Genomic DNA, 56,311 nt, shown 5'->3' with positions numbered 1-56,311 from the left:
CCTGTGCCGGTGCGGCTGGTGTGCTGCTGTCCACCTTCTTCCCGATCTTCCCCGACGTGGGCGCCAATTTCATCCTGCTGGCCTTTGTGGTCGTCAACCTGGGTGGTTTTGGCAGTGTGACCGGTGCCTTCTGGGCCGGCATTTTGGTCGGTGTGATCGAGGTCATGGGTGGCCTGCTGTTAGGGCCCCAGTACAAGACTGCCATCGTGCTGGTCGTGTTCCTGGGTGTGCTGATGTTCCGCCCCCAAGGCCTGATGGGCAAAGCGTGAATACCATGAAAAATACTTTTCTCACAATTGCCGCCATCGTGCTGGCCCTGGCACTGCCGATGGTGGTGGATTCGTCCCACCTCAACATGGTCATCCTGGTGTTGATGGCGGCCCAACTGGGCGTGGCCTGGAACATGGTGGGTGGTTATGCCGGCCAAGTATCGCTGGGGCACGCCGCGTTTGTTGGCCTGGGTGCCTACACCTCCACGCTGCTGCTGATCAAGTTCGGCATCAACCCCTGGATCGGCGTGCTGGCCGGTGGCTGCGTGGCTGCGCTGCTGAGCCTGGCGTTTGGCTGGTCGTGCTTTAGGCTCAAGGGTCACTACTTCGCGATGGCTACCATTGCCGTGGCCGAGCTGGTGCAAATCTTCTTTACCGAATGGGAATACGGTGGCACGGCCGTGGGCCTGTATGTGCCCATGGACCACCAAGGCTGGCTGTGGATGAACTTTGCCACCAAGCTGCCCTACTACTGGCTGGCGCTGGGCCTGCTGCTGGTCACGCTGGCGGCCAACCTGTGGATCGAGCGCAGCTACCTGGGCTACTACTTCCGCGCCATCAAGGACGAACCCGATGCCGCCCGCAGCGTGGGCGTCAATATCGCCCGATACAAACAAATCGCCTTGTCGTTGAGCGCCTTTTTCTCCGCCCTCGGTGGCAGCTTGTATGCGCAGAAAGAGCTGTACATAGACCCCAACTCGGTGCTGTCTACCGCGCTATCCATCAAGATGGCCCTGGTCGCCATTCTGGGCGGTGTAGGCACCTTGTTCGGCCCCGTTTTGGGCTCCGTGGTGCTGACCAGCATCGAGGAGTTCACCCGCATCCTGTTTGGCGGTACCGGCCGCGGCACCGACGTCATCATCTACGCCAGCCTCATCATCGTGATCGCCGTCTTCTACCCGACGGGCCTTCTGGGATGGGTTCGCAGTTTCAAGGAACGGGGCCAGGCACGTGCCGATGCATCGCGGCAGCTGGCTGCACATGCGGCGACACAGCAGCCCAAGCAGGGAGAAGCAGCATGAGCTTGCTAACAGTCAATAGCGTCAGCAAACAGTTTGGCGGGCTGACCGCCAACCAGGATGTGTCGTTTACCGTGGATAAGGCCCAGGTGGTGGGTCTGATCGGCCCCAACGGCGCCGGCAAGACGACGATGTTCAACTGCGTGGCCGGCTTCTTTGCGCCGACTGCCGGCAGCATTGTGCTCAACGGTCGCAACATCGCCGGTCTGCCGCCCGAGGCCTGTGCCCGTGCCGGTGTGGCCCGCACCTTCCAGGTGGCACGCACCTTCACCAGCATGACGGCTTGTGAGAACGTCATGACGGCCGCACTGCTGCTGCAGCACAACGTGGCCAAGGCACGCGCAGCCGCCATGGAGTGGCTGGCCTTTGTCAACCTGCAACAGTTTGCCGACAAGCCCGCTGGCAGCATGACCATCAGTGAGCAGCGGCGGCTGGCCGTGGCCCGGGCCATGGCCATTGAGCCCAGCATTTTGTTGATGGACGAGGTCATGGCGGGCCTGAATCCGTCCGAAGTGCGCGAAGCGGTAGACGTGGTGCTGAAGATACGCGCCCGCGGCACCGCCTGCCTGATCGTGGAACACGTACTGGAGGGCATCATGCCCATCGCTGACAAGATTGTGGTGTTGGACCGCGGCGTCAAGATCGCCGAGGGCACACCGCAGCAGGTGTCGAATGACCCCAAGGTCATCACCGCCTACCTGGGAGATTGAAGCATGTTGGAAATCAAAAATCTCAAGGTCTGCTACGACGACGTGCTGGCCATCTCCGATGTCACATTGAAAGTGGAGACCGGTAAGATTGTGGCCCTGGTGGGTGGCAACGGAAACGGCAAATCGACCACGCTGCGTGCAGTCGCTGGGCTCAACCGTGCGGCGGCCGGCAGCATCCATTTCAACGGTGCACCCATCCATGGTATTGCGGCCGACAAGCGTGTGCCGCTGGGCTTGTCGCTGGTGCCCGAAGGCCGTCGTCTGTTCCCGCGCCTGACGGTATTGCGCAACCTGGAGCTGGGCGCCTTCACGCGCCGGGACAAACACGAAGTGGCCAGCAGCATTGACGAGATGCTGGGGCTGTTCCCGATTTTGAAAGAGCGCGCCACGCAGCTGGCCGGCACCATGAGCGGTGGCGAGCAGCAGATGCTGGCCATTGCCCGCGGCCTGATGGCACGGCCCAAGCTCCTGATGCTGGACGAGCCCTCGTGGGGGATTGCGCCCAAGTTTGTCACCAAGGTGCTGGATGTGATCCAGCAAGTCAACGCCACCGGCGTTTCTATTCTGCTGGTGGAACAAAACCTGCAGAAGGCGCTCAACATCGCCCACTATGGCTACGTCATCCAGACGGGCCGCATTGTCATGGAAGGCGCGGGTCAGACCCTGCTGCATGACGAGCACATCAAGAAGGCGTATCTGGGCCTCTAGGCCCGGCCACTGCAGGAGCACCCCATGAAAACGATCTGGATCGCTGCGCTGTGCGCGGCCGGGCTGAGCTACGTCTCAACATTGCATGCTGAGGCCATTACCCCGGCGACCTGGAAGATTGCGACCGGCTACCGCGCCGAGTCCTTCCACACTGAGAATCTTGTGCAGTTCGGGCAGGCGGTGGAGGCGGCCACGAAAAACCAGCTCAAGATCGAGGTGGCACCCAATGGCAGCCTGTTCAAGCTCACCGACATCCGCCAGGCCGTGCAAGATGGCAAGGTGGAGGCGGGCGAGACCATCATGACCAGCATGGTGAAGGACATACCCGTTGCCGGAGCCGATTCCATCCCCTTTGTGGTGGGTTCCTACAAGCGGGCGCAGCGCCTGTGGCAGTTGCAGCGCCCCGGCATGGAGCGGGAATTTGCACAGCGCGGCCTGAAGATTTTGTACGCCGTACCGTGGCCACCCCAGGGGCTCTACACCACGCGCCCGGTTACCAACGCCAACGACTTCAAAAACATGAAGATGCGAACCTACAACCAGACCACCGTGCGCATTGCAGAGATGCTGGGCGCCACACCGGTGGACGTGGCCATGGTGGATGTGGACAAGGCTGTCAGAAGCGGACGTCTCGACGCGATGATCACGTCCGCCGTGACCGGTGTCGAGAACAAGGTCTGGGGCCCCATCAAGTACTACTACGAGATCAGCGCCTGGTACCCCAAGAACATTGTGTTTGTCAGTGCCAAGAGCTTTGATGCCCTGGCACCCGACACACAGGCTGCCGTGGTCAAGGCGGCCAGCGATGCTGAGAGCCGTGGCTGGGTCGCCAGCGAAGCGCTGGCGTACACATCGACCAAGGAATTGCAGGCTAACGGCATCAAGGTAGAGCGCATCTCTACCGACCTGGAAGCCGATTTCAAACGCCTGGGCGAACGCTTCTCACGTGAATGGGTGCGCACGGTGGGCCACCAGGCCAGCGACATCTTTGTTCCCTTTTATTTCAACTAGACCTGCGCGTCACTCTCCATCAAAAGGTTCAACACCATGCAAAACGGCAGCACCCCGTCGGACTCCAAACTGTGGCAATTCTGGATTGACCGTGGCGGCACCTTTACCGACGTCGTGGGCAAGCGCCCAGACGGCACGCTGGTCACCCACAAGCTGCTGAGCGAGAACCCCGAGCAGTATAAGGATGCGGCCGTGGCAGGCATCCGCCATCTGCTGGGGCTCAAAAAAGGTGAGCCCGTCACGCCGGACCGCGTGGGCTGCGTGAAGATGGGCACTACAGTGGCCACCAATGCCTTGCTGGAGCGCAAGGGCGAGCCCACACTGTTGGTCACCACCCGCGGATTCCGCGATGCGCTGCGCATTGCCTACCAGAATCGCCCCCGCATTTTTGACCGCAACATCCAGTTGCCCGAGCTGTTATACAGCGCCGTCGTGGAGGCACACGAACGCGTAGGCGCACACGGCGATGTGATCGAGACCCTGGACGAGGCGCTATTAAAAGCAGAGCTGCTAGGCCAATACGGACGAGGGCTGCGCAGCGTTGCGATCATCTTCATGCACGGCTACCGCTACACGGCGCACGAGCTGGCAGCCAAGCGCCTGGCGCAGGAGATCGGCTTTACGCAGATCAGCACCTCGCACGAGACCAGCCCGATGATGAAGTTCGTCAGCCGGGGCGACACCACGGTGGTGGATGCCTACCTGTCGCCCATCCTGCGCCGCTATGTGGAGCAGGTGGCGGGTGAGATGCCGGGCGTCAAGCTGTTCTTCATGCAGTCCTCCGGCGGGCTGACCGACGCGCACAGCTTCCAGGGCAAGGACGCGATTTTGAGTGGCCCGGCCGGCGGTATTGTGGGCATGGCCCGCACGGCAGCCATCGCAGGTATCCAGAAGACGATTGGTTTTGACATGGGTGGCACGTCCACCGACGTGAGCCACTATGCGGGTGAATTCGAGCGCGAGTTTGAGACGCAGGTGGCGGGGGTGCGCATGCGTGCTCCGATGATGAGCATCCATACCGTGGCGGCGGGTGGGGGATCGCTGTTGGCTTTTGATGGCTCGCGCTTTCGCGTAGGGCCGCAGAGCGCGGGTGCCAACCCGGGGCCGGCCAGCTACCGCCGTGGCGGCACGCTAGCCGTGACGGACGCGAACGTGATGCTGGGCAAGATACAGCCCCGCTACTTCCCCAAGGTGTTTGGACCCCAAGCCAATGAACCGCTGAGCCTGGACGCGGTGCAGACCCAGTTTGCAGACCTGGCAACGCGCACCGGCCTGCCGGCTGAAGAGGTAGCCGAAGGCTTTATCAACATCGCCGTGCAGCAGATGGCCAATGCCATCAAGAAGATATCGGTCGCACGGGGCTATGACGTCACCGCCTACACGCTGCAGTGCTTCGGCGGCGCTGGTGGCCAGCATGCCTGTCTGGTGGCAGATGCGCTGGGTATGACGCGCGTGTTTGTCCATCCGCTGGCGGGCGTGCTCAGTGCCTACGGTATGGGTTTGGCGGACCAGTCGGTGATACGTGAGCGGGCGGTGGAGGTCAAGCTCGCGCCCGAGGCACTGGACGCCATTGGGGTGAAGCTGGATGAACTGGCTGCGCAGGCCGAAGGCGAACTGACGCGCCAGCAGGTCAACCACGGCACTGTCACCACCCACCGCCGTGTGCATGTGCGCTATGAGGGCAGCGATGCGGCGCTGGTCGTGCCCTACCCAACGGTGGGTACCGATGCGAAGGCTGCAACGGCGTTGATCGTGTCCGGCTTCGAAGCCGCCTACCGCCAGCGCTTTGCCTTTCTAATGGACGGCAAGGGCCTGATAGTGGAAGCCGTGTCGGTGGAAGCGGTGATTGCCGGTGACGCACCCCAGGAGCCGCGCCACGCCGTACACCCGCCGCGCGACCTGCAGGCCAGTGGTGCCGTGCGCGAGCGCGTGCGCATGTACTCGGGTGGCCAGTGGGTGGAGGCATCGCTGGTGGTGCGTGAAGACCTGCGCCCGGGCGACGTGATTCCAGGTCCGGCCATCATCGCCGAGAAGAACGCCACCACCGTCGTGGAGCCTGGCTGGCAGGCAACGCTTACGGAGTTTGACCACCTAGCCCTCGTCCGTATTGAGATTCGTGCTATCAAATTTGCAGTAGGAACGACGGTGGACCCGGTGCTGCTGGAGGTCTTCAACAACCTGTTCATGAACATCGCCGAGCAGATGGGCCTACAACTGCAGAACACTGCCTACTCGGTCAACATCAAGGAGCGGCTGGACTTCAGTTGCGCGCTGTTTGATGCCCAGGGCAACCTGATAGCGAATGCGCCCCACATGCCGGTGCATTTGGGTTCGATGGGCGAGAGCATCAAGACCGTGGTGCGCGAGAACGCCGCAACGATGCAGCCGGGCGATGTGTATGTGCTCAATGACCCCTACCATGGCGGTACACACTTGCCGGACATCACCGTCATCACGCCGGTTTACCTGGATGGAAAACCCACGTTCTATGTGGGCAGCCGTGGCCACCATGCGGACGTGGGCGGCACAACGCCCGGCTCCATGCCCCCGTTTTCCACCCGCATTGAAGAAGAGGGCGTGCAGATCACCAACTTCAAACTGGTGGACCGCGGCGTGCTGCGCGAGGCCGAGATGGTGGCATTGCTCAGCAGTGGTGAGTACCCGTCGCGCAACACGCAGCAGAACATGGCCGACCTGAATGCCCAGATAGCAGCCAATGAAAAGGGCGTGCAGGAACTGCGCAAGATGGTGGACCACTTCGGCCTGGACGTCGTGCAGGCCTACATGCGTCACGTGCAGGACAACGCCGAAGAGTCCGTGCGCCGCGTCATCACCCGGCTCAAGGACGGTGCCTTCACGCTGCCGCTGGACAATGGCGCGCAGATCCAGGTGGCGATACGCGTCAACGCCAAGGCGCGCAGTGCGGTTATCGACTTCACCGGTACCTCGCCCCAGCAGATCAACAACTTCAATGCGCCGACCGCGGTCTGCATGGCAGCGGTGCTGTATGTGTTCCGCACGCTGGTGGATGACGATATTCCGCTGAATGCCGGTTGCCTCAAGCCCTTGCAGGTCATCATCCCCGCGGGCTCCATGCTGAACCCCAATCCGCCGGCCTCGGTGGTGGCGGGCAATGTGGAGACATCCAGCTGCATCACCAATGCGCTGTACGGTGCGCTGGGTGTCATGGCAGGCAGCCAGTGCACGATGAACAACTTCACGTTTGGCAATGCGCGCTACCAGTACTACGAGACCATCTCGGGTGGCTCGGGTGCCGGTGCGCTGGTCAATGCTGCGGGTGAGGCCGTCGGCGGCTTCAACGGCACCAGCGTCGTACAAACCCACATGACCAATTCGCGGCTGACCGACCCCGAGATCTTTGAGTTCCGCTTCCCGGTGCGACTGGACAGTTATGCCATCCGCGAAGGCTCGGGCGGAGCCGGCCAGTGGCAGGGCGGCAACGGCGGTGTGCGCCGAGTGCGCTTCCTGGAGGCGATGACGGCCAGCATTTTGTCCAACGGCCGCAGCCACGGCGCGTTTGGCATGGCGGGCGGAGAGGCCGGCGGAGTCGGCACCAACCGTGTGCTGCGCGCGGACGGCAGTGTTGAAGAGATTGGCCATATCGGTCAGGCCGAAATGCAGGCCGGGGATGTGTTTGAAATCGCAACGCCCGGTGGCGGAGGCTACGGAAACCCTGCCCAGCCCTTTTACAAACCAGGTAGTACCCTGAAGGGTTAACGGTGTCTTGGAGGATGCTATATTTATGATAGCCGGTTACGCTTGCTGCATGAGGCCTAGAGGTGGATTTCCTACTTCATTTGACCACCGCAATGGGGCTGGTTTTCCACTGGGAGAAGCTTTGGCGTATCAGCTCATCCAGTGCGCCGGTTCTCTTCAGTACGGCCAGCCGGGCGTTGATGGCTTCGAGCTGGTCGCCGCATTTACCTTTGCGCGTCAGGGCAAGGTAATTTGAGGTTTCGACCAGAAAGGGTGACCTGGCGACAAAGCGGTCTTCGTCACCGCGCTTGAGAAGATGCGCCATACCCGTATAGAAGCCGGTAATGAAATAGTCCAGCCGACCCGCCCCCAGTTTGCTGAAATTGTTTCCGGGACTGTTGGCTTCCTCGATGTTCAGGTGTTGTTTCATGTACTCGTCAAAGCCGTCACCAAATACGTTGCTGCGCGTAATGCCGCCTCGCAGGCCAACCAAATCAGAACGGCTATTGAACGTGATGGGACGCTCCCGTGCAGTGAAGACTGCAATTGGGTTGATGAAAGCGGCCGTCTTTGGAAACAGTAAGAACGCTTCGCGCTCGGGTGTCTTTTTCAGCGTGGCGACCATGTCGATGTCACCGCGCTCGGCTGCCGCGATGACTCGGGGGAAGGGTCCCAAGTAACGTACTTCGTACGGAATTTTTAGATCTTCCAGCACGCGTTTGGCAATGGCGATGGACGCACCCTGCATGTTGGTGCCGTCATACCAATGCAGTGGCGGGTAATCGGGGTCTGCGGCAAAGACCAGTCGATCGCACTCGGCATGCGCACAGCAAAACGCGCCCGCTATGTAGAACGAGAAACCAAGCTTCACCAGTTGCATCGGGATCATGTTTCCGCCTTCGTTGACAGTTCTGGTAGGTGCGTTAGACGCGAGCATACGATGGTGTCATGTTTGCCGCAATGGTGGTTGCAGAAGTAAAAAAACCCGCCGAAGCGGGTTTGTGGGTAGTAGGGTAGTAGGGCCTATTTCTTGGCAGAGCTTGCCGCAGCCTTGGCTGCACTGGCTGCAGGGGTAGAGGGAGCTGCAGGGGTAACCGGTGCTGCTGGGGCCGCCGCGTCAGCCTTGGCCTTCTTGGCGTCTTCCTTGGCTTGCTTTGCAGCGTCTTTCTTGGCCTTGGCTTCTTCAACCTTCTTGGCCTTTTCCTCTGTCTTGGCTTTCTTGGCTTCGTCGGCCTTCATCTTGGCTTCGGCCTTGGGGTCTTTCTTTTCTTCCTTGGCAGCGGGGGCGGCTGCAGGTGCTGGTGTCGCAGCGGCTGGGGCTGCTGCGGCAGGTTTGGCATCGGCCTTGGCGGCTGGGGCGGCAGGTGTTGAAGGTGCTGCAGCTGCGCCCTTGAAGCCTGCGCCGTTCACGGTCAGGCCTTCAGCGGAGAACTTGGCGGCATTGCCGTCGCCCACGCCTTTGACGCGGTCAATGAAATCGTTCCAGTCCTTGAAGTTACCTTTCTTGCGCTCGTCGAGAATCTTGGTGGAGATGCCAGGGCCAATGCCCTTGATGCCATCGAGTTCAGCGGCGGTAGCCTTGTTGACGTCTACCGCGGCAAAGGACAGGCTCGCAAACAGCATGGCCGCAATGGCCAGAAGATTTTTCAACATGTGCTTTCCTTCAGAAGTGGAGGGGGTGAACCGTAAGGTTGGCACCAGAGGCTGGTGTCTCCTGCACAACGCGCTGTGCGCTGCGCTGGTTGACCAGTACCTTATAGGCCAGCGGTCAGAGCCTGCACGTAGGATCGCACGCCGCTTTGCACGTTGGCAAATACGTGCTGGCACCCGGTACTGCGCAGGGCGCTGAGGTCGGCCTGCGTGTAGCTCTGGTACTTGCCGCGCAGCGCATCGGGGAAGGCGATGTACTCGATGAGGCCATCGGTGGCAGCCTGTTGCAGCGACAACGCCGCCTCGCCCCGCTGTTCGCGCAAGGTGTTGACCACGGTAATGGCCACGTCGTTGAACGGTTGGGCATTGCCCGTGCCCAGATTGAAGATGCCGGATTCACCGGGGTGGTCGAAGAACCACAGGTTCACAGCCACCACGTCATCGATGTAGACAAAGTCGCGCATCTGGCCGCCGGCTGCGTAGCCCCCGTAATCGCCAAACAGCTTGACCTTGCCCTCGGCATGGAACTGGTGGAACTGGTGGTAGGCCACGCTGGCCATGCGGCCCTTGTGCTGCTCGTGCGGGCCATAGACATTGAAATAACGAAAACCAACGACCTGGTTGGTCTTGCCCGCCTTGGTGCGCTGAAAATCGTTGCCGCATTCGCGACGCATGCGCTGGTCGAACAGCAGTTTGGAGTAGCCATAGACGTTCAGCGGGTGCTCGAAGGCGGGCTCTTCTCGGAAGGTGTCCGATCCGCCATAGGTGGCAGCCGACGATGCGTATAGCAGGCGTGCGCCGCGTTTTTGGCAGGCGTGGAACAACTGGCACGACAGCGTGTAGTTATTGGCCATCATGTATTTGCCATCCAGCTCCATCGTGTCGCTGCAAGCACCTTCGTGGAACACGGCTTCGACCTGGCCGTAGGCCCCGTTGGCGAAGGCGTCGTAGAAGGTGTCAGCGTCCACGTAGTCGGAGATGCGCAGGCCCGCCAGGTTGCGGAATTTGTCGCCTTGCTTCAGGTCATCCACGGCGATGATGTCGTCCACGCCGCGCGCGTTCAGACCTTTGATGATGTTGCTGCCAATGAAGCCAGCGGCGCCCGTTACAACGATGCGTGTCATGGTGTTTCCCTCTGTCTCTGCGTTCTTCAGCCGGCCGCAAACAATTCGTCGTAGCTGACGGTGGCCGTGCCGAACTTGCCGACTACGACGCCGCCCGCCCGGTTGGCAATGGGCACGGCCTCGCGCAGACCCATGCCTGCGGCCACCAGGGCTGCCATCGTGGCGATCACGGTATCGCCAGCGCCGGTCACGTCGAACACTTCGCGCGCGACGGCGCTGACATGCAGTTCGCCCTGGTCATCGAACAGCGTCATGCCCTCTTCGCTGCGGGTCAGCAGAATGGCGTCGAGCTTGAACTCCTTACGCAATGCGTGCACCTTGCTGCGCAGCGCGTCTTCGTCAGCCCAGGCGCCTATGACCTGTTGCAGCTCGGCACGGTTGGGTGTGATGACTGTCGCGCCGGTGTAGCGCGCAAAGTCGCTGCCCTTGGGGTCAACCAGAATCGGTTTGCCGGCAGCCCGCGCGCGCGCAATCATGTCGGTGATATGGCCCAGGCCGCCCTTGCCGTAGTCGGAAAACAGCACGGCGCCGTGCACGGGCAGCAGGTTCTCAAACGCCGCGGTTTGCGATGCCAGCAACTCGTTCTTGGGCGTGTTCTCAAAGTCCAGGCGCAGCAGTTGTTGCTGGCGCCCGATGACCCGCAGCTTGACCGTGGTCTTGAGTTCGGCATCGCGCCCAAAATGGGGCTGGATGCCAGTTTGCGCGACCAGGGCTTCGAGCTTGTGGCTGGCCTCGTCATCACCCACCACGGTCAGCAGCGATGCTTGAGCGCCCAGTGTGACGACGTTGTAGGCCACGTTGGCTGCGCCGCCATTGCGTTCTTCTTCACGCGTAATGCGCACCACAGGCACCGGCGCCTCGGGCGAGATGCGGTCCACCGCGCCGTACCAGTAGCGGTCCAACATCACGTCGCCAACCACCAGCACCTGGGCGGTGGCCATTTTTTCTTTGGAAATTATCTTCATCTCTTTTTACTTCAATCGCATGGCAAGAAGGGAAGTCTTCCAGAAATGCCGTGGAACCGGCTTTGCCGGGCCGCAGGCGTTGCCCCCTGCAAGGGGGAAAGCGCAGCGACACGCAGTGCGCGGAGCCGGGGGGTGGGTGTCATCCTATAGTTCTTCTACACGACGGGCAGGGTAGCTGTCCCAGGCCTGGCAGCCGGGGCATTGCCAAAAATGTTGCTTGGCTTCGAAGCCGCAGGCCGCGCAGCGGTAGCGGGTCAACGGCTTGACGGCATGGTCCAGTGCGCGCTGCACCTGGGGGTGGAATTGTTCATGCTCCAGCTTTTCGCCGGCAATCCATTTGGCAGCGGCCACCAGGGACGGCTCATTCTCCAGGTGGCGGGCGTACCACTCGCGCGCGGTTGCCGTAGGGGACCCGCTGTCGGCTTCGAGCGCGACGATGGCATCCAGCACGTCCAGTGACGGGGTGTGCGTGTAGACCGTCTTGAGGCGCGCCAGAATACGGCTAGCCTGGCCAGCCGCTGCGGCGTACTGGGCCAGCAGGGGAGCGATCAGCGCGATAGCGTTGGGTGCGGTACTCAAGGCCTGTGTCAGCGTCTCGCACGCCAGCGCGGGTTTATCTTCCAAGAATTGCAGGCGGGCCAGGTCCATACGGGGGCGCGGCGCATCGGGCGCAATATGCATGGCCTGCGTCAGGTATTCCAGGGCCTGGGCCAGATCGTTGGCGGCAACGCAGGCGGATGCCTGCTCGCAAAGGTAGTGCGACAAGCGGCCCTTGAAACTGCCCTGGCCGGTGGATTCCAGCTTGTGCGCAATCTGTGCGGCGTGCTCCCAGTCACGTGAGCGTTCGTAGTTGGCCAGCAGTGCCAGGTGCGCCTGGGCTTCGAAGCGCGTGCCGTCGAGCTTGAGGAGGGCTACTTCTGCACGGTCCAGCAGACCGGCTTTCAGGTAATCCAGCGCCAGCGCGTGCTGGGCGCGGTGCCTGTCATCCTGCGCCAGATCACCGCGCGACAGCAGATGCTGGTGCACACGTACGGCCCGCTCGTATTCGCCGCGGCGGCGGAACAGGTTGCCCAGTGCAAAGTGCAGTTCTGACGTGTCTGGGTCGTTCTGAACGGCTTCGATGAAGGCGTCGATCGCTTGGTCTTGCTGTTCGTTCAGCAAAAAGTTCAGGCCCTTGAAGTACGCCTTGGGCGCCTGGCGGTTTTCCATGCGCAGCTGGCGCATATCGAAACGGGACGCCATCCAGCCCAGTACGAAGACTATGGGCAGCGCCAACAGAATCAGGCTCAGGTCAAATTCCATAGGGTGGCTGCTGCGGCACAGCGGGCTTCTCGGGTGTGGCTGCGGGGGATGCGGGAGTGGCGCGGCGTGCCGCAGCAGCTGCCCGACGGTGCTGCCACCAGCGCGGCACCATGCCCAGTACGCCAATGACCAGACCGATGGCAAATGCGATCAGCACAACCAGCACCAGCGGCGCTGTCCATTGCTGGCCGAAGAAAAACCGTACGGTGGCATCGTGCTGGTTGTTCAGCGCGAATGCGAATAGGGTAAAAAAAATGGCCGCTTTCAGCGCCCACTTCAATAACCATGCAACTTGTTTCATCGATCTCCCCGGTGGCAAGGGATTCTAAACGCCACTCGCGTCGCGGTCCGGCAGATCAGGGGTTGACCTTGGCTTCGATCTCGGCCGTGCGCTGGTCTACGGATTCACGCAGGGCTTTGCCTGGTTTGAAATGGGGTACGCGCTTCTCGGGGATGGCGACACTTTCGCCGCTGCGTGGGTTACGGCCCATGCGGGGAGGGCGGTGGTTGATCGAGAAACTGCCAAAGCCACGGATCTCAATACGGTGCCCGGCGACCAAGGCGTCGTTCATGGCGTCCAGAATGGCCTTGACGGCAAATTCGGCATCGCGATGGGTGAGCTGGCCAAAACGGTTGGCGAGTTCTTCAACAAGGTCGGAGCGTGTCATGGGCGAAAGGGTATTTTTAGTCCAAGAAAAAACGGCCGGTACCCAAACATTTGCTTGGGGCGCCGGCCGTTTATTCAGTTCAACAGCATGTCAACAATTCGTGCGGGACAGATCAGTGTGTGGCCGGTCCCCAAGCGAATTAATTGTTGTTGTCGAGCTTGGCACGCAACAGAGCGCCCAGGCTGGTCGTGCCAGCGTTTTCGCGGGCAGAAGACTGGCTCAGGGCAGCCATGGCTTCGCCTTGGTCAGCCATGTCCTTGGCCTTGATGGACAACTGGATGTTGCGGGTCTTACGATCCACGTTCACAACCACAGCGGTCACTTCGTCGCCTTCCTTCAGCACGTTACGGGCATCTTCCACGCGGTCGCGGGAGATTTCGGAAGCGCGCAGGTAGCCGATGATGTCGTCGCCCAAATCGATCTCAGCGCCCTTGGGGTCAACAGTCTTGACCTTACCGGTCACAACCTGGCCCTTGTCGTTGATCGACACGAAGGTGGTGAATGGATCGGAATCCAACTGCTTGATACCCAGGGAGATACGCTCGCGGTCCACGTCCACAGCCAAGACCAAAGCCTCGACTTCTTGACCCTTCTTGAATTCGCGCACAGCGGCTTCGCCGGTTTCGTTCCAGGACAGATCGGACAAATGCACCAGACCGTCGATACCAGCAGCCAGACCGACGAACACGCCGAAGTCGGTGATGGATTTGATCGGGCCCTTGACGCGGTCGCCGCGCTTGGTGTTTTGAGCGAACTCTTGCCATGGGTTGGCCTTGCACTGCTTCATGCCCAGGGAGATGCGACGCTTGTCTTCGTCGATTTCCAGAACCATGACTTCGACTTCGTCACCCAGGGCAACGATCTTGGAAGGTGCAACGTTCTTGTTGGTCCAGTCCATTTCGGACACGTGGACCAGGCCTTCGATTCCGGGTTCGAGTTCCACAAACGCGCCGTAGTCGGCGATGTTGGTGATCTTGCCGAACATGCGGGTCGACTGGGGGTAACGGCGGTTCACGCCCATCCATGGGTCATCACCCATTTGCTTCAGACCCAGCGAGACACGGTTCTTTTCGGTGTCGAACTTCAGGATCTTGGCAGTGATTTCTTGACCAGCTGTCACCACTTCGGATGGGTGACGGACGCGGCGCCATGCCATGTCGGTGATGTGCAACAGGCCGTCGATACCGCCCAGGTCCACGAACGCACCGTATTCGGTGATGTTCTTGACCACGCCCTGAACCACAGAACCTTCTTTGAGGGTCTGCATCAGCTTGGCGCGCTCTTCGCCCATCGAGGCTTCGACCACGGCACGGCGGGACAACACGACGTTGTTGCGCTTGCGGTCCAGCTTGATGACCTTGAATTCCATGGTCTTGTTTTCGTACGGAGACAGATCCTTGGTAGGACGTGTGTCAACCAACGAACCGGGCAGGAAGGCACGGATGCCATTGACCAGAACGGTCAGGCCGCCCTTGACCTTGCCAGAAGTGGTACCGGTGACGAATTCGCCGGATTCCAGAGATTTTTCCAGAGACATCCACGAAGCGAGACGCTTGGCGGTGTCGCGGCTGACGATGGTGTCGCCGTAGCCGTTTTCCATGGCCACGATGGCGACGGACACAAACTCACCTACTTGAACTTCGAGTTCACCCTTGTCGCTCTTGAATTCGGACAATGGAACATACGCTTCGGACTTCAGGCCGGCGTTGACCACGACGAAGTTGTGTTCGATGCGAACGACTTCAGCGGTAACGACTTCACCGATACGGGTTTCCGAGCGTTTTTGTGACTCTTCAAATAGGTCTGCGAAAGATTCTGACATTTGCTTTGCGGCCAAAAGACCGCGGGGTTAAGTTGTTGAACCACACCACCAGTGCGCTGCTGCGCGAGAGGGGCGGTGAGGACCGACCAGTCTTGTTGAACGGTTCAAAAAGGCTGTTTGCCCTGCCACCAATCCAACACCAGATCCACCGATTCTTCAACCGTCAAATCCGAGTTGTCGAGCAACTGGGCGTCTTCTGCGGGCTTAAGTGGTGCAACGGCTCGGGATGAGTCCCGGGCGTCACGTGCCTCCAGGTCCGCGCGAAGAGATGGGAGTGTAGTTGAAATCCCCTTAGAAATCAACTGCTTATAGCGCCGCTCGGCCCTGCGCCCGGCGCTGGCGGTCAGAAATACCTTGAGCGGGGCGTCTGGAAAGATCACCGTGCCCATGTCGCGTCCGTCGGCCACCAAGCCCGGCAATTGCCGAAAACTGTGCTGCAAGGCGATCAGGGCATCGCGCACGCGGGGCAGGGCGGACACTTTGGAGGCGGCCATACCGGCTTCCTCGGTACGGATCGTGTCGCTGACGTCGTCGCTGTCCAGCAGCACGCGGCCGTTGGAGAAGTGGATGTGCAGGCCCTTGACCAGCTCGGCAATCGCCGCTTCATGGGCCAAATCCAGCCCCAGACCGGCGCGCTGGGCCGCCAGCGCGGTGATGCGGTACAGCGAGCCAGAATCCAGAAAGTGGTAGCCCAGCCTTTGCGCCAGCACCACGGCCAGCGTGCCCTTGCCGGACGCGGTGGGGCCGTCCACGCAGACGACAGGGACCGTTTGCTGCGGTGCGTGCGCGACCGAGAACAGGGCCTCAAAATAGTCCGGGAAAGTCTTGGCTACGCATTTCGGGTCTTCAATGCGCACCGGAATGCCAGCCGGGTTGAACGCCGCCAGTGAGAAACACATGGCGACGCGGTGGTCGTCATAGGTGTGGATGCTGGCGGCTTTCCAATCGGCAAGGGCTGCCGGCGGCGTCACCTGGATGAAGTCCGCGCCTTCGACCACTGTCGCACCCAGCTTTCGCAGCTCGTTGGCCATGGCGGCAATACGGTCGGTCTCTTTGACCCGCCAGCTTGCGATATTACGCAGTGTGGTTGTGCCGTCGGCGTAGAGTGCCATCACGGCCAGCGTCATCGCCGCGTCGGGAATGTGGTTGCAGTCCAGGTCTATGGCCTTCAGCGGCCAAGTGCCACGGGACACTTCCAGCCAGTTCGGGCCGCTGACGATGTGCGCGCCCATTTGCTGTGCGGCGTCCACGAAGCGGATATCGCCCTGGATGGAAGCGGCCCCCACGCCAAGGACCCTTATGGAGTTCTGGCCACTAGCCCTCGTCGCTATTGCACCTAGCGCTATAAAATAGCTAGCAGAGGAAGCGTCGGCTTCGACGTGGATGTCGCCTGGCGATTGCAGCTGGCAACCGGCGGTAATGGTGAAACGCTGCCAGCCGTCGCGCCGCACCTGCACGCCAAAACGGGCCAGCAGATTCAGCGTGATCTCAATGTAGGGGCGCGAAATCAGTTCTCCGACCACCTCAATGACGATGTTTTGCTGCGCAACCAAAGGCAGTGCCATCAAGAGCGCCGTCAGGAATTGGCTGGACACGTCACCCCGCACCTGGATGGGCGCATCCAGAACCAACGCTGGCGTGCCAATGCGCAGCGGAGGGAAGCCATCATTGCCCAGGTAGTCGATGCTGCAACCCAGTTGGCGCAAGGCGTCCACCAGATCGCCAATGGGGCGCTCGTGCATGCGCGCGATGCCGCCCACTTCAAAATCGCCGCCCAACACCGCCAGCGCCGCGGTCAAAGGGCGCATGGCCGTGCCGGCATTACCTAGAAACAGCTTGGCCTGCGTGTTACCCAATTGACCTGCTAGTCCGTCGATCTGGACGGTGTTGGCGCTGTGGCGGATGCCGCAGCCCAGTACGCGCAAGGCGTCGAGCATGACGCGGGTGTCGTCCGAGTCCAGCAGGTCATGCACCGTTGTGGTGCCTGCGCTAAGTGCGGCGAGCAGCAGAACACGGTTGGAGATGCTTTTGGAACCTGGCAGTGTTACCGTTCCCGATGCACCGGCCAGTGGGGGGAGGTCTAGGAATGCGGTGGAATACATCAATCAGGGGTTGTGTCGGGAGGTCATGCTCCAGGTGCCGCGGGTGTTGCTGGCTTGCTCGATCAGGCCCTCCAGCGCTTCGGTATTGCCGCTGGAAATCATCAATTCCAGCGCATGCAGGTTGCGCTGGAAGATTTTCGACTGGGCCAGCAGCTCTTCACGGTTGGAGACCAGGATGTCGCGCCAGACTTTGGGGTCGCTTGCGGCAATACGGGTAAAGTCCCGAAAGCCCGGGCCTGCCAGTGACAGGTAATCCTTGCCTTGCGGTTGGCCGGAGATCGCGTTCATCAACGCAAATGCGATCAGGTGCGGCAAATGGCTGACAGCGGCAAACGCAGCGTCGTGCTGTTCGGGCGACATTTTCAGCACCTTGCAGCCCAGCGCAGTCCAAACGTCGACGGCCTTTTGCAACTGCACGGTCAGGGTGCGCTCTATAGGCGTCAGGATGACCTGGCGGCCGGAGTACAGGTCGGGGTCGGCATTGTCCACGCCCGAAACTTCCTTGCCGGTAATCGGATGTGCGGGCACGAACGAGCCCACGTGTTCGCGCAGCGCACGGCGGCCGGCGTCGATGACGTCGCGTTTGGTGGAGCCCACATCCATGACCAGCATACTGGAGGTGACCAGATGCTTGATGGCCTTGAAGGTAGCCTCGGTGGCAGCCACAGGTACCGCGATCAGCACGATGTCGGCGCCCGAAACGGCCAACAGCGCAGAGGGCGCTTCCACGTCGATGACACCCATCAGGCGCGCACGCTCTGTGGTGCTGGGCGATTTGCTGTAGCCGACCACACGCTTGACCAAACCCGCGCGTTTGAGAGCGAGTGCAAATGACCCACCCATCAAACCGCATCCAATCAAGCCAAGCTGTTCAAACATAAGGGTTCCTGAAGATTGGCATCAATCGGCAACCGGGTAGGTACCCAGCACTTTGTAAAAGGCACTGAGGCGTTGGAGCTCCTGGAGCGCCAGCGCCACATGGGGCTGCGAGGGGTGGCCCTGCAGGTCGATGTAGAAATAATATTCCCACTGGCCGGTTCGCGCTGGGCGAGATTCAAAACGGGTCATGGATACGCCATGCGTCTTCAGCGGCACCAAGAGGTCGTGCACCGCGCCAGGCTTATTGGGCACCGACACAATCAGGCTGGTGCAATCCTTGCCCGACGGGGGCGGTGTGCCCAGGGTTTGCGGCAGGCAAATGATGGCGAAGCGCGTACGGTTGTAGGCCTCGTCCTGGATGGCATGGGCGGCGATGTGCAGGCCAAACTGCGTCGCCGCACGCTCACTGGCCAGTCCGGCCCACTTGGGATTGGTCGTTGCCAGCCGGGCGCCCTCGGCATTGCTGGATACGGGCCGGCGTTCGGCATGTGGCAGATGCTTGGTCAGCCAGGCTTGGCATTGCGCCAGCGCCAAGGGGTGAGCGAGAACAACCTCAATGTTGTCGAGGGAGTTGTCCAGGCGCAGCAGGTTGTGGCGCACCAGAAGCGTGACTTCGCCAATGACGTGGGTCGGGGAATGCAGGAACAGATCCAGCGACCGCGTCACCATGCCTTCAGTCGAGTTTTCGACGCCGACTACGCCATACTGGGCGCTACCGGCTGCCGTGGCGTGGAAGACTTCGTCGAAATTGGCGCAGTAGATCAGGTCGGCCGCACCACCGAAGAATTCGATCGCAGCCTGCTCACAAAAGGTTCCCGCCGGGCCGAGTACGGCCACCCGTTGCGGGGCCTCCAACGCGAGGCAGGCCGACATGATCTCGCGCCAGATGTCGGCGACGTGAGCACCTTTTAGCGGGCCGGGGTTGGCGAGCTGGATCTTGTCAATAACCTGCGCCACGCGGTCCGGTCGGAAAAAGGCGGTACCGTCGCGCTTTTTGACCTCGCCCACCTTCTCGGCCACCAGCGCTCGGTCATTGAGCAAGCGCAGCAATTGCTGGTCGATGGCGTCAATCTGGACGCGTAGTTCCGACAGGCTTGCTAAAGGCGCGCTGGGTTCGCTCATGGTTCTTGGGTGTCGCTGATCCCGGTGCCGTCCGTTGTGCCAGACGCGTCGTCTTCGCCAGCTGCGTTGGCATCGTTCTCCACAATACGCTGGAGGCCGCTGAGTTTTGAGCCCTCATCCAACCCGATCAAGGTCACACCTTGGGTGGCGCGGCCGAGTTCGCGGATCTCGCTGACGCGGGTGCGCACCAGCACGCCCTTGTCGGTGATCAGCATGATCTCGTCGTCCACATGGACCAGAGTGGCCGCAACGACCTTGCCATTGCGTTCACTCTGCTGGATGGCGATCATGCCCTTGGTGCCGCGGCCGTGGCGCGTGTATTCGGTGATGCTGGTGCGCTTGCCATAGCCGTTTTGGGTAGCGGTCAATACGCTTTGCTGTTCGTCTTCGGCGACCAGCATGGCGATCACGCTTTGCGTCTCGTCCAGCATCATGCCGCGCACACCGCGCGCATTGCGGCCCATGGGGCGCACATCATTTTCGTCAAAGCGTACGGCCTTGCCGCCGTCGCTGAACAGCATCACATCATGCTTGCCATCGGTCAGCGCGGCGCCGATCAGGAAGTCACCATCGTCCAGGTCCACGGCAATAATGCCGGCTTTGCGTGGGTTGCTGAATTCGTCCAGCGCTGTCTTCTTGACGGTACCCATACTCGTGGCCATGAACACGTAGTGGTCGGCCGGGAAGGTGCGTTTTTCACCGGTCAGCGGCAGCACAACGGTAATTTTTTCGCCCTCTTGCAACGGGAACATGTTGACGATGGGGCGGCCGCGGGAACCGCGTGAGCCCTGGGGCACTTCCCAAACCTTGAGCCAATACAAGCGGCCGCGGTTGGAGAAACACAGGATGTAGTCGTGCGTATTGGCAACAAACAACTGGTCGACCCAATCGTCTTCCTTGGTAGCTGTGGCCTGCTTACCGCGTCCGCCGCGTTTTTGCGCCCGGTATTCGTTCAGCGGCTGGCTCTTGATGTAACCGCTGTGGCTCATCGTCACCACCATGTCGGTTGGGGTGATCAGGTCTTCTGTAGACAGGTCGTAGGAGCTGTGTTCGACCAAGCTGCGGCGTGCACCCAGTTTGGTCTGGCCAAACTCGGCCTTTACATGTGCCAACTCTTCGCCAATGATGATGGAAACGCGTTCGGGCTTGGCCAGAATGTCGAGCAGATCTTCGATTTCTGCCATGACGTCCTTGTACTCAGCAATGACCTTGTCCTGCTCCAGGCCGGTCAGGCGCTGTAGGCGCATTTGCAGAATTTCCTGGGCCTGTGTTTCGGACAAGCGGTACAGGCCGTCTGATCCCATGCCAAACTCTTTTTCCAGCCCGTCAGGGCGGTAGTCATCGGCATTGATGGTGCCGCCATCAGCCCGCGTGCGGGTCAGCATTTCGCGCACCAGTTTGCTGTCCCAAGGTCGGTTCATCAACTCCGTCTTGGCCACAGGCGGTGTCGGAGATTCGCGGATGATGCGGATGAATTCATCGATGTTGGCCATTGCGACGGCCAGACCTTCCAGCACGTGGCCACGCTCGCGCGCCTTGCGCAGGTTGAACACGGTGCGGCGTGTAACGACTTCGCGGCGGTGGTCCAAAAAGACCTCGACCAGATCTTTCAGGTTGCACAACTTGGGTTGGCCATTGATCAGCGCCACCATGTTCATGCCAAACGTGTCCTGCAACTGTGTTTGCTTGTACAGGTTGTTCAGCACCACCTCTGGCACGGCGCCGCGTTTGAGCTCGATGACCAGGCGCATGCCGGATTTATCCGACTCGTCCTGGATGTGGCTGATGTCTTCGATTTTCTTCTCGTGCACCAACTCGGCCATGCGCTCTTGCAGCGTCTTCTTGTTGACCTGGTAGGGCAGCTCGTCGACGATGATGGCCTGGCGTTGGCCTTTGTCGATGTCTTCAAAGTGGCAGCGCGCGCGCATGACGACCTTGCCACGGCCGGTGCGGTAACCGTCTTTGACGCCGTTGATGCCGTAGATGATGCCGGCGGTCGGGAAATCGGGCGCAGGCACAATCTCCATCAACTCGTCGATCGTTGCCTCCGGATTTTTCAGCAGGTGCAGGCAGGCGTCTACGACTTCGTTCAGGTTATGGGGTGGAATATTCGTGGCCATACCCACCGCAATACCCCCAGAGCCGTTGACCAGCAGATTGGGCAGACGGGTGGGCAACACCAGCGGTTCTTTTTCAGAGCCATCGTAATTAGGGCCGAAATCAACCGTCTCCTTGTCCAGGTCGGCTAAAAGCTCATGCGCGATCTTGGACAGGCGGATTTCGGTGTACCGCATGGCCGCGGCGTTGTCCCCGTCGACCGAACCGAAGTTGCCCTGGCCATCCACTAGCATGTGACGCATGGAGAAATCCTGCGCCATGCGGACGATGGTATCGTAAACCGACTGGTCACCGTGGGGGTGGTACTTACCTATCACGTCGCCGACGATACGGGCAGACTTTTTGTAAGCGCGGTTCCAGTCGTTGTTGAGTTCGTGCATCGCGAACAGCACGCGGCGGTGAACGGGCTTGAGCCCGTCGCGCGCATCCGGCAGGGCGCGTCCCACGATCACACTCATTGCGTAATCGAGGTAGCTGCGCCGCATTTCCTCTTCAAGGCTGATGGGCAGGGTTTCTTTGGCGAACTGGGTCATGGATGGCTTAAAGCTATGTCGGAGACAACCTAGGATTCTACGGCCCGGCAGATGTCGTTAGATGGCAACATTCGAGCCAATTGTGCGCAGTACATTGCAATGGCCGTCAAAAGTTGTCGTTCTGGTATGGCACAATGGCCTGAACGTCCCTATTTGGGGCGTCCCAAAAATTATTCGCAGCGATGCTGCAGTTTGTTACGCAAAAGGAACGCCATGAAACAATTGAATCGAGTAGCAATCGCCCTCGCTGCTGCAGTACTCGCTACTGCGGCTGGTGCGCAAGAGATCCACAACTGGAGAAACAACTCCGGCGAGGTGTGGAAAAATAATTTCGGCGAATGCTGGCGTGACATCAGCTGGACCCCAGCTACTGCTGCTCCTGGTTGCGACGGTTACATCGTTCCCGCACCCCCCCCAGCACCCGCTCCTGCTCCAGTCGCTACACCTGCACCGGCTCCCGCGCCAGCTCCTGCTCCTGCACCCCCCGCAGTTGCAAGCAAAGTGACTTACGCCGCTGACGCATTCTTTGACTTCGACAAATCGGTGTTGAAGCCCGAAGGCAAGGCCAAGTTGGACGATCTGGCCAGCAAGGTCAAGGGCATCAATCTGGAAGTCATCATCGCTGTCGGTCACACTGACTCGGTCGGTACTGATGCTTACAACCAGAAGCTGTCGGTGCAACGTTCCGAAGCTGTGAAGGCTTATTTGGTGTCTCAAGGCATTGAAAAGAGCCGCGTGTACACTGAAGGCAAGGGCGAAAAGCAACCTGTCGCTGACAACAAGACAGCTGAAGGCCGTAGCAAGAACCGCCGCGTTGAAATCGAAGTTGTTGGTACACGTACTAACAAGTAATACGCGAATGGCCTAGGCCAATCTCCAAAAGACCCGCTTCGGCGGGTTTTTTGTTGCCTGTTGAAAATAAGCTCTCCCCCTCAAGGGATGCCTCCGCGATCGGCTACCTAATATGGACATAATTGCCCCATGAAAGATGAAACTGTGAATGCCGACCCGGCTGAGTTGGCCAAGTTTTCCGAACTGGCCCATCGCTGGTGGGATATGGACAGCGAATTCCGGCCGCTGCACATGATCAACCCATTGCGGCTGGACTGGATCCATTCCATATGCCCCCTCACCGGGCTGCGCGCGCTGGATGTGGGTTGTGGCGGTGGTATCTTGGCAGACTCCATGGCGCGCCGGGGCGCTGCAGACGTGGTGGGTATCGATTTGTCTACAAAAGCGCTCAAAATCGCTCAATTGCACGCCCTGGAAGCCCAAACGCCAAATATTGCGTACCGCGAAGTGAGTGTTGAAGCACTGGCTGCAGAGGCTCCCGCTTCGTTCGACGTCGTCACCTGCATGGAAATGCTGGAGCACGTGCCCGACCCATCTTCGGTCGTGCAAGCCTGCGCCGATTTGGTTAAACCTGGCGGTTGGGTGTTCTTTTCGACGCTGAACCGCAATGCCAAGTCCTTCATGCTGGCCATTGTTGGCGCTGAATACCTGCTCAACATGTTGCCCCGCGGCACCCATGAATACGCAAAAATGATCCGACCGAGTGAACTGGCCGGATTTTGCCGTCGCGCAGATCTGGATTTGCGGCAGACCAGCGGCCTGGAATACAACCCGCTGACGAGGCGCTATTCGCTGAGCCGTGACACCAGTGTCAACTACCTGTTGGCCACGCAGAAACCTTTTTGAAAGCGCCCACTCCTTTGCGTTTCCCAGATATTGCAGCTGTTCTTTTTGATCTGGACGGCACGCTGATCGACAGTGCACCAGATTTGGGCGCTGCTGCCGATCAGATGCGTGTTGCCCGCGGTATGCCCTCGTTGCCGCTGGTGTCGTACCGGCACATGGCAGGCGCTGGCGCCCGTGGCATGTTGGAGATAGCCTTCGGCATCTTGCCAGACGCACCGGATTTCAACGCCATGCGTGAAGAGTTTTTCTCCAACTACGCGGCCTGCATGACCGAGCGTACCTATGCCTTCGATGGCGTCCAGGAATTGATCGCACGTCTGGAGCAGCAAAAATTGCCGTGGGGCGTGGTGACCAACAAATCCTCCCGCTTTACCGATCCGCTGACCCGTGCCATGCCCTTGTTTGCCAATGCCGGCGCCATCGTCAGCGGCGATACCACGCCGTACGCCAAACCCCACCCCGAACCCCTGTTTGAGGCGGCCCGCCGGCTGGGCGTTGCGCCCGAACGCTGTGTCTATGTGGGCGATGACGAGCGCGATGTAGTGGCTGGCTTGGCAGCAGGCATGAAAACCGTCGCCGCCAGCTATGGTTATCTCGGCAAAAAGACAGAAATTGAGGCCTGGGGGGCCCATGCCGAGATTAATTCGCCCCTTGCGCTCTTGCAATTGCTGGCGAGCGCCTAAAATACGAGGCTTGGGGCTGCACTGGTTTCGACGTGGGTTCGGACGCGCAGCAGGGCATGTCGAGGTTCTGTTACCTCGTAAAACAGCAGAAAAAAACTAACTGCAAACGACGAACGTTTCGCACTCGCTGCTTAATTGCACGTGAGCCTCACAACAGCAAGCCGATAGGCTGGGCAAGGGTAGTCAGATCGAAAGGTCGGGCTGTCCAGGCTGTGGGGTAATTTCATTCGGCTGGGCCTGCCTTGGGTGACTTAGGGTGGGTCGAGAAAATAGGTTACTGGCGTTTTGCATAGCGTGCCACTGCGCGATGTAAAAGGCGAGACTTAAACCAGACGGCTACACATGTAGAACTGTTCGAAGAAGGCTTGCGGACGCGGGTTCAAATCCCGCCAGCTCCACCATACGTTAGCATCAAGGCCGCCGAGTTTCCCAACTTGGTGGCCTTTTTCTTTTCCCCACCACCTCACCTAGAGCCTCACGCATGGAATTGATTGCCTATTTGTTTGATTTTGTCTTGCATGTCGACAAGTACTTGGAGGCCTTCGTCCGCAACTATGGTCTGTGGGTGTACGCGCTACTGTTTCTCATCATATTTATTGAAACTGGCGTCGTCGTCATGCCATTCCTGCCCGGAGATTCGCTGCTGTTTGTCGTTGGGGCGATGTGCGGCGTCGGCCTGATGAGCTATCCGCTGTCTGTGGGCCTGCTGCTGGCTGCCGCCATTTTGGGCAACCAGTCCAATTACGCGATCGGCCGCTACATCGGACCCAGGGTGTTTCAGTGGGAAGATTCGCGGTTTTTCAACAAAAAGGCATTCGACCAAGCCCATGCTTTCTACGAGCGCTATGGTGGTATCACCATCGTGGCAGCGCGCTTCATGCCGTTTCTGCGCACATTTGCACCGTTTGTTGCGGGCGTAGCGCACATGAAACGCGCGCGTTTCACGTTGTTTGACGTATCCGGTGGTGCGTTGTGGGTGGGCGGTATTGTTACGGTGGGGTATTTTTTTGGTAATTTCCCATGGGTCAAAGCCCATCTGGACAAGATTATCTGGGCGATGATCTTCATCCCGGGTTTCTTCATCCTCTTCGGCGCATGGCGAGCGCGGCGCAAGCCCGCGGTCCAGTAGAAAACCCCAGCACCTGGGTCGGCAAAGCCAGATCCAGGAGGGCTAACTTCTCACCCTGTTGCGCGCCAAGGGCGGATTTTTCGAAAAGTAGCGCTCAATACCGCGCATCAGCGCATCGGCCAACTGGTTCAAAAACTCCTCGCTGTTGAGCTTGGCCTCTTCCGTGGGGTTGCTGATAAAGGCAGCCTCCACCAGCACGCTGGGAATGTCGGGTGCCTTCAGTACCGCAAAACCAGCCTGCTCCACTTTCGCCTTGTGCAGTTTGCCGACGCGGCCTATTTCGCCGAGCAGGCTGCTGCCCAGTTTCAGGCTGTCGTTGATCTGTGCCGTCGTGCTCATGTCCAGCAGGGCGCGCTGCACGGTGGCATCCTTGGTTTCTACGTTGATGCCGCCGATCAAATCGGCCTTGTTTTCCTTGGCGGCCATCCAGCGCGCCGCACTGCTGGACGCGCCGCCCTGGCTCAGCGCGAACACGCTGGCACCTTGTGGGTCGGGCGTGAAGAAGGCGTCGGCATGCAGGCTGACAAACAGGTCGGCCTGCACGCGGCGGGCCTTTTGTACGCGCACCTGCAGCGGCACAAAGAAGTCGGCATCGCGTGTCAGGTAGGCGCGCGCGGCGTTGCCGTTGACGCTGGTGGCGTTGATGCGGTCCCGCAGCAGGTGTGCCAGCCGCAGCACCACGTCTTTCTCACGCGTGCCACCGGGGCCGACAGCGCCAGGGTCTTCACCACCATGGCCGGCGTCCAGCGCAATGACGATGAGGCGGTCGGTTGCTGCCGGTGCCGGAACCTCGGGTTTGGCCGGAAGCCTTATGCCATTTGGGCCGCTAGCCCCCGTGGATGGCGCGTAAGGTGCTCCTGATTTCGTAGCACTTTGGGCGACCGTACTTCCGGGCTGTGGCGATGGTTTCTGCGTGTGCTGGTTGATCAATTCGCCCAGCGGGTCTGCGGGCGCAGGGGCGGGCGCTGGCTTAGGCGCACTGCCTGCAGGGGCTGGGCCTTCTTGCAGGCGCTGTGCGATCAGGGCCTCCAATGGGTCCGCTTCCTTTGCCGGGTACAGGTCCAGCACCAGGCGGTGCTGGTAGGCCGCCACCGGTGTCAGCGCAAACACCTGCGGGCGTATCGGTAGCTTCAAATCGACAACCAAGCGGACCACGTTCGGTGCGAACTGCCCGACGCGGATACCCGCAATATTCGGATCATCAGCGCGCACCTTGGCCACCAGTTCCTTCAGCGCGAGGTTTAGCGTGATGCCTTCGATATCCACCGCAAGCCGCGGAGGGCTGGGCACAAATTGCTGCTTGGTGGCCAGCGCGCTGTCGGATTCAATCGTCACCCGGGTGTACTCAGGGGCCGGCCACACGCGAACCGTGACGATATTGGCACCATGGGCCAACTCGGCCAGCCCCAGACTCAAAACAATGCTGCCGCCAGATTGCAGCAGGGTGCGCCGCCGCATCAAGGTTGCGGTCCCTCGGGCAGGCTTGCGCGCAGCAGGGCAATACCGGTAGGTGTGTTGGCGCGCAGGGTCACGTGGCGTGCGGCGTCAGGTGAGGTCACGATGGTGATGTCCATGTCCGCGCAGGGTAGCATGGCGCCGGCTTTCTCGGGCCATTCGGCCAGCTTCAGACCGGGGCTGGCGAAGATATCCCGGAAGCCGGCTTCTTCCCACTCGCGCGGGTCTGCAAAGCGATAGAAGTCGAAATGCCAGATGTTCAGTGTGGGCAGTTCGTACGGCTCCACCACCGCGTAGGTCGGGCTTTTGATGCGACCGGTAACGCCAAGCGCGTGCAACAGGTGGCGCACAAATGTGGTCTTGCCCGCACCCAGATCCCCGTGCAAGGCGATGAACGCATGCACTGCTTCCGGTAGGGCGGCCAGGCCCTCGGCAAAGCGCCGCGTGGCCGCTTCATCGGGCCATTCCAGGGTTTTTACAATAGGGGTGTGACGATCAATAGCACTCAATTCGATGGTAACCAGCTGGTTTCGCAAATGCAGGCCTGGGCCCGGGAATTGGGATTCTCCCAAATTGGCGTGGCCCCTGTCGATTTATCGTCGGCCGAGGCCGGGTTGGTGCAGTGGCTGGCGCGTGGTTTCCATGGTGACATGGCCTATATGGCCAGCCATGGCCTTAAGCGCGCGCGCCCGGCTGAGCTGGTGCCGGGGACGCTCTGCGTTGTCACGGCGCGCATGGACTACCTGCCGCGCAACACGCCTGAGGATTGGACGGCAGTGGAGTTGGAGCGCCTGCAGCGCCCCGGTGAGGGCATCGTGTCTGTCTACGCGCGGGGTCGCGATTACCACAAGGTTTTGCGCAACCGCCTGCAGAAATTGAGCGAACGCATTGCCGCAGAGATAGGCCCCTTCGGCCACCGCGCTTTTACCGATTCCGCCCCGGTGCTGGAGGCCGAGCTGGCCGCCCGCAGCGGCCAAGGCTGGCGCGGCAAGCACACGCTGCTGCTGAACCGCGAGGCAGGTTCGATGTTCTTCCTGGGCGAAATTTATGTGAACGTGCTGCTGCCTACCAGCGAGCCGGTGCAGGGGCATTGCGGCTCGTGCTCCGCATGCATCACTGCCTGCCCCACACAGGCCATTCTTTCGCCGCACACGCTGGATGCGCGGCGCTGCATCTCGTACCTGACGATTGAGCATGCCGGGCCCATTCCGCAAGAGTTTCGCGCGCTGATCGGCAACCGTATCTATGGTTGTGATGACTGCCAACTGGTATGCCCGTGGAACAAGTTTGCCCAGCGCAGCCCGTTAAAGGACTTTGACCCACGTGATGGCTTGAGCGGGCAACACCTGCAAGAACTGTTCAGTTGGACTGAGACCGAATTCCTGCAGCGCACTGAGGGCAGCGCCATACGCCGCATAGGGCATGAGCGCTGGCAGCGCAATATTGCAGTAGCTTTGGGCAATGCGTTGGCGCAGGGTGCGGACGTGTTGGCGTTTTTGCAAATGCATGCCGATCACCCCAACCCCTTGGTCCGCGAGCACATTGCCTGGGCGTTGTCACAAGCCAATCCGCAGACGCAGACGCCACCCCCAGCTGCGCCCTGATCGGCTAACGCAGCACGCCCAGCGCCAGGGGCAGGCTCAGCATGCCCAGCAGCGTCGACAGCGTGACCAGCCCCGCTACGTAGGCGCCGTCATAGCCCATGCGGGCCGCTAGAACATAGCAGCTGGAAGCCGTTGGCAGGGCCGAGAAAATCATCAGCACTGTAGTCTCTGCCGCACTGAGCCCAAACAGGCGCGTGATGCCTGCTGCCACCAGTGGCAGCACCAGATGGCGGATCGACAACACGGAGACTGCCAAGGTCTTGGCGCGGGCCAGCGCACCGAATTGCATGCCTGCGCCGGCAGCCATCAGGCCCAACGCCAGTGACGCTGCCCCAATGCGTGTTGTGGTGGGCTCCAGCCATGGCGGGATGGTAAAGCCCAACAGATTGGCTACCAGCCCCGAGGCCGTTGCAATAATCAGCGGGTTGCGCACCAGCTCTCGCACAAAGCCACGCTGCGCGTGGCGGGCCATGGGCCAGACGGCCCCGACATTGAATACGGGCACGCACACGCCAATCAGCACCGCAAACAGCTGCAGCCCCTGTGCACCAGCGAGCCGGTCTGCAATTGCCAATCCAATGAAGGAGTTGAAACGAAATGCCACTTGGGCACTGCAGGCATGGTCGCGCCGGTCTATCCAGCGTTTGATTAGGGGTAAGTAGGGTAGGGCGTAGGCCAACGCAATGCCACAAAAGCCCAACGCCCAGCCGGAGCCCATCAGCCGCGACGCTGCTGTCACGTCCAGTGGGCTCTTGACGATGGACTGGAACAGCAGCACCGGGAACAAAAAGAAGTAAACCAGCGCATCGACCTGTGCCCACACGGGGCGGTTGAGCGCGGTGTAGCGGCATACCAGGTAGCCGCACAGAATCAGCGAAAAATCGGGAAAGAGCAGTTGGGCATAGTTCACCAGACAAGAATACCAGCCCGGTGCATATGGCTTCTGCGCGCGGCCTGGCTCCGGTTACTATTTGCTCTGCGTGACTGAGACTACAACTACTGGAGACCAACCCGCATGCGAACCCACCAACTATTCGCCCTGGGCTTAACCACCCTGGGCATTACCCTTGCTGCAGGTTCTGCGATGGCACAGGGCTACCCCAACAAGGTTATCAAACTGCAGGTGCCGTTCGCACCTGGTGGCACTACGGACATCGTGGCCCGCACCATTGCCGACCCGCTGGGCAAAATTCTGGGCCAAAGCGTGATTGTCGAAAACAAGGCTGGCGGTGGCGGCGTGGTGGGCGCCAACGAAACGGCCAAGGCCACACCCGATGGCTATTCGCTGGGAGTGGCAACCGTGTCTACGGTGGCGGCCAACCCGGCCATCAATCCCAAGAACCCATACAACCCGCTGACCGATTTCACCCCCATCATCAACGTGGCGGCTACGCCCAACGTGATTGCGGTACACCCCGGCTTCCCGGCCAAAGACTACAAGAGCTTCCTGGCCGAAATCAAGGGCAACCCAGGTAAATATTCCTATGCCACATCGGGCACCGGGGGCATTGGCCACCTGCAAACCGAACTGTTCAAGAGCTTGACCGGCACTTTCATCACCCACATCCCTTACCGCGGCGCTGGGCCGGCGCTCAATGACACCGTAGCTGGCCAGGTGCCGATGATTTTTGACAACATGCCATCGGCCATGCCTTTTGTTTCAGCCGGCAAGCTGGTGCCTATCGTGGTGGCGGCGCCCCAGCGGCTGGCGCAGTTGCCGAATGTGCCCACGTTCAAGGAAGTGGGCTTGGAACCTGCCAACCGTATGGCCTTCTACGGTATCTACGGCCCCAAGGGCTTGCCGAAGGAAGTGGTGGACAAGATCAACGCTGCCGTGCGCAAGGTGCTCGAAGACCCGGCCGTGCGCAAGCGCATTGAAGACACGGGATCCATCGTTGTGGCCAACAGCCCGGAACAATTCGCGGCCCAGATCAAGGCCGAGTACGAGGTCTACAAGAAAGTGGTAGACACCGCCAAGCTGCGTCTGGAATGACGGAAACGGTCCCGTCTGATCCTGGCCAGGCGGAGATCGACGCCTTTATCGACGCGCTGTGGCTGGAGGACGGACTGTCGCGCAACACGCTGTCCGCCTACCGCCGGGATCTGGCGCTGTATGCAACCTGGCTGACCGGCCAGTCCCGCGCACTACTGCAGACCACTGAGCTGGATCTGCAGGCTTATTTTTCCGATAAACACACTGCTACCAAAGCCACCACAGCCAATCGCCGCTTGACGGTATTCAAACGCTACTTCCACTGGGCTTTGCGCGAGGGGCTGGTGCAGGCCGACCCCACATTGAAGTTGCAATCCGCCAAGCAAGCTTTGCGCGTACCCAAGACCCTGACCGAGGCCCAGGTGGAGGCGTTGCTCGCCGCACCCGACACGTCGGTTGCACTGGGCGTGCGTGACCGCACGATGCTGGAGTTGATGTACGCCAGCGGCCTGCGCGTCAGTGAACTCGTCTCGCTCAAAACGCTGAATGTCAGCATGAATGACAACGTGCTGCGCGTGTTCGGCAAAGGCAGCAAGGAACGCCTGGTGCCGTTTGGCGAGGTAGCCAGCAGCTGGTTGCGCCAGTACATCAGCGGCGGGGCTCGCGCCGAATTGCTGGCCGGCAAGCAGACTGACGATTTGTTCATCACCGTGCGCGGCATTAACCCCGGCACGGCCATGTCGCGTGTGATGTTCTGGATGGTGGTGAAGAAGCATGCCGCGGCTGCCGGTATCACCGTGCCCTTGTCACCGCATACGCTGCGGCACGCCTTTGCAACACATCTGTTGAACCATGGTGCGGATTTGCGGGCGGTGCAGATGTTGTTGGGGCATGCGGATATTTCCACGACGACGATTTATACGCATATTGCGCGGGAGCGGTTGGCGACGCTGCATGCGATGCACCACCCGCGGGGGTAGTGGGTGCTATAGGTTTTGTAGCGCTTAAGTTAGGTTACACGGGGGGTACTGGGCTTTTTTTGCTTCCTCACTGCCCCCCTCTCTCCCCCCGCCCTCTCTCGCCCCGCCGGGCGAGAGAGGGAGCCTTAACAGCCATATTTGGCCGCGTCTTCAAAGGTGGCACGTTCAACGTGTGAGAGGCCTGCGGTGACGGTGTTGGCTATTGAGCGGGTACGTCCCACCTTCAGAAACAAGGCCAAATATGGCTGTTGGCTCCCCTTTCCGCCCTGGCGAGGGTGGAAAGGGGCGGGGGGGATAGGGGGTGGTGTGAGGAAGCATGGAAAGTAGAACCACCAAAAAGAAAAACCTAAACCCCGATAGTTTCCGCCCAAGCCAGCGACTGCACATGCGCCCAATTGACCTGTCCATCGGTCAACCCCAACACCGTAGCACTGCGCCCAAACGCCGCATCGTCCCCCGTCTCACAGGCCAGCGTCAGCTCCAGAAACGAAGCCAACGGCCCTGTTCGCGTCAGCAGTGCCTGCGTGACGGATTCTGGCAATGCCACCGTGGCCAGCGCCATTTCCATCGTCATCCCCAGCATGGTGTCCAACAGCGAAAACACGCCGACCACAAACGCGTTGTCGCATTCTTCAGGTGGCAACAGCTCAGCAGCCAGCAACTCCATCAAGCGTCCCCGCGCCACAGCCGTCGTGCCCACCGCTGGTGGCATGTCGGCCCCGTGTGAGGTGGTTAGCAGCAGGGCTGCCCACTTGAACAAGCGGTTCAGGCCTAGCAGCATGACGGCGTGTTTGAACGATATGACCTCGGAGCGCATACCGAAGCCGGCGGAGTTGATGAAGCGCAGCAGGTTGAACGAAAGCGTAGGGTCGCGCTTGAGCACTTCCTCGATTTCTGCGGTGCTTGCTTGCTTGCGCACCAGGTTGATCAGCTGCAGTATCGTCGCCTGCGCCGGGCGTACGGACTGGCCTTGCACCAGTGTGGGTTTGGCAAACCAGAAGCCCTGGAAAAGTTTCACGCCCAGGTCGGTCAGCATCGCATGTTGGGCAGGAGTTTCCACCTTCTCGGCGATCAATTGCGCACCCGACTTGGCCTGCGCCAGTTTGACGAAGGACGCGATGGACTGCGGGCGTATGACCGACAGATCAAACTTGATGAACGAGGCCAGCGCAAGCCATGGTGCATACGAGTGCGTCAGCACCGTGTAGTCAAACGCCAGGCGGAAGCCGCGGCGCTGGATGTCCTGCAAATTCGGCAGACGGGTTGCGATCTGGTCTGCATCTGCCACGGCCACGGGCGGTACTTCCAGCACCACACGCTGCGGTGCAATCAGGTCCAGATGGCCGCCGGCCAGGCTGTCGTGCGTACAGTTGATAAAAATGTTTTTGTTGCCCAGCGGTGAATCGCCGCCCACCGCACTGAGCACATTGAACAGCAGTTGGGCATCGCTGGCGGCGGTGTGCCCGTGGGCCAGCCCAGACCGGTCGAATAGTTCGTAGCCAAATACGGCGCGGCGGTGGTCCAGTATAGACTGGTGTGCAAAGGTGAACTCTGACGTCACGTTCAGGTGGCAGACAGTAAAGCCGCGCGCAGGCTGTTCTCAAAGTCGGCCAACGGCATCGGCCGCCCCAGCAGGTAGCCTTGGTAGGCGTCGCAGCCTTGCGCGTGCAGCTGTGCCCGTTGCGCTTGGGTTTCCACACCCTCCGCAATAACGGTAAGGCCCAACGCATGGCCCAGCGTGATAACGGCCAACGCAATGGCAGCATCGTTGGGGTCGGTCATCAGGTCGCGCACGAACGATTGGTCGATCTTCAGCTGATCCAATGGCAGCCGCTTCAGGTACGACAGCGATGAGTAGCCGGTGCCGAAGTCGTCCAGCGAGAAACCGACGCCACGCGCCTTGAGCGCGATCATCTTGTGCGTAGTTTCTTCAATATCATTGACCAACAGACTTTCGGTCAGCTCCAGTTTGAGTCGCTTGGGGTTCACGCCGGTGTAACTGATCAGGTCCAGCACGTATTCGACAAAGTCCGGCTGGCGAAACTGCCGGGCGCTGACGTTGACGGCCAGCGTCAAGTGCTGCATGCCTTCTTCCTTGGCCCACAGCGCCAACTGGGTGCAGGCGGTCTCCAGCACCCAGTTGCCCAGCGGCAGGATCAGGCCCGTATCCTCGGCCAGCGGAATAAATTCAACGGGTGGCACAATCCCGCGCTCGGGGTGCGGCCAACGCAGCAAGACCTCCGCCCCGACGGTGCGGCCATCGCGGTCGATCTGCGGCTGGTAATACAGCACAAATTGGTCTTGCAGAATGCCCTGGCGGATATCAGTCTCGAGCTTGACCCGGGTGGTGATGACCGCTTGCATCGCCGGGTCAAAAAAGCGCAGCGTGTTGCGGCCTGCCGACTTGGACTGGTACATGGCCAGATCCGCCTGCTTCAACAGCTCGTCGGTGGATTGCTGGTGGTCTGCGTACAGTGTGATACCGATGCTGGGGGTGATCTGGTAGTCCAGCCCGGCCAGCTTGTAGGGCACGCTGATCGTGGAAAGAATTTTCTCGCCAATCATTTCTGCCTGGGCCGCCGCTTCTTCGCGGTTGTTGCTGAGTTCTTCGATCATCACGACGAACTCGTCACCGCCGAGCCGCGCTACCGTGTCGCCCTGGCGCATGCAAGCAGTCAGGCGTTTGGCGACTTGTTGCAGTAGCAGGTCACCCATGTCGTGGCCCTGCGTGTCGTTCAGCGTTTTGAAGTTGTCCAGGTCTATGAACTGCAGCGCGCCAATATTGCCGCTGCGCCCGCTGATGGCCAGTGCCTGGCGCAGCCGGTCCACCATCAAACGGCGGTTGGGCAGGTTGGTCAGCGGGTCATAGAAGGCCAGCTTGTTGATCTCTTCCTCCGAGGTTTTGCGCTGTGTCACGTTGCGCGACAGCACGATGAACCGAGGCTCGCCGTTGACCGTGCCCTGCTTGCGTGTCAGAGAAATCTCGAACCAGAAGTTACCCTTGCCCGTCTCCAGCGCGAACTCCTTGCCTTCTGAATGGCCATGCTCGTTGGCCTCGCGCAGTGCATCCATGACGGACTGCGCAGCTTCGGGTGGCAATACATCGGTAACCTTGCGCCCCAAAAAAAACTCGGCGGGCGGAAACGATGTGTTGGAGCGCGGCGCGTGGTAGTCGTGGTAAGTGCCATCGAGGCCCATCTCCAACATGACGTCGGGTATTGCCTGCAGCGTGGCCTTGAGGTTGCTCTGCGAGGCTTCGATCTCCGTTGTGCGTTGTGCAATCAGTTCCTCACGGTCCTGCTCGTGGGCCTTGAGCTCCATCAGCAGCTTGCTGGCATAGGCCAGCATTGCACTGAAAACCAGGCTAATCACGGCCTTGAGCGCCAGCCCGGCCGGGTCGCCCCAGCCGCCAACGGGTGCCACGCTGAGAGTCCATTCTCCGTTGGGTACCGCCAGGCTTCGCTCCACCGGCAACTGCGGGGCTACTGCGGACGCCACAATGGTTTCCTTCAGGCCAGTGTCGGGGTCGGTACGCCACAGCGTATAGGCAATGTCCGCCTCTGTCAGATGGCCCAGCCGCACACTGGTCAGGGCTTCGGGGAAGCGAATAACGGCATAGGTCAAACCCCAGAATACGGGTTTGCCGTCAGCGCCGTCCAGAAAAATGGGTAGGCGACCTACCACTCCCAAGCCTCCCTGTACCAGTTTCAGTGGGCCCGCAAGTGTCAGTTTGCCGGTGTCGCGCGCCATGCGGGACTCTCGGCCCTGCTTGGGATCGGTCAGCTGGTTGAAGCCGATGGATTTCTCGTTGCCCTTTAGCGGGGCAACCCGCCGGATCACGCCACCGGGGCTCAGCCCCAAGATGGACACGCCGGGGTACCAAGGCAGCATTTCGGCGGCTACACCCTCAAAGTCGGGCACGTTGCCCTTACCTTGGCGCACCATGGCTGCAATGGAATAGGTCGCCGACAGCGCTCTTTCCATCGTTGTCTGTATCGCATGGGCATGGTCGCCAGCCAAGGCAGCCATGCGCAAGCGTTCTGCCTGCAGGCTGCGCTGCTCCAGCTTCCAGGAGACCAGTCCACAGGCCGCCGCGGCCAGCAGGAAAACAAACAACGCGACCGCCAGGGGGCTGCCGTTTTTCGGTTGGTCGCTGGGTTGCGGTTTGCTCATGGCCAATGGATTGTGACGGGTGACTTGCCTGCGATGCTACTGCTTCTGGCGCTTGGTGTCTGTTTTTTGTCCAACGTGTTTTTGCGGGCAGTTGTGGTGCCCACCAGTTGACCCCGGTTGTTGCAAATCAGTATAGGTCAAATATGCCGATAGCCCTCGTGCAGAGAGCGTAAGCAGCTACGTTATTGATAGCGGCGTTGGGGGCTGCTACGTCGCCAGGGCTGCGAGCTCTGCGTCGGTGAAGCTGGCCAGCCTGCGTGCAACCAGGTTGAAGGGTGGCTTGAGCCGCGCGACAAAATCGCCGTAGTCGTATCGAACCCCTGTCGGGTTGGTAGAGCAGGTCGCCCACACGCTCGCTCCTGTGCGCTCCCCAAAGCGTCGGGCATCACACAAGTTGGTATCATGAGCGACATATTTCCCACCTGGTGATAAACACTTTTTCGGTGCGGAACACAGAGCGTATGAGCGCGCGCTGTTTTTCCAACCAGCCCCCATGAAAGTTGATTGATGTTTGGACGCAGTCGGTTGGCACTAGGTGTTGGCGCGGGCCTGACGATCGGCTTTCTGGCGCTGATCGTGATCGTGGGCACCACCATCTGGCTGGTGGAGCGCAGCAACAGCCTGCTTGAGCAGTCTGCATTTCAGCGCTCGATACGTATCGCCGCTGTGGAGCTGCGCGATGATTTGCGCACCGCGGAGTCGAGCCAGCGCGGATTTCTTCTGACCGGCAACCAGATTTATCTGGCCCCCTATGACACGGCCAAGACGCGGGCGCGGCAGGAGCTAGATGATCTGAGCCGGATGATTGCACCCGATGCCCCCAACCGGGCGATGCTGCCTAGGTTGTCGGAAGCGGTGGGCGAAAAGATCGCCGAGATGGACAACAGCATTGCGTTGAAAAGCGCCGGCCGCACTGCCGACGCCATGGCATTGCTCCAGCGCAATCGCGGCAAGACGCTGATGGATGAAATCAATGTCTTCCTATATGGCGCGGTATTGATCGCAGACGAAAACAGCACACTCAACAGCGCAGAACAGCAACGCAATGCATCACTGCTGCGCTGGATATCGGCGGGCTCCGCCGTGGTCATCATCCTGGTGGTGTTGGTGGTGTTCTTTACTGTCTACCGCAACCGGCAGGATCTGAAACTGGCGCGGGACGAAGTGCAGGCAATCAATCTGACGCTGGAAGAACGTGTGAAGACCCGCACGGCAGATCTGGCCGCGGCGCGGGAACGCGCAGAAGTCCTGCTGGCCGAGGTCAATCACCGCGTGGCCAACAGCCTGCAGCTGGTGGCGGTGCTGGTGCGGATGCAAATGCGTTCCGTCACCGATACGGCGGCCAAGGATGCGCTGCTCGAAACGCAATCGCGGATCAGTGCAATCTCGCTGATCCATAAAAGCCTCTATACATCAGGCGATGTGACAAACGTGGCGCTGAACGATTATCTGGGCGCCATGCTGAGCAATATGGAAACGGCGATGAACAAGGACGGCCATACCGCCATCCTGAAATGCTATCTGGAGCCGATTTCGCTCAGCACTGACGCCAGCGTCAGCCTGGGCGTGGCCGTGCAGGAACTGGTCACCAACGCCTTCAAATATGCTTATCCCGACGACAAGCCCGGTGAGGTGCGCGTGCGGCTGAAGCGATTGGGGGACGGCAAAGCCGAACTGACGGTCGAGGATGATGGCGTGGGGATTGCGCCGAACGCCACGCATGCGGGCACGAGGCTGGGCAGCAAGATCATCCATATGATGGCGTCGTCGCTGCAAACACATGTGGAATATATCAACCGCGCGCCGGGTACGGCGGCGCGGCTGGTGCTGACGACGGCGAGTGCGTAATGGGATCTGCGATGAAATTTCGGCTGTCTGCGATTGCTTCACTTGCGTGTTTTTCAGTTGCATGTTTCAGCGGCACTTCGTTTGCCGCGGGCGGCGAGGGGCTGACAGTGCCGGTCAAGTTACCCGCTTACGATGCGGCACGGGCTTCCTGCAGAGCGCCAACGGGTTTGCAGAAAACGCTGGTATTCGTGCAGGACAACGGGCGCGAATTCATGCAAGGCGCGGGACGCGGGCTGGAGGCCGCAGCGCGGGCGCGGGGACTCGGCTACAGCGTTGCCTTGTCCAATAACGATCCTGCGCTGATGATCAAACAGGTGGGCGGCATGGCGACCGATAAAACGGGCGCGATTGTGGTCGCGCCGATTGATCCGTTGTCCCTGGCACCGGCTTTGAAGAAAGTCATAGTCGCGGGCGCCTATGTGGGTGCCATCGTGCCGCCGCCGGCGACCACGGTGCTGAACGCGCCCCAATATCTGACCGGCAAAGTTTTGGCGGAAGCGGCGGCAAATTACATTCGCACCCGGCTCGGCGGAAAGGCCAAGGTTGTGCTGCTGACGCATGACAGCATCCAGTTCCTGGCGCCGCGTTTTACCGCCATGCGCGATACCCTGCGCGCCCTGCCGGGCGTGACGATTGTGGCCGACATATCGCCCGCCACGGTCGACAAAGATGGCGGGTATCGCACGATGAAGACGGTCCTGCTGGCGCAACCGAATATCGATGTGGTGCTTGGCGCGGACACGGTGGTGCTGGGAGCACTGGCGGCACTGCGCGAAGCGGGCAAGGCACGGGCGGACCAATTCCTGGGCGGTATCGACGGCGAGCAGGAAGCGGTCGTCGAAATCAAAAAAGGTGACAGCCCCTACAAGGCGAGCATCAGCCTTGCTTCATCGATATTCGGTTATGCGATGGGCCAGCAGGCCGCTGATTGGCTGGACGGAAAATCCATCCCACAGGCGATGGATATTCTGCCGAAGGCGCTCACCAGCAGCAACATAGCGGACTATGAACGCGATACGGCCAACCCCGGCGCGGTGTATGCCGATCCGTCGCGGCGCGCGTCTTATCTGAAGATGTACGGCAATATCTGCTTCGATACGCGCGAAAACTATATCAACTTCCCCTGGTCATCAGAAGCCAAATAGCCGCCCTATAGCCATGACCCCCAACCCTTTCGTCATCCTCTACGTCGAAGACAACGACTACATCCGTGAGTCGGTCGCCGAGTTGCTCGCCACTGACGAGCGCCGGATCGTGTGTGTGGCTGACGGCGCCGGCGCGCGCGCGGCGCTGCGCGAGCAGAATGTGAACTTGCTGATGACCGACATCAACCTGCCCGACAGCTCGGGGCTTGACGTGGCGCGTGAAGCCCTTCGCCAGAACCCGAGGCTGCCGGTGATCATCTGCTCCGGGCATAACTTGAGGGGCGTCGCCGAGTCGCTAGGCCCTACCGCTCATCCGCTGCGGAAGCCCTTCGAGCTGGACGAACTCGAGGCGCTGGTCGAGCAGCTTGCGCGGTGAGCGAGAAAGTCCTTGCGCTAGTTGACTAACAGTGCCTGCAGTTCTGCATCATCGAATCCAGCGGCACGACGGGCTTCCAGATTGAATGGGCCTCTTGGCTTCGGTGCGGAGTACTTTTCAGCCATCATTTGGTAGGTTGCCATGGGGTCCAAGTTCCGCAGACCGCACAGGTAGCGATACCAATGATTTCCCACGGCAACGTGACCAATTTCATCCCGAAGGATGATGTCGAGAATTTCACCGGCTCGATGATCGCCTGCACTCACCAGTTTCGCCTTTACCGGTGGTGAAGCATCCAGCCCACGCGCTTCGAGGGTTCTTGGCACTAACGCTAGTCGAGCAAGTACATCATGCTTTGTTCGCTCTGCCATTTCCCACAAACCATTGTGAGCAGGAAAGTCGCCGTATTGATACCCCAATAATCGAAGGTGATCGCGCAGCAGTTCAAAGTGCAGGGCCTCTTCTTGAGCGACTTGTATCCATTGACGATAGAAGCTGTCCGGCATGCCATGAAATCGCCAAACAATATCGGCAGCGAGATCAATTGCGTTCAGTTCGATATGAGCCAATGAGTGGATGAGTATGCCGCGGCCTTCAGTGGTGGTCAGAGATTGTTTTTTAAATTGAAGTTTTGCGAAAAGCTCCGGTCGAGCGGGTCTACCGGGGATGCCATCCATTTCGGTAATCACCGTATCTGGCTCGACAGGGCTGCTCGTGTCGAGTTGGCCAGCCAGTGCTGCCTTTTTGTCAGGATCACTTTCCAAGACAATTTGAAGGGCTAAATGGCGGATGGAAGGCATCAAATTCTTTCAGGCCGCGTCGAGTGCGAACGCTTGCTGCGCCGTAGATTTTCAAAAACGAGAGGTTGGCCGTCGTGGCTGAGCTGCAGCGCGCAATCCAGCGAACCGGGGCGGGTACCCAGCGCCAGCTCGACTGTGGCGGCTGCCTTTTCGTTGGGGTCGGCGATGCAAAAAACCGCAAGGGCGCGCTGTCGAAGTTCCATACTTACAATTCTAGGTAAGAAGCTGCCCCCAACCGCGCAGGAATGTATGGCTATTTACGAACTTGACTCTGTCGCCCCCCGTCTCGCTGAAACCGCCTGGGTGGCGGACAGCGCCCAGGTCATGGGCAATGTGGAACTGGCCGAAGACACCAGCATCTGGTTTGGCGCGGTCATCCGCGGCGACACCGAGGTCATCCGCATTGGCCGCGGGTCCAACATCCAGGATGGCAGCGTGCTGCACGCCGATGTAGGCATGCCCTTGACCATTGGCGAGAACGTGACCGTGGGCCACCAGGTCATGCTGCACGGCTGCACGATCGGTAATGGCTCATTGATCGGCATCGGCGCGGTGGTGCTCAATGGCGCCAAGATCGGTGCGGGTTGCATCGTCGGCGCGGGTGCCCTGGTCACTGAGGGCAAGGAATTTCCCGATGGCTCCATGATCATCGGCAGCCCGGCCAAGGCCATCCGCGAACTCAGCGAAACCCAGCGCGACGCGCTGAAGATGAGCGCCGTCCACTATATTGAAAATGCCAAGCGATTCCAGCGCGGGCTGCACAAGATTGCTTGAACATGGGAGTTTTGCGTGTCTGAATTGCATAAGTTTTTGTTTGATGGTTTGCCCGTACGGGGCATGGTGGTGCGCCTGACCGACACCTGGACCGAAATCCTGCGCCGGCGTGCGTCCAACAGCAACACCGGTGCTTATGCTGCACCGGTGCGCGACATGCTGGGCGAGATGACGGCCGCCGCGGCACTGATGCAGGCCAATATCAAGTTTGACGGCTCGCTGGTGCTGCAAATCTTTGGTGATGGGCCGGTCAAGCTGGCGGTGGTCGAGGTGCAGCCCGACCTTGCGCTGCGTGCAACCGCAACCGTCGTCGGTGACGTGGACGATGCCGCCACGCTCAGCCAGATGGTCAATGCGGGCAACGAAGGCCGCTGCGCCATCACGCTGGACCCCACGAACAAATTCCCGGGGCAGCAGCCCTACCAGGGCGTGGTGCCGCTGTTTGACGACCGACGCCACAAGATCGAGAAGATCAGCGCGGTGCTGGAGCACTACATGCTGCAGAGCGAGCAGCTGGACACCACGCTGGTGCTGGCGGCCAATGGCGAAGTTGCGGCCGGCCTGCTGATCCAGCGTCTGCCCATGCAAGGCACGGACAACCTGTCGGGCAGCATGGTCAGCAAGGAAAACGAAGACCAGATTGGCCTGAACGAGCACTACAACCGCATCGCCATGTTGGCCAGCAGCCTGAAGCGCGAGGAGCTGTTGACGCTGGACGTGGACACCATACTGCACCGCCTGTTTTGGGAGGAATCCATCACCCGCTTTGAGCCGCTGGAGGGCGCCACAGCGCCGCGTTTCGCCTGCTCGTGCAGCCGCGAACGCGTGGGCCGCATGATTGTGAGCCTGGGTCGTGAAGAGGCCGAAAGTATTTTGAGCGAGCGCGCCGATGTCGAGGTGGCGTGCGAATTTTGCGGCGTGCAATACCGTTTTGACCCGGTGGACGCAGCGCAGCTGTTTACCGCACCGGAGCAGCAACTGCCCGGCGGATCAGGGCCCCACTGACGCTGGCTGCTGCTGGCCAACCAACGCTGTGAACAGGCGGTACTCGCACGCTGCATCAGAGCAGTTGTCGCAGCACCATTGCCAGTCGGAGGGGGCGCGCCTGGGCCGCGACGCGGATTGCTTGCGGTGGTAGGTAATGGCCTGTAGCGCGCAATCGGTGCGGGCTTGACCCGTGCCATAAACCACGGAGTAAGCTTTGCCTTGTTGGCTCAGCATTTGCCGCAGTTGAGCGTCAGATGCCAGTACCGCAGAACCGGTGCTGCCGGACAGATCCGCACCCATCAGCAGTGTCAGATCGAAGTTGTGGTGCTGATCAGACGCGTCTTTTTCTGTGACCCAGCATTCCGCCATACTGGCATCTGCCTGCAGAGCGACACGCAATGCCTGTACGAGCGTGGTCTTGCCGGTGCAGGGCGCACCCACCACAGCAATCATCATAAGCAGAGGGTGTTATTAAGGTGGGCCACTACTTGCCGCACATCACTTGGCAATCTGCACAAAGATTTCGTTGGCCTTGACCATGCCCAGCTCCGAGCGTGCCTTTTCCTCGACAATTTCGAGGCCTTCGCGCAGGTCATGTATTTCTGCTGCCACACGCTCGTTGGCCCGTGCGGCCTTGGCATTGTTTTGCTGCTGCTCGTCCAACTGCCGCACCAGCCGCGAAACATTGGGCACACTCCCCCTGCCGAACCACAACTGGCCGTGCAAGATCACCAGCAAGGCGATCAAGGCTGCAGGAACAATGCGCTTGCCCATCTAAACGGAAGGTTTCGCCGCCGGGCCGCCCCAAGGCGTGGACTTGGGGTTTTGCCAAATGCGGCCCCCTCGGGGGGCAGGGAGCCACACGCAGTGGGCGACCGTGGGGGCCATTTCTTAGCGCAAGTTATAGAACGCAGCGCGGCCAGGGTAGCTGGCCACATCACCCAAGTCTTCTTCTATGCGCAACAACTGGTTGTATTTGGCCATGCGGTCCGAGCGGCTTAGCGAACCGGTCTTGATCTGGCCCGCATTCATGCCCACGGCGATGTCGGCAATCGTGGAGTCTTCGGTCTCGCCCGAACGGTGGCTGATAACGGCGGTGTAACCGGCACGCTTGGCCATCTCGATGGCTTCGAAGGTTTCGGTCAGCGTTCCGATTTGGTTGATCTTGATCAGGATGGAATTGGCAATGCCCTTGTCAATGCCTTCCTTCAAAATCTTGGTGTTGGTGACGAACAGGTCATCACCGACGATCTGCACCTTCTTGCCCAGGCGGTCGGTCAGCAGTTTCCAGCCATCCCAGTCGCCTTCGGCCATGCCGTCTTCGATGCTGATGATGGGGTATTTGTCGACCCAGGTGGCCAGGATGTTGGTCCACTCTTCGGCGTTCAACGTCAGGCCTTCGCCTTCCAGGTGGTACTTGCCGTCCTTGTAGAACTCGCTTGCTGCGCAGTCCAGGCCCAGTGCGATTTGTTCGCCAGCCACAAAACCTGCCTTGTCAATGGCTTCCAGAATCATCTGGATGGCCGCTTCGTGGTTGGCCACGTTGGGGGCAAAGCCACCTTCGTCGCCCACCGCAGTGCTGATGCCCTTGTCGTGCAGGATTTTCTTCAGTGCATGGAACACCTCGGCGCCATAACGCAGGGCTTCGCGGAAGCTGGGCGCGCCCACCGGGATGATCATGAACTCCTGGATGTCCAGGTTGTTATTGGCGTGCTCGCCACCGTTGATGACGTTCATCATGGGCACGGGCATCTGCATGCGGCCCATGCCGCCAAAGTAGCGGTACAGCGGCAGGCCGGATTCTTCGGCAGCGGCGCGGGCCACAGCCATGGAGACTGCCAACATCGCGTTGGCGCCCAGGCGGCTCTTGTTCTCGGTGCCGTCCAGGTCGATCAACGTCTTGTCCAAAAAAGCTTGTTCGGAAGCATCGAGGCCCAGCACGGCCTCGGAGATTTCGGTGTTGATATGTTCCACCGCCTTGAGCACGCCCTTGCCCAGGTAACGCTTTTTGTCGCCGTCGCGCAGCTCAATGGCTTCGCGCGAACCGGTCGATGCACCAGACGGCACAGCAGCGCGGCCCATGGTGCCGGATTCCAGCAAAACGTCACATTCAACGGTGGGGTTACCGCGCGAATCCAGAATTTCGCGACCTACGATATCAACAATGGCACTCATGCTTTATTTCCTAAGTTAAAAAAACGGTTGCAGTCGATTTTTGCATGGCTTGGTGCGTTGAGGCGTGCGGCAGTACCGAATGTTCTCGGCTGGTAACCATGCAGTTCAGGCAGAAAAATGGTTCTCCAGAAAGCCATTCTTTTTGGTCACATGGTCCAGCGCCACCAGGGTTTCCAGCAGCGCTTTCATGTGTTTGAGGGGGACGGCATTGGGGCCATCACACAGGGCATTGGCTGGGTCGGGGTGGGTTTCCATAAACAGACCCGCGACTCCAACAGCGACGGCGGCACGCGCCAACACAGGAACCATCTCACGCACGCCACCGCTGCTGGTGCCTTGGCCGCCGGGCAATTGCACCGAATGGGTCGCATCAAACACGATGGGGGCGCCCGTGTCGCGCATGATGGCCAGTGAACGCATGTCGCTGACGAGGTTGTTGTAACCAAAGCTGGCACCCCGCTCGCAGGCCATGAAGTTGTCTTCTGAGAGGCCAGCAGCTTTGGCAGCCGCGCGGGCTTTGACGATGACGTTCTTCATGTCACCAGGGGCCATGAATTGGCCCTTCTTGATGTTTACGGGCTTGCCCGACAGCGCTACCGCGTGGATGAAGTCGGTCTGCCGGCAGAGGAGGGCCGGCGTTTGCAATACGTCCACCACCTGCGCGACCTGGGCAATCTGGTCTTCACGGTGGATGTCTGTGAGAACGGGGACACCTATCTCGCGCCTGACCTTCGCAAGTATTTCAAGGCCCTTTTCCATTCCCAGACCACGGTACGCCGTTTCGCTGGTGCGATTGGCCTTGTCGAAACTGCTCTTGAAAATGAAGGGAATGCCCAGGCTGGAGGTGATTTCCTTCAGCGTCCCGGCTGTATCCATCTGCAATTGCTCGGATTCCACAACGCAGGGGCCGGCGATGAGAAAGAAGCGATGCTCCAGTCCAACGTCAAATCCGCAAAGTCTCATAGTGCCCCCACGCTTGCCACGGCGTGTGCTGCGCTGCCCCCCGAGGGGACGCGGCCTTGCTTCGGGCGGCCCGGCGCGGCGGCCATTACGCCACCGCCTTCAGATTCTTGCCTGCAGTCTGGTGGTCCAACGCGGCCTTGATGAAGGCATTGAACAGCGGATGGCCATTCCAGGGGGTGGACTTGAACTCGGGGTGGAACTGTACGCCGATGTACCAAGGGTGAACGGCTTTGGGCAGCTCCACCATTTCGGTCAATTGCTCACGTTGGGTCAGAGCCGAAATTACCAGGCCTGCGTTGCGCAACTGATCCAGGTAATTGACATTGGCCTCATAGCGGTGGCGGTGGCGTTCGGTCACCACGTCACCATATATCTCATGGGCCAACGTGTCTTTGGCCACGTCCGAGCTCTGCGCGCCCAGGCGCATGGTGCCGCCCAGATCTGAATTCTTATTGCGGGTTTTGATGGTGCCGTCCGCATCTTTCCACTCAGCAATCAAAGCGATGACAGGATTGGGGCAGTCAGGCTCAAATTCGGTGCTGTTGGCCTCTTTCAGATTTGCCACATGGCGGGCGAACTCAATCGTGGCCACTTGCATCCCCAGGCAGATACCCAGGTAGGGCACCTTGTTCTCACGTGCAAAACGCGCTGCGCAAATCTTGCCTTCAATGCCACGTTTGCCAAAGCCACCGGGTACCAGCACCGCGTCGAACTTGGCCAGGCGCGACACGCTGTCGGGTGTGATGGTTTCGGAGTCGATGTAGTCGATGCTGACCTTGACATGGTTCTTCATGCCCGCATGGCGTAGCGCTTCGTTCAGCGATTTGTAGCTGTCGCTCAGGTCCACATATTTGCCGACCATGGCGATGGTGACTTCACCCTGCGGGTGTTCGGTCTCGTAGACCAGGTCGTCCCAGCGTTTCAAATTAGCGGGCGGGGTGTTCAGGCGCAGCTTGTCGCAGATGAGGCCATCCAGACCTTGCTCGTGCAGCATACGCGGCACTTTGTAAATGGTGTCGGCATCCCACATGCTGATCACACCCCACTCGGGCACATTGGAGAACAACGAAATTTTTTGGCGTTCTTCGTGCGGAATGGGCCGGTCGGCACGACACAGCAGGGCATCGGCTTGGATGCCAATTTCGCGCAATTGTTTGGCTGTGTGTTGGGTCGGCTTGGTCTTGAGTTCGCCAGCCGTAGCAATCCACGGCACATAACTCAGGTGCACAAAGGCGCTGTTGTTGGGCCCGAGCTTCAGGCTCATCTGGCGCACAGCTTCCAGGAACGGCAGGGACTCGATGTCGCCCACGGTGCCGCCAATTTCAACAATGGCAACGTCCACCGCATCGGGCTCGCCAAAACGCGCACCGCGTTTGACGAATTCCTGGATTTCGTTGGTGACATGGGGAATGACCTGCACGGTCTTACCCAGGTAGTCACCGCGGCGTTCCTTGTCGAGCACGCTTTTGTAGATCTGTCCGGTGGTGAAATTGTTGGCCTTGCGCATGCGCGTTTCGATGAAACGCTCATAGTGGCCAAGGTCCAGATCGGTTTCGGCGCCGTCGTCGGTGACAAACACTTCACCGTGTTGCAGCGGTGACATGGTGCCAGGGTCTACGTTGAGGTAGGGGTCCAGCTTGATGAGGGTGACTGTCAGGCCCCGCGATTCCAGTATCGCAGCGAGGGAGGCTGAGGCGATTCCCTTGCCAAGGGAAGACACCACACCGCCGGTGACGAAGACAAATTTGGTCATGTCAGGGGGAGCTTGTGAGGCTCAGGGAGGTGGTAAAGCGAGATTATACGTGTGGGGGACGGGGAGCGAACTCCCTTAACTTCCTTCTTAACTTCCTCTTTAACTTCCGGCCCCCACTCCCCCCAGCCCCCTCTCCCCGCCGGGCGAGGGGGAGCCCAACAGCCATATGTGGCCGCGTCTTCAAAGGTGGCACGTTCAACGTGTAGCAGTCGTGTTGCGACCGGTGTTGGCCATTGAGCGTGTACGCCTCACCTTTATAAACAAGGCCACATATGGCTGTTAAGGCTCCCTCTCTCGCCCGGCGGGGCGAGAGAGGGCGGGGGGAGAGTGTGGGGGAAGTGAGGAAGCCGGAAATTGGCAATAAGGCTATAAAGCGTCTGCTACATTGCCACCGATGAATGATTTAGCCGGAAAACACATCGTCCTGGGCCTCACCGGAGGCATCGCCTGCTACAAGGCCGCCGAACTGTGCCGAGCCCTGATCAAAGAAGGCGCCACGGTCCAAATCGTAATGACCGAAGCAGCCGCCCAGTTCATCACGCCAGTGACCATGCAGGCCCTCAGCAACCGCCCGGTCTACGACTCCCAATGGGACGCGCGCCCCGACAACAACATGGCGCACATCAACCTGAGCCGTGAGGCCGATGCGATCCTGATAGCTCCCTGCAGCGCCGACTTCATGGCCAAACTGCTGCACGGCCGGGCCGACGACTTGCTCAGCCTGATGTGTCTGGCGCGGCCCCTCGACACGGTGCCGCTGCTGGTGGCGCCGGCGATGAACCGCGAGATGTGGGCCCACCCTGCCACCCAGCGCAATCTGGCGCAATTGGCAACGGACGGCGCGACGATTCTCGGTGTGGGCAGCGGCTTCCAGGCGTGTGGCGAAACGGGAGACGGGCGCATGCTGGAGCCCCAGGAACTGCTGACGGACATCATCGCGTTTTTTCAGCCCAAGACACTGACCGGCCAACACGTCTTGGTCACCGCGGGTCCCACCTTCGAAGCCATAGACCCCGTGCGCGGCATCACCAACCGGTCCAGCGGCAAGATGGGGTTCGCCATAGCCCGCGCGGCACACGAAGCCGGCGCCCAGGTCACGCTTGTGGCGGGGCCGGTGTCGCTGCCGACACCGCGCGGTGTGCGCCGCATTGACGTGCAATCTGCGGCCGATATGCTTGCAGCCTGCGTGGGGAGCGCGCAAGCCGCTAGCATCTTCATAGCAACCGCAGCGGTGGCAGACTGGCGGCCGGCACAGACGTCCGAACAAAAAATCAAGAAAGACGGCTCCGGCCAGACGCCGACGCTGGCCTTTGTCGAGAACACCGACATCCTGGCCACCGTGGCCCAATCGCCGCGCGCACAAAGCGGCGCTTTGTACTGCGTAGGCTTTGCTGCCGAGAGCCACGATCTGGTGGCCCACGCCACGGCCAAGCGCATCCGCAAGGGCGTGCCGCTACTGGTTGGCAATATTGGCCCTGCGACATTTGGCAAGGACGACAATGCGCTGCTGCTGGTGGATGCCAACGGCACGCGGGAACTGCCGCACAACGACAAGCTCACGCTGGCGCGGCAACTTATTGCCGACATTGCCGGCCGCATTTCATCTCTGCAACCCCAAACCGAAAAATGAAGATCGACGTCAAAATTCTCGACGAACGCCTGCACGCCCAGATGCCTACCTACGCAACCCCCGGCAGCGCCGGGCTCGACCTGCGTGCCTGCCTGACCGAACCGCTGACACTGGCGCCCAATGCTTGGCAGTTGGTGCCCAGTGGTATGGCTATTTACCTGCAGGACCCAGCCTATGCCGCGCTGATACTGCCGCGCTCGGGCCTGGGTCACAAACACGGCATCGTGCTGGGCAATCTGGTCGGCCTGATAGACAGCGATTACCAGGGCCAACTGATGGTCAGCGCCTGGAACCGTAGCGATGTAGCCTTTACGATCAACCCCATGGAGCGCATTGCCCAACTGGTCATCGTGCCGGTAGTGCAAGCGCAGTTCAATATCGTCAACGCTTTTGAGGCAACCCAGCGCGGTGCGGGTGGCTACGGTTCTACCGGTAAGCAGTAGAGCCACCAAATCCGCTATGCTATTTGTAGCGGCTTACGCCCGTTGCACGAGGGCTACAGCCCGATTTGGTATATAGACTTAGTGCAGGGTGCGGTTCGACGGGTCGTCGTCCATCTGCGCCACTTGCAGGCTGAAAAAGCCCGTTCCGCAGCTGCCGCGTTCCATTTCTTCGTCTGTCGCTTCGCGCACAGCTTCCACCTTCATGCTGATGCGGATCGCAATGCCCGCCAGCGGGTGGTTGCCATCCAGCACAACATGGTCGGGGTAGATGTCGGTGATGGTGTAGAGCGCGTCCTTGGGGGCTTCGGGGTGACATCCTCGGGGCAGTGCGCTGCCCTCCATCGTCAGGCCTTCTTGCAGATCGGTCGGGAACAGGTGGCGAGGTTCCAGGAACAGTAGCTTGTCGTTGAAGTCGCCAAAGGCCTGCTCGGGCTCGATCTGCAACTGCACGCTGGCACCGGCGCTATGGCCTTGCAGGGCTGCTTCGATGACGGGCAGCAGATCTTTGCCGCCGACCAAAAACTCCACTGGCTCGTCCAAAACGTCCAATTCTTCGCCCAAGGTGTCTTTCAGCGTCCAGGTAAGGGCAACGACGCATTGAGGTGTGATTTCCATAGTGCAGAATTGTCCCATGAACATCGACGAACCTCTGCAGCTCCTGGGCGGGCTTGCGCCCAAGACCTTTATGCAACGCCACTGGCAAAAAAAGCCACTGGTCATCCGCCAAGCCATTCCCGGCTTCACGCCGCCGCTGGACCGCGCAGATTTGCTCGATCTCGCCGCGCAAGAAGAGGTGCAGTCGCGCCTGGTCGTGCAGGCCGGCGCAGGTGGGAAGCAACCCTGGCGCTTCAAGCATGGGCCATTTGGTCGCAAGGCACTACCCCCGTTCAAGCAGCCGGGCTGGACGCTGCTGGTGCAGGGCGTAGATCTGCTGGACGAACGTATCCACGCGCTGATGAACCAGTTCCGGTTTGTGCCGGATGCGCGGCTGGACGATGTGATGGTCAGCTACGCTACCGACGGCGGCGGGGTGGGCCCGCACTTTGACAGCTACGACGTGTTTTTGCTGCAAGCCCGTGGCCAGCGGCGCTGGCGTATCGGTCGCCAAAAAGACCTGAGCCTGCAGCCAGACATGCCGCTGAAGATCTTGGCCCATTTTGAGCCTGAGATGGAATTCGTGCTCGATCCTGGCGATATGCTGTATCTTCCGCCCCGTTACGCGCACGATGGCGTAGCGGTAGGGGAATGCATGACCTATTCCATCGGCTTTCGGGCGCCGAGCCGGGGTGAGTTGGCCGGCGAGTTATTGCAGCGTCTGGCAGAAGACGCTGCCGATGCAGTGGGCGATGGCTTGTACGCCGACCCCAAGCAAGCCGCCCTTGCGCAGTGTGGCGAGATCCCTGCCGCCTTGGTTGAATTCGCCCGCAAGGCGCTGGAAGACGCGCTGCGCGACCCGCTTGCCTTGCAGCGGGTCTTGGGTGAATATCTCACTGAGCCCAAGGGGCACGTCAGCTTCGATGGCGGCGAGGCTGATGGCGTGTCGGGCGGGCTGGTGCTGGACCGTCGCACGCGCATGGCCTACGACGCCAAACATGTGTTTATCAACGGCGAGAGCTTTTTGGCATCGGGCCGCGATGCGCAAATGATGCGTATGCTGGCCGACGAGCGGGCGTTGAACGCAGCTAGCGTCAAACGTCTGAGTGCGCCGGCGCATGAACTGGTGCTGGACTGGATGGAAGCGGGGTGGATCCATGGCGAACACGGATGACGACAAAAGCGAGGGTGATGTACTGAAAGGGCCGTTCAGCGGCCCCACGGCGTTTGCCAATATCGTGCGCGCAGCATTGGCCCGCGCCGCTCAGGAAGGCTGGCCGTCCATGGTGTGGAGTGACGCCACGTTTGAAGACTGGCCGCTGGGTGAACGTGCGGTGTCCGAATCCTTGCATGCTTGGGCCGGCAGCGGGCGCCATTTGCTGCTACTGGCGCGCAGCTACGACTCGGTGGTGCGCTACCAGCCGCGATTTGTGGCTTGGCGCAAGACCTGGGACCACATCATTGAATCCAGGGTGTGCAAAAACATCGACGCCAGCGAAATGCCCAGCGCCCTGTGGAGCCCTTATTGGGGCATGCGGCGCCTGGATTTGGTGCGCAGCACCGGCGTTGCCGACCTCGAACCTGCGCGTAGGGTGCTGTTGAAGGAAGAGTTGGATGAACGCCGTAGGCAGAGTTCTCCCGGTTTTTCTGCCACTACGTTGGGCTTATAGCGACGCGTTAAAGGGTTTTCCCGAGGGTTTTGCGGTATTCCTGTATACTTGTGGGTTAGGCAAAAAGAGATCGAATGCTTTTTGTCTGAGTCTGGGCGGCGTGCTGCTTTGGACAATTTCCGAAAATTGTTTCGTTAACTCACTCTAGTTTTTAAAAATGAACAAAACACTCGTCTTGGCAGCCGTTATCGCTGCCGCTGCCTTGGCTGCTTGCAGCAAGCCTGCTGAAACTCCAGCTCCCGTGGTCGTTGCCCCAGCACCAGCTCCTGCTGCTTCTGCTGTTGCTGACGCTGTCAAAGACGCCGGTGCTGCTGGTGCTGCCGCCGCTGCTTCTGCCGCTACTGCCGCTGCTTCCGATGTCGCTACCGCCGCCAATGCTGCTGCATCCGCTGCCCAAAAGTAATTCAAATTACTTGAGCGACAAAAAAGCCACCCAAGGGTGGCTTTTTTTACGTCTGCAATATCCCGAAGACTTCGGGATATTGCTGTCAGCTTTTATTTGATATCGTCGGCAATCACTTTGACGATGCGTTGCGCGCTAACCGATGTCTCTGGCGCACCCTTTGCGTCCAGCACCGACACCGTAGTTACATTGGCAGCGCTGCGCACAGCGATCTGGAACTTGGCAGCGTCGTTGGACTTGCTGCTGCTGAATAGTTTGCTGAAGAAACCGGGCTCGGTGTTGTCAGCGTTCAGCGGCACATAGCGAACAAAGTAGATGCCCTGTTTGCGGTCGCGGTCTTCCACCGTGAACCCGGTACGGTCCAGCGCCAGGCCCACGCGGCGCCAAGCGCTGTCAAATCCCTCTTCAATGCGCACAGCCGGTTGTCCATTTTCGGTGGACACCGATGCAATACTCTTCTTGGGCGCCGCGGTGCTCGTTGCTACCAGCGTCTTGGCTTGCGTCTCGGCTACTCCCAGTTTGACCATCAAGCGGCGCAAAAATTCGGCTTCCAGCTCCGGATCTGCCGCGCGGGGCTGCCACACCGTGCTACCGGACTCTTTGGAGGATGTCGTAGTCAAGGTTTCAATCATGCCGCGGTGGCTGATGAAGATCTCAGTTTCGCCGTTGGCATTGCGCTCCAGCCGGGTGCGAAATTTGTCGCGCTCCGCAGTGGAGTACAGCGAATCCAGCAATTTGCCCAGCGATGCGCGGATGAAGTCCTGTGGAATCTTCGCGCGGTTTTCGGCCCAATCGGTCTCCATGATGCCCAGTGTGTTCTGGTCCATGGCCAGCAGGAATCCATTTTCCTGCCAGAACTCTTTGACCGGCTCCCACAGCTTGTCGGCGGAGCGGTTGACGACCAGCCAGCGCTGGTTGCCGGCACGCTCGATGCGCACGTCACCCATCGCAACGGCCGCAACGGTCGGTACCGTCGAGGCTGTGGTGGTGGGTTGTCCAGCCTGGTAACCGGATGCCGATACGGTGCCCCCCACAACTGCGTAATGTGTGTCCTTGGACAGCTGGGTCAGGTCCGGCGGTACATCCAGTGACGGCACCTTCACGCTTTTGCCCGAGCTGCGATAGTCCACCTTGTCGGTTTCAAGAACGGTACAGGCCGACAGGGAAATCGCTACGCTGACAAGCGTCAATTTGAAAAAAGGGTTCACGGAAATCCTTGGAATGGAAAAGGAACTTAAATCAGACCGGTGGCGCGCATCACACGCTCCAGCGCCGGCTGATTGGCTTGCGTCAATTGGGTCAGTGGCAGGCGCAAGGCGTCTGTGCACAAGCCCATGCGGGCCGCGGCCCATTTGACGGGAATCGGGTTGGATTCTACGAAAAGTGTTTTGTGCAGCGGCAGCAACTGCAACTGGATCTCCATTGCACGCTGTACATTGCCGGCAATGGCGGCCACGCACAGCTCGTGCATCAAGCGTGGTGCCACGTTGGCGGTGACGCTGACATTGCCGTGGCCACCGCACAGCATCAGGGCCACGGCTGTGGGGTCGTCACCGGAATAAATGGCAAAGCCCTTGGGCGCTTCCTTGATCAACCACTGCGCGCGTTCGATATTGCCGGTAGCTTCCTTGATACCCACAATACCAGGCACCTGGGCCAGGCGCATGACTGTGTCATGGGCCATATCGGCAACCGCGCGGCCGGGCACGTTGTACAGAATAAGGGGAAGTTCCACCGCTTCGGCTATGGCCTTGAAGTGCAGGTACTGACCCTCCTGGGTGGGCTTGTTGTAGTAGGGAACTACCTGCAGTTGGGAGTCCGCACCGACCTTCTTGGCAAAGCGTGCCAGCTCTATGGCCTCGGCCGTCGAATTGGCGCCGCAGCCGGCCATGATGGGCACGCGCTTGGCAGCCTGCTCAACGGATACGCGAATGATCTCGCAGTGCTCTTCAACATTGACCGTCGGCGATTCACCCGTGGTGCCCACAACGCCTATGCAGTCCGTGCCTTCGGCTATGTGCCAGTCGATCAGTTTGCGCAGCGCCGGGTAGTCCACGGAGCCGTCTTCCTGCATGGGCGTGATCAGCGCGACGATGCTGCCGGTGAGGGGGCCAGGGTTAGGGTTCATGTCGGTCATTTGTACGGTAATCGATTATTTTAGCGAGAGTGCGCAGCGCTCCAGTTTCGCCGGTCCGGCCGAGGCCGGGGCTGGCCGCAGGGCCGCTATGCGCTGCACGTTGCGGGGCGGGTCTTGCAGGTAGCCGTCTTCGTAGGCCACCACCTGCAGAGCCGCGCACGCCCGCAGAAGTTCACCCGGCTGCAGTAAAAAATCGGGCCTGCTGGGCCTGCCCAGGGCTTCATTGCCTGCTGAAAACGTCTCGTAGAGCAGCACGCCGCCAGGCGCCACGCTGCGAACTATCGTGTCCAGCAAGGGGCGCCACAGGTAATTGGTGGCCACTACCGCGCCAAAGGTGCGCAGCTGCCCATCAACGGTGTGCAGGGGCCAGGCCGCGCCTTCAATATCCGCGCACACCAGTTCGGCTCCGGGCACGCGCTCGCGGGCTTGTTCAATGGCACGGTCGACGCCGGTCACCGGGTGGCCCTGCTCGGCAAACCAGGCCAGGTGCCGCCCCGACCCGCAGGCCACGTCCAGTACCGCGGCGCCGGGTTCCAGCAGATGCGTCCAGCGCACCACCCACGCGGAGGGCTTCAAAAGCAGGCCCACACCTGGTTGGCCATCTGCACCATGAAGTCCGGTCGGGTGTACAGCGCAAACACCCCCGCCAGCGCGGCCAACGTCAGCCCGGCGAAGGCCAGGCGCTTGCGCGGTGTCATGGTGTGACCGCGTCGCGCGGCAGGCTGCGGTTGATTGCGGCCTCTTTGACCGGCAGATTGACCAGCGCAGCGGCTACGCCCAGCGCAATGGCGATGTACCAGACGATGTCGTAGCTGCCCGTCTTGTCATACAGATAACCACCCAGCCACACCCCCATGAAGGAGCCGATCTGGTGGCTGAAGAACACAAAACCGCCCAGCATGGACAAATGCGCCACACCAAATATCTGCGCCACCGTGGCATTGGTAGGCGGAATGGTCGACAACCACAGCAAACCCATGACACTGGAGAACACGTACACACTGGCCGGCGTCAGCGGCGCTAATAAGAAGATACTGATGGCAACCGCACGGGAGAAATAGATGAATGCCAGAATGTTTTTCTTCTGCATCTTCTGGCCTAGCACGCCGGCGGCGTAAGTGCCAAACACGTTGAACAGGCCGATCAGCGCCAGCGCATAACTGGCCACCTGCGGCGACAAGCCCTTGTCTTTTAAATAGCTGGGCATGTGCACGCCAATGAAAACCACCTGGAAACCACAGACAAAGTAGCCTGCCATCAGCAATTGGAAGCTGGGGTATTTGAAGGCTTCGCGCAGCGCCTGGACGATGGTCTGCTCGCGGGGTGCACTGGTGGCGCCACCGAGCGCGGGTTCCCGCAGCCCCCACGCCAGAGGAATCATCAACAACGACGCCACGCCAAGCATTACCAAGGCCTCTTGCCAGCCAAAGTGGCTTATCAAAAAGCCCTCCGTAGGCACCATCAGGAACTGCCCGAAAGAGCCCGCAGCTGCCGCCACGCCCATGGCCCAGGAACGTTTGTCCGCGCTCACATTACGGCCAATCACACCATAGATGACAGCATAGGTCGTACCGGCCTGCGCCATACCGATCAGCACCCCGGTGCTCAGCGAGAACAGCAGCGGCGTGCTGGCATGGGCCATGCCCACCAGACCCAGCGCGTACAGCAGCGAACCCACAATAATGACCCGAAACGCTCCGAAACGGTCTGCCGCCATGCCGGCAAAGATGCCGGAGATGCCCCAAGCCAGGTTCTGAATGGCAATGGCAAAGGCAAAGGTCTCCCGCGTCCACCCCTGGGCCTGGGTAATGGGTTGCAACCATAGGCCGAAACCGTGGCGTATGCCCATGGACAGCGTGACGATGACGGCACCGCAGGCCAAAACCTGGGCGGTGGAGAGCGGTTTGGAAGCGTGTTGCATCGCCGCATTGTGACCAATGCCAGCCCCCTGCGCTGGCAACCCAACAATGCCGTTCTCCCTACTCGCTGTATTTGCATACAGTTGTGTTAGGGTGGGGCGATTACAATCATCGCCCTATGTCCGTCAAAGCTACCCCCGAATATTCAGAAGGATCCATCCGGGTCCTCAAAGGTCTGGAGCCCGTCAAACAACGTCCGGGCATGTACACCCGCACCGACAACCCGCTGCACGTCATCCAGGAAGTACTGGACAACGCGGCCGATGAGGCCCTGGGCGGCTTCGGCAAAAAGATCAAGGTTACCGTCCATATGGACGGCTCCGTCGCCATTGAAGACGACGGCCGCGGCATCCCGTTCGGCATGCACCCCGAAGAAAAAGCACCAGTCATCGAGCTGGTGTACACCCGCTTGCATGCCGGCGGCAAGTTCGACAAGGGCAAGGGCGGCGCCTACAGCTTCTCCGGTGGCTTGCACGGCGTGGGTGTTTCGGTAACCAACGCGCTGGCCAAGCGCCTGGAGGTCACCTCGTACCGCGAGGGCCAGGTTGCCACCATCGTCTTCGAGCATGGCGATGTGACCCAAGCACTGCAGACCCGCAAGATCGGTGAGGGTGACCGCAAGACGGGCACCACGGTGCGCGCCTGGCCCGACGCCAAGTATTTTGAATCAGCGGCTCTGCCGATGAACGAGCTGACCCACCTGCTGCGCAGCAAAGCGGTGTTGATGCCCGGCGTCAGCGTGTCGTTGTTGGTCGAGAAGACCAAAGAAACCCAGACTTGGATTTTCAAAGGCGGCCTGCGCGACTACCTGACGCAAACGCTCAACGGTGACCCAGTCATCCCGCTGTTCGAAGGCGAAGGTTTTGCCGACAGCCAGAGCGACAACTTTGCAGAGGGCGAGGGCGCTGCCTGGTGCGTGGCCTTCACCGAAGACGGCCAGCCGGTGCGCGAAAGTTATGTCAATTTGATCCCCACCAGCGCTGGCGGCACGCACGAAAGCGGCTTGCGCGACGGCCTGTTCACTGCCGTCAAGAGCTTTATCGACCTGCATTCGCTGCTGCCCAAAGGCGTCAAGCTGATGCCCGAAGACGTGTTTGCCCGCGCCAGCTACGTACTGTCCACCAAGGTGCTGGACCCCCAATTCCAAGGCCAGATCAAAGAGCGCCTCAATTCCCGCGACGCCGTGCGCCTGGTCTCCAGTTTTGTGCGCCCAGCGCTGGAACTGTGGCTGAATCAGCACGTAGACTACGGCAAGAAGTTGGCGGAATTGGCAATCAAAGCGGCCCAAAGCCGACAAAAAGCCGGCCAAAAGGTCGAAAA

At 60.3% G+C, this 56,311-nt stretch carries 55 protein-coding genes and 1 other RNA gene (2 of these 56 cut by a window edge); 25 read left to right on the top strand and 31 right to left on the bottom strand.

From position 1 onward, the window contains the following. The 6 genes in view from AC097P_RS11415 to AC097P_RS11390 are tightly spaced (at most 36 nt apart) and all read left to right on the top strand, a layout consistent with a single transcriptional unit that may run on beyond the window. Positions 1-269 carry the 3' portion of a branched-chain amino acid ABC transporter permease gene (locus AC097P_RS11415; protein WP_479610540.1) on the top strand. It extends 598 nt beyond the left edge of the window, so the window shows 269 of its 867 coding nt (coding positions 599-867); its start codon lies off the left edge, out of view; its stop codon occupies positions 267-269. Positions 270-274: 5 nt separating this feature from the next. Further along, a complete protein-coding gene (locus tag AC097P_RS11410) occupies positions 275-1,291 on the top strand; it encodes a branched-chain amino acid ABC transporter permease (protein WP_479610539.1) in 1,017 nt (338 codons plus the stop codon). Then, positions 1,288-1,998, top strand: coding sequence for an ABC transporter ATP-binding protein (locus AC097P_RS11405; RefSeq protein ID WP_479610538.1), 711 nt, complete (start codon positions 1,288-1,290; stop codon positions 1,996-1,998). Before AC097P_RS11410 ends, AC097P_RS11405 begins: the two co-directional genes overlap by 4 nt. Positions 1,999-2,001: 3 nt before the next feature. Next, positions 2,002-2,706, top strand: coding sequence for an ABC transporter ATP-binding protein (locus tag AC097P_RS11400; protein WP_479610537.1), 705 nt, complete (start codon positions 2,002-2,004; stop codon positions 2,704-2,706). Between the two features lie 24 nt (positions 2,707-2,730). Then, positions 2,731-3,717 (top strand): TRAP transporter substrate-binding protein, encoded by a 987-nt coding sequence (locus AC097P_RS11395; RefSeq protein ID WP_479610536.1) that lies wholly within the window; start codon positions 2,731-2,733, stop codon positions 3,715-3,717. A gap of 36 nt (positions 3,718-3,753) precedes the next feature. After that, positions 3,754-7,455: a hydantoinase B/oxoprolinase family protein gene (locus tag AC097P_RS11390; protein WP_479610535.1), complete on the top strand. Its 3,702-nt coding sequence runs from the start codon at positions 3,754-3,756 to the stop codon at positions 7,453-7,455. A gap of 76 nt (positions 7,456-7,531) precedes the next feature. On the opposite strand, the gene AC097P_RS11385 is transcribed toward AC097P_RS11390, so the two are convergent. The 12 genes from AC097P_RS11385 to gyrA all read right to left on the bottom strand — a co-directional run bounded on the left by AC097P_RS11385 (position 7,532) and on the right by gyrA (position 21,719). Beyond that, the gene (locus tag AC097P_RS11385; RefSeq protein WP_479610534.1) at positions 7,532-8,323 is read right to left on the bottom strand and encodes a substrate-binding periplasmic protein; all 792 of its coding nucleotides are present in this window, start codon (positions 8,321-8,323) and stop codon (positions 7,532-7,534) included. A 134-nt stretch (positions 8,324-8,457) separates the two neighbouring features. After that, positions 8,458-9,087, bottom strand: coding sequence for a ComEA family DNA-binding protein (locus tag AC097P_RS11380; protein ID WP_479610533.1), 630 nt, complete (start codon positions 9,085-9,087; stop codon positions 8,458-8,460). Between the two features lie 101 nt (positions 9,088-9,188). Next, positions 9,189-10,208, bottom strand: coding sequence for an ADP-glyceromanno-heptose 6-epimerase (gene rfaD, locus AC097P_RS11375; protein WP_479610532.1), 1,020 nt, complete (start codon positions 10,206-10,208; stop codon positions 9,189-9,191). Positions 10,209-10,234: 26 nt separating this feature from the next. Next, positions 10,235-11,173: a D-glycero-beta-D-manno-heptose-7-phosphate kinase gene (gene rfaE1, locus AC097P_RS11370; RefSeq protein ID WP_479610531.1), complete on the bottom strand. Its 939-nt coding sequence runs from the start codon at positions 11,171-11,173 to the stop codon at positions 10,235-10,237. 144 nt (positions 11,174-11,317) lie between these two features. Next, entirely contained in the window at positions 11,318-12,475 is a 1,158-nt protein-coding gene (gene lapB, locus AC097P_RS11365; protein WP_479610530.1) for a lipopolysaccharide assembly protein LapB, read from the bottom strand. Continuing rightward, positions 12,465-12,776 (bottom strand): LapA family protein, encoded by a 312-nt coding sequence (locus tag AC097P_RS11360; RefSeq protein WP_479610529.1) that lies wholly within the window; start codon positions 12,774-12,776, stop codon positions 12,465-12,467. Before AC097P_RS11360 ends, lapB begins: the two co-directional genes overlap by 11 nt. Before the next feature lie 55 nt (positions 12,777-12,831). Continuing rightward, positions 12,832-13,143, bottom strand: a complete 312-nt coding sequence (locus AC097P_RS11355; protein WP_479610528.1) for an integration host factor subunit beta — start codon at positions 13,141-13,143, stop codon at positions 12,832-12,834. Between the two features lie 139 nt (positions 13,144-13,282). Next, the gene (rpsA, locus tag AC097P_RS11350) at positions 13,283-14,965 is read right to left on the bottom strand and encodes a 30S ribosomal protein S1 (protein WP_209396639.1); all 1,683 of its coding nucleotides are present in this window, start codon (positions 14,963-14,965) and stop codon (positions 13,283-13,285) included. A 104-nt stretch (positions 14,966-15,069) separates the two neighbouring features. Further along, positions 15,070-17,067 carry a bifunctional 3-phosphoshikimate 1-carboxyvinyltransferase/cytidylate kinase gene (locus tag AC097P_RS11345; protein ID WP_479610527.1) on the bottom strand — a complete coding sequence of 666 codons (1,998 nt, stop codon included), beginning with the start codon at positions 17,065-17,067 and terminating at the stop codon, positions 15,070-15,072. Between the two features lie 3 nt (positions 17,068-17,070). Further along, positions 17,071-17,946, bottom strand: coding sequence for a prephenate dehydrogenase (locus AC097P_RS11340; RefSeq protein ID WP_479610526.1), 876 nt, complete (start codon positions 17,944-17,946; stop codon positions 17,071-17,073). Between the two features lie 21 nt (positions 17,947-17,967). Then, positions 17,968-19,068, bottom strand: a complete 1,101-nt coding sequence (gene pheA, locus AC097P_RS11335; protein WP_479610525.1) for a prephenate dehydratase — start codon at positions 19,066-19,068, stop codon at positions 17,968-17,970. Further along, positions 19,065-21,719, bottom strand: a complete 2,655-nt coding sequence (gene gyrA, locus AC097P_RS11330) for a DNA gyrase subunit A (protein ID WP_479610524.1) — start codon at positions 21,717-21,719, stop codon at positions 19,065-19,067. The genes pheA and gyrA overlap by 4 nt, the downstream gene beginning before the upstream one ends. Positions 21,720-21,932: 213 nt before the next feature. Here gyrA and ompA point away from each other — a divergent pair, with 213 nt between their 5' ends. The 5 genes from ompA (at position 21,933) to AC097P_RS11305 (ending at position 25,229) form a co-directional block, all read left to right on the top strand. Beyond that, positions 21,933-22,571: an outer membrane protein OmpA gene (ompA, locus tag AC097P_RS11325; RefSeq protein ID WP_479610523.1), complete on the top strand. Its 639-nt coding sequence runs from the start codon at positions 21,933-21,935 to the stop codon at positions 22,569-22,571. A gap of 129 nt (positions 22,572-22,700) precedes the next feature. Continuing rightward, on the top strand, positions 22,701-23,417 hold the full coding sequence (gene ubiG / locus AC097P_RS11320; RefSeq protein WP_479610522.1) for a bifunctional 2-polyprenyl-6-hydroxyphenol methylase/3-demethylubiquinol 3-O-methyltransferase UbiG: 717 nt from the start codon (positions 22,701-22,703) through the stop codon (positions 23,415-23,417). A gap of 14 nt (positions 23,418-23,431) precedes the next feature. Then, on the top strand, positions 23,432-24,100 hold the full coding sequence (locus AC097P_RS11315; protein ID WP_479610521.1) for an HAD-IA family hydrolase: 669 nt from the start codon (positions 23,432-23,434) through the stop codon (positions 24,098-24,100). A gap of 12 nt (positions 24,101-24,112) precedes the next feature. Beyond that, positions 24,113-24,501: a transfer-messenger RNA gene (gene ssrA / locus AC097P_RS11310) on the top strand. 80 nt (positions 24,502-24,581) lie between these two features. Next, the gene (locus AC097P_RS11305; protein ID WP_479610520.1) at positions 24,582-25,229 is read left to right on the top strand and encodes a VTT domain-containing protein; all 648 of its coding nucleotides are present in this window, start codon (positions 24,582-24,584) and stop codon (positions 25,227-25,229) included. A 42-nt stretch (positions 25,230-25,271) separates the two neighbouring features. Here the strand turns inward: AC097P_RS11305 and AC097P_RS11300 are convergent, their stop codons facing one another. Both AC097P_RS11300 and tsaE read right to left on the bottom strand, forming a co-directional pair. Next, entirely contained in the window at positions 25,272-26,687 is a 1,416-nt protein-coding gene (locus AC097P_RS11300; protein WP_479610519.1) for an N-acetylmuramoyl-L-alanine amidase, read from the bottom strand. Further along, positions 26,687-27,193 carry a tRNA (adenosine(37)-N6)-threonylcarbamoyltransferase complex ATPase subunit type 1 TsaE gene (tsaE, locus tag AC097P_RS11295; RefSeq protein ID WP_479610518.1) on the bottom strand — a complete coding sequence of 169 codons (507 nt, stop codon included), beginning with the start codon at positions 27,191-27,193 and terminating at the stop codon, positions 26,687-26,689. Before tsaE ends, AC097P_RS11300 begins: the two co-directional genes overlap by 1 nt. A gap of 27 nt (positions 27,194-27,220) precedes the next feature. Here tsaE and queG point away from each other — a divergent pair, with 27 nt between their 5' ends. Further along, on the top strand, positions 27,221-28,288 hold the full coding sequence (gene queG, locus AC097P_RS11290) for a tRNA epoxyqueuosine(34) reductase QueG (protein WP_479611060.1): 1,068 nt from the start codon (positions 27,221-27,223) through the stop codon (positions 28,286-28,288). A gap of 4 nt (positions 28,289-28,292) precedes the next feature. Here the strand turns inward: queG and AC097P_RS11285 are convergent, their stop codons facing one another. After that, the gene (locus AC097P_RS11285) at positions 28,293-29,198 is read right to left on the bottom strand and encodes an AEC family transporter (protein WP_479610517.1); all 906 of its coding nucleotides are present in this window, start codon (positions 29,196-29,198) and stop codon (positions 28,293-28,295) included. Between the two features lie 105 nt (positions 29,199-29,303). Between AC097P_RS11285 and AC097P_RS11280 the strand changes: the two genes are divergently transcribed. Together AC097P_RS11280 and xerD are read left to right on the top strand one after the other, a co-directional pair. Further along, complete coding sequence (locus tag AC097P_RS11280) at positions 29,304-30,281, top strand: tripartite tricarboxylate transporter substrate binding protein BugE (RefSeq protein WP_479610516.1); 978 nt, start codon at positions 29,304-29,306, stop codon at positions 30,279-30,281. Next, positions 30,278-31,201, top strand: a complete 924-nt coding sequence (gene xerD / locus AC097P_RS11275) for a site-specific tyrosine recombinase XerD (RefSeq protein WP_479610515.1) — start codon at positions 30,278-30,280, stop codon at positions 31,199-31,201. The genes AC097P_RS11280 and xerD overlap by 4 nt, the downstream gene beginning before the upstream one ends. 346 nt (positions 31,202-31,547) lie before the next feature. Here the strand turns inward: xerD and AC097P_RS11270 are convergent, their stop codons facing one another. The 3 genes from AC097P_RS11270 to AC097P_RS11260 form a co-directional block, all read right to left on the bottom strand. Further along, positions 31,548-32,762, bottom strand: coding sequence for an EAL and HDOD domain-containing protein (locus AC097P_RS11270; protein ID WP_479610514.1), 1,215 nt, complete (start codon positions 32,760-32,762; stop codon positions 31,548-31,550). A gap of 2 nt (positions 32,763-32,764) precedes the next feature. Beyond that, positions 32,765-35,374, bottom strand: a complete 2,610-nt coding sequence (locus AC097P_RS11265; protein ID WP_479610513.1) for a bifunctional diguanylate cyclase/phosphodiesterase — start codon at positions 35,372-35,374, stop codon at positions 32,765-32,767. A gap of 207 nt (positions 35,375-35,581) precedes the next feature. Next, on the bottom strand, positions 35,582-35,725 hold the full coding sequence (locus AC097P_RS11260; protein WP_479610512.1) for a hypothetical protein: 144 nt from the start codon (positions 35,723-35,725) through the stop codon (positions 35,582-35,584). A gap of 156 nt (positions 35,726-35,881) precedes the next feature. On the opposite strand from AC097P_RS11260, the gene AC097P_RS11255 reads away from it, so the two are divergent. Genes AC097P_RS11255 through AC097P_RS11245 form a run of 3 tightly spaced genes read left to right on the top strand, consistent with a single transcriptional unit; the run spans position 35,882 to position 38,743 of the window. Further along, positions 35,882-37,222: a sensor histidine kinase gene (locus AC097P_RS11255; protein ID WP_479610511.1), complete on the top strand. Its 1,341-nt coding sequence runs from the start codon at positions 35,882-35,884 to the stop codon at positions 37,220-37,222. 11 nt (positions 37,223-37,233) lie between these two features. After that, on the top strand, positions 37,234-38,367 hold the full coding sequence (locus AC097P_RS11250; RefSeq protein ID WP_479610510.1) for a sugar ABC transporter substrate-binding protein: 1,134 nt from the start codon (positions 37,234-37,236) through the stop codon (positions 38,365-38,367). A 13-nt stretch (positions 38,368-38,380) separates the two neighbouring features. Beyond that, positions 38,381-38,743, top strand: coding sequence for a response regulator (locus tag AC097P_RS11245; RefSeq protein ID WP_479610509.1), 363 nt, complete (start codon positions 38,381-38,383; stop codon positions 38,741-38,743). A gap of 17 nt (positions 38,744-38,760) precedes the next feature. Here the strand turns inward: AC097P_RS11245 and AC097P_RS11240 are convergent, their stop codons facing one another. Then, on the bottom strand, positions 38,761-39,543 hold the full coding sequence (locus AC097P_RS11240; protein WP_479610508.1) for a ferritin-like domain-containing protein: 783 nt from the start codon (positions 39,541-39,543) through the stop codon (positions 38,761-38,763). Further along, positions 39,543-39,746 (bottom strand): hypothetical protein, encoded by a 204-nt coding sequence (locus AC097P_RS11235; RefSeq protein WP_479610507.1) that lies wholly within the window; start codon positions 39,744-39,746, stop codon positions 39,543-39,545. Before AC097P_RS11235 ends, AC097P_RS11240 begins: the two co-directional genes overlap by 1 nt. Positions 39,747-39,792: 46 nt before the next feature. On the opposite strand from AC097P_RS11235, the gene AC097P_RS11230 reads away from it, so the two are divergent. Both AC097P_RS11230 and hslO read left to right on the top strand, forming a co-directional pair. Then, on the top strand, positions 39,793-40,317 hold the full coding sequence (locus AC097P_RS11230; RefSeq protein ID WP_479610506.1) for a gamma carbonic anhydrase family protein: 525 nt from the start codon (positions 39,793-39,795) through the stop codon (positions 40,315-40,317). Positions 40,318-40,332: 15 nt separating this feature from the next. Next, on the top strand, positions 40,333-41,322 hold the full coding sequence (gene hslO / locus AC097P_RS11225) for an Hsp33 family molecular chaperone HslO (protein WP_479610505.1): 990 nt from the start codon (positions 40,333-40,335) through the stop codon (positions 41,320-41,322). Here the strand turns inward: hslO and AC097P_RS11220 are convergent. From AC097P_RS11220 to AC097P_RS11200, 5 genes are all read right to left on the bottom strand, one after another. Then, a complete protein-coding gene (locus AC097P_RS11220; protein ID WP_479610504.1) occupies positions 41,308-41,760 on the bottom strand; it encodes a hypothetical protein in 453 nt (150 codons plus the stop codon). The two genes, hslO and AC097P_RS11220, sit on opposite strands and share 15 nt — an antisense overlap. Positions 41,761-41,802: 42 nt before the next feature. Continuing rightward, complete coding sequence (locus AC097P_RS11215) at positions 41,803-42,078, bottom strand: septum formation initiator family protein (protein WP_479610503.1); 276 nt, start codon at positions 42,076-42,078, stop codon at positions 41,803-41,805. Between the two features lie 117 nt (positions 42,079-42,195). Next, positions 42,196-43,479, bottom strand: coding sequence for a phosphopyruvate hydratase (eno, locus tag AC097P_RS11210; protein ID WP_479610502.1), 1,284 nt, complete (start codon positions 43,477-43,479; stop codon positions 42,196-42,198). A gap of 105 nt (positions 43,480-43,584) precedes the next feature. Then, complete coding sequence (gene kdsA / locus AC097P_RS11205) at positions 43,585-44,442, bottom strand: 3-deoxy-8-phosphooctulonate synthase (protein ID WP_479610501.1); 858 nt, start codon at positions 44,440-44,442, stop codon at positions 43,585-43,587. An 85-nt stretch (positions 44,443-44,527) separates the two neighbouring features. Continuing rightward, a complete protein-coding gene (locus tag AC097P_RS11200) occupies positions 44,528-46,195 on the bottom strand; it encodes a CTP synthase (RefSeq protein WP_479610500.1) in 1,668 nt (555 codons plus the stop codon). A gap of 394 nt (positions 46,196-46,589) precedes the next feature. On the opposite strand from AC097P_RS11200, the gene coaBC reads away from it, so the two are divergent. Beyond that, positions 46,590-47,825: a bifunctional phosphopantothenoylcysteine decarboxylase/phosphopantothenate--cysteine ligase CoaBC gene (coaBC, locus tag AC097P_RS11195; protein WP_479610499.1), complete on the top strand. Its 1,236-nt coding sequence runs from the start codon at positions 46,590-46,592 to the stop codon at positions 47,823-47,825. Further along, positions 47,822-48,268 (top strand): dUTP diphosphatase, encoded by a 447-nt coding sequence (gene dut / locus AC097P_RS11190; protein ID WP_479610498.1) that lies wholly within the window; start codon positions 47,822-47,824, stop codon positions 48,266-48,268. The genes coaBC and dut overlap by 4 nt, the downstream gene beginning before the upstream one ends. A gap of 78 nt (positions 48,269-48,346) precedes the next feature. Here dut and AC097P_RS11185 read toward each other — a convergent pair whose 3' ends face one another. Continuing rightward, complete coding sequence (locus tag AC097P_RS11185) at positions 48,347-48,883, bottom strand: FKBP-type peptidyl-prolyl cis-trans isomerase (protein ID WP_479610497.1); 537 nt, start codon at positions 48,881-48,883, stop codon at positions 48,347-48,349. 16 nt (positions 48,884-48,899) lie between these two features. Here AC097P_RS11185 and AC097P_RS11180 point away from each other — a divergent pair, with 16 nt between their 5' ends. The 3 genes from AC097P_RS11180 to AC097P_RS11170 all read left to right on the top strand — a co-directional run bounded on the left by AC097P_RS11180 (position 48,900) and on the right by AC097P_RS11170 (position 50,935). After that, positions 48,900-50,036, top strand: a complete 1,137-nt coding sequence (locus AC097P_RS11180; protein WP_479610496.1) for a JmjC domain-containing protein — start codon at positions 48,900-48,902, stop codon at positions 50,034-50,036. Beyond that, positions 50,020-50,532: a hypothetical protein gene (locus AC097P_RS11175; RefSeq protein ID WP_479610495.1), complete on the top strand. Its 513-nt coding sequence runs from the start codon at positions 50,020-50,022 to the stop codon at positions 50,530-50,532. Before AC097P_RS11180 ends, AC097P_RS11175 begins: the two co-directional genes overlap by 17 nt. Positions 50,533-50,689: 157 nt before the next feature. Continuing rightward, the gene (locus AC097P_RS11170) at positions 50,690-50,935 is read left to right on the top strand and encodes a hypothetical protein (RefSeq protein WP_479610494.1); all 246 of its coding nucleotides are present in this window, start codon (positions 50,690-50,692) and stop codon (positions 50,933-50,935) included. Between the two features lie 92 nt (positions 50,936-51,027). Here AC097P_RS11170 and bamC read toward each other — a convergent pair whose 3' ends face one another. The 5 genes from bamC to AC097P_RS11145 are packed head-to-tail and all read right to left on the bottom strand — an operon-like array spanning position 51,028 to position 54,993. Continuing rightward, positions 51,028-52,143, bottom strand: coding sequence for an outer membrane protein assembly factor BamC (bamC, locus tag AC097P_RS11165; RefSeq protein WP_479610493.1), 1,116 nt, complete (start codon positions 52,141-52,143; stop codon positions 51,028-51,030). Positions 52,144-52,169: 26 nt separating this feature from the next. Then, positions 52,170-53,063: a 4-hydroxy-tetrahydrodipicolinate synthase gene (gene dapA / locus AC097P_RS11160; RefSeq protein ID WP_479610492.1), complete on the bottom strand. Its 894-nt coding sequence runs from the start codon at positions 53,061-53,063 to the stop codon at positions 52,170-52,172. A gap of 24 nt (positions 53,064-53,087) precedes the next feature. After that, a complete protein-coding gene (locus AC097P_RS11155; protein WP_479610491.1) occupies positions 53,088-53,648 on the bottom strand; it encodes a class I SAM-dependent methyltransferase in 561 nt (186 codons plus the stop codon). Further along, positions 53,645-53,770, bottom strand: coding sequence for a hypothetical protein (locus AC097P_RS11150; protein ID WP_479610490.1), 126 nt, complete (start codon positions 53,768-53,770; stop codon positions 53,645-53,647). Before AC097P_RS11150 ends, AC097P_RS11155 begins: the two co-directional genes overlap by 4 nt. Next, positions 53,767-54,993 carry an MFS transporter gene (locus AC097P_RS11145; protein WP_479610489.1) on the bottom strand — a complete coding sequence of 409 codons (1,227 nt, stop codon included), beginning with the start codon at positions 54,991-54,993 and terminating at the stop codon, positions 53,767-53,769. Before AC097P_RS11145 ends, AC097P_RS11150 begins: the two co-directional genes overlap by 4 nt. A 116-nt stretch (positions 54,994-55,109) precedes the next feature. On the opposite strand from AC097P_RS11145, the gene AC097P_RS11140 reads away from it, so the two are divergent. Then, on the top strand, positions 55,110-56,311 hold the 5' portion of the coding sequence (locus AC097P_RS11140) for a DNA topoisomerase IV subunit B (protein WP_479610488.1). The gene runs 769 nt beyond the window's last position; the window shows 1,202 of its 1,971 coding nt (coding positions 1-1,202); it begins with the start codon at positions 55,110-55,112; its stop codon lies off the right edge, out of view.

The organism is Rhodoferax sp. ZS1R8 (assembly GCF_056521325.1).
Note: the sequence above shows the minus strand (reverse complement) of the source record. Positions and strands in the feature narration are given on the sequence as shown.

Excerpts from the sequence above, each read along its gene's own strand:
- AC097P_RS11400 (WP_479610537.1), top strand. The coding sequence starts at position 2,002 with ATGTTGGAAATCAAAAATCTCAAGGTCTGCTACGACGACGTGCTGGCC.
- kdsA (WP_479610501.1), bottom strand. The coding sequence starts at position 44,442 with ATGAGACTTTGCGGATTTGACGTTGGACTGGAGCATCGCTTCTTTCTC.
- AC097P_RS11185 (WP_479610497.1), bottom strand. The coding sequence starts at position 48,883 with ATGGAAATCACACCTCAATGCGTCGTTGCCCTTACCTGGACGCTGAAA.
- AC097P_RS11265 (WP_479610513.1), bottom strand. The coding sequence starts at position 35,374 with ATGAGCAAACCGCAACCCAGCGACCAACCGAAAAACGGCAGCCCCCTG.
- coaBC (WP_479610499.1), top strand. The coding sequence starts at position 46,590 with ATGAATGATTTAGCCGGAAAACACATCGTCCTGGGCCTCACCGGAGGC.
- AC097P_RS11180 (WP_479610496.1), top strand. The coding sequence starts at position 48,900 with ATGAACATCGACGAACCTCTGCAGCTCCTGGGCGGGCTTGCGCCCAAG.
- AC097P_RS11235 (WP_479610507.1), bottom strand. The coding sequence starts at position 39,746 with ATGGAACTTCGACAGCGCGCCCTTGCGGTTTTTTGCATCGCCGACCCC.
- AC097P_RS11405 (WP_479610538.1), top strand. The coding sequence starts at position 1,288 with ATGAGCTTGCTAACAGTCAATAGCGTCAGCAAACAGTTTGGCGGGCTG.
- AC097P_RS11230 (WP_479610506.1), top strand. The coding sequence starts at position 39,793 with ATGGCTATTTACGAACTTGACTCTGTCGCCCCCCGTCTCGCTGAAACC.
- AC097P_RS11345 (WP_479610527.1), bottom strand. The coding sequence starts at position 17,067 with ATGTATTCCACCGCATTCCTAGACCTCCCCCCACTGGCCGGTGCATCG.
- AC097P_RS11360 (WP_479610529.1), bottom strand. The coding sequence starts at position 12,776 with ATGAAACAAGTTGCATGGTTATTGAAGTGGGCGCTGAAAGCGGCCATT.
- rpsA (WP_209396639.1), bottom strand. The coding sequence starts at position 14,965 with ATGTCAGAATCTTTCGCAGACCTATTTGAAGAGTCACAAAAACGCTCG.
- AC097P_RS11250 (WP_479610510.1), top strand. The coding sequence starts at position 37,234 with ATGAAATTTCGGCTGTCTGCGATTGCTTCACTTGCGTGTTTTTCAGTT.
- AC097P_RS11255 (WP_479610511.1), top strand. The coding sequence starts at position 35,882 with ATGTTTGGACGCAGTCGGTTGGCACTAGGTGTTGGCGCGGGCCTGACG.
- AC097P_RS11245 (WP_479610509.1), top strand. The coding sequence starts at position 38,381 with ATGACCCCCAACCCTTTCGTCATCCTCTACGTCGAAGACAACGACTAC.
- AC097P_RS11170 (WP_479610494.1), top strand. The coding sequence starts at position 50,690 with ATGAACAAAACACTCGTCTTGGCAGCCGTTATCGCTGCCGCTGCCTTG.
- ubiG (WP_479610522.1), top strand. The coding sequence starts at position 22,701 with ATGAAAGATGAAACTGTGAATGCCGACCCGGCTGAGTTGGCCAAGTTT.
- AC097P_RS11390 (WP_479610535.1), top strand. The coding sequence starts at position 3,754 with ATGCAAAACGGCAGCACCCCGTCGGACTCCAAACTGTGGCAATTCTGG.
- AC097P_RS11380 (WP_479610533.1), bottom strand. The coding sequence starts at position 9,087 with ATGTTGAAAAATCTTCTGGCCATTGCGGCCATGCTGTTTGCGAGCCTG.
- lapB (WP_479610530.1), bottom strand. The coding sequence starts at position 12,475 with ATGGAATTTGACCTGAGCCTGATTCTGTTGGCGCTGCCCATAGTCTTC.
- AC097P_RS11145 (WP_479610489.1), bottom strand. The coding sequence starts at position 54,993 with ATGCAACACGCTTCCAAACCGCTCTCCACCGCCCAGGTTTTGGCCTGC.
- AC097P_RS11355 (WP_479610528.1), bottom strand. The coding sequence starts at position 13,143 with ATGACACGCTCCGACCTTGTTGAAGAACTCGCCAACCGTTTTGGCCAG.
- AC097P_RS11175 (WP_479610495.1), top strand. The coding sequence starts at position 50,020 with ATGGCGAACACGGATGACGACAAAAGCGAGGGTGATGTACTGAAAGGG.
- dapA (WP_479610492.1), bottom strand. The coding sequence starts at position 53,063 with ATGAACCCTAACCCTGGCCCCCTCACCGGCAGCATCGTCGCGCTGATC.
- gyrA (WP_479610524.1), bottom strand. The coding sequence starts at position 21,719 with ATGACCCAGTTCGCCAAAGAAACCCTGCCCATCAGCCTTGAAGAGGAA.
- AC097P_RS11300 (WP_479610519.1), bottom strand. The coding sequence starts at position 26,687 with ATGCGGCGGCGCACCCTGCTGCAATCTGGCGGCAGCATTGTTTTGAGT.
- pheA (WP_479610525.1), bottom strand. The coding sequence starts at position 19,068 with ATGAGCGAACCCAGCGCGCCTTTAGCAAGCCTGTCGGAACTACGCGTC.
- AC097P_RS11200 (WP_479610500.1), bottom strand. The coding sequence starts at position 46,195 with ATGACCAAATTTGTCTTCGTCACCGGCGGTGTGGTGTCTTCCCTTGGC.
- AC097P_RS11410 (WP_479610539.1), top strand. The coding sequence starts at position 275 with ATGAAAAATACTTTTCTCACAATTGCCGCCATCGTGCTGGCCCTGGCA.
- AC097P_RS11340 (WP_479610526.1), bottom strand. The coding sequence starts at position 17,946 with ATGTTTGAACAGCTTGGCTTGATTGGATGCGGTTTGATGGGTGGGTCA.
- xerD (WP_479610515.1), top strand. The coding sequence starts at position 30,278 with ATGACGGAAACGGTCCCGTCTGATCCTGGCCAGGCGGAGATCGACGCC.
- ompA (WP_479610523.1), top strand. The coding sequence starts at position 21,933 with ATGAAACAATTGAATCGAGTAGCAATCGCCCTCGCTGCTGCAGTACTC.
- queG (WP_479611060.1), top strand. The coding sequence starts at position 27,221 with ATGCAGGCCTGGGCCCGGGAATTGGGATTCTCCCAAATTGGCGTGGCC.
- eno (WP_479610502.1), bottom strand. The coding sequence starts at position 43,479 with ATGAGTGCCATTGTTGATATCGTAGGTCGCGAAATTCTGGATTCGCGC.
- AC097P_RS11240 (WP_479610508.1), bottom strand. The coding sequence starts at position 39,543 with ATGCCTTCCATCCGCCATTTAGCCCTTCAAATTGTCTTGGAAAGTGAT.
- rfaD (WP_479610532.1), bottom strand. The coding sequence starts at position 10,208 with ATGACACGCATCGTTGTAACGGGCGCCGCTGGCTTCATTGGCAGCAAC.
- AC097P_RS11305 (WP_479610520.1), top strand. The coding sequence starts at position 24,582 with ATGGAATTGATTGCCTATTTGTTTGATTTTGTCTTGCATGTCGACAAG.
- AC097P_RS11220 (WP_479610504.1), bottom strand. The coding sequence starts at position 41,760 with ATGATGATTGCTGTGGTGGGTGCGCCCTGCACCGGCAAGACCACGCTC.
- dut (WP_479610498.1), top strand. The coding sequence starts at position 47,822 with ATGAAGATCGACGTCAAAATTCTCGACGAACGCCTGCACGCCCAGATG.
- AC097P_RS11215 (WP_479610503.1), bottom strand. The coding sequence starts at position 42,078 with ATGGGCAAGCGCATTGTTCCTGCAGCCTTGATCGCCTTGCTGGTGATC.
- AC097P_RS11150 (WP_479610490.1), bottom strand. The coding sequence starts at position 53,770 with ATGACACCGCGCAAGCGCCTGGCCTTCGCCGGGCTGACGTTGGCCGCG.
- AC097P_RS11385 (WP_479610534.1), bottom strand. The coding sequence starts at position 8,323 with ATGATCCCGATGCAACTGGTGAAGCTTGGTTTCTCGTTCTACATAGCG.
- rfaE1 (WP_479610531.1), bottom strand. The coding sequence starts at position 11,173 with ATGAAGATAATTTCCAAAGAAAAAATGGCCACCGCCCAGGTGCTGGTG.
- AC097P_RS11280 (WP_479610516.1), top strand. The coding sequence starts at position 29,304 with ATGCGAACCCACCAACTATTCGCCCTGGGCTTAACCACCCTGGGCATT.
- AC097P_RS11395 (WP_479610536.1), top strand. The coding sequence starts at position 2,731 with ATGAAAACGATCTGGATCGCTGCGCTGTGCGCGGCCGGGCTGAGCTAC.